The following is a 56,586-nucleotide window of genomic DNA, read 5'->3' as shown; positions in this document are numbered from 1 at the left end:
CGCAGCTCATCGCCCAGGGCGTGCAGAAGATGGGTGCCAAGTCGGGCACGATCACGGTGGTGGAGGCCAAGACCGGCAAGGTGCGCGCGATGGCCGAGTACCCGACGGTGGATCCGAACAACATCAACGGATCCTCGCCGGATGCCTGGTACAGCAAGATCTTCAACGATCAGTTCGAGCCCGGTTCGACCTTCAAGGGCCTGCTGGCATCCATGCTCATCGACAAGGCGGGTCAGACGCCGGAGTCGACCGCGATCGTCTCGGACCCCGAGCACTTCGCGAACGGCGCGCGGGTGGTCGACTCCTTCCACCACCCGACCTACGACTACACGCTCGCGGGCGTGCTGATCGACTCGTCGAACGCGGGGGCCTCCGTGTTCAGCGAGCGCATCAGCCTGGCCGAGCGCTACGCCATGCTGAAGAAGTTCGGGATCGGCACCGGCAGCGACATCGACTACCCCGGGCAGACCAAGGGCATCATCCACCCCTGGCAGACCTGGGACAGCCAGATGCGCTACGACACCTCGTACGGTCAGGGCCTCACGACGACGGTGCCCGAGCTCGTCGAGGCGTACGACGCGATCGCGAACGACGGCGTGCGGATGCCGCTGTCGCTCGTGGAATCGTGCACGACCGAGTCGGGCAAGGTGGAAAAGCCCGCCCAGCCGGCGCCGGTGCGCGTGATCAGCAAGAAGTCCGCCGTGCAGGTGCAGCAGATCCTCGAGAACGTCGCGATGCAGGCGGTGTACAAGGATCTCGTGAAGATCCCCGGCTACCGCATCGCCACCAAGACCGGTACCGGACAGATCTCCAACGGCAAGGGCTACATCCAGGGCCGCTACTTCACGACGATGATCGGTTTCGCGCCCGCCGACGACCCCCAGTACATCGTCGCGGTCACGCTGAATCAGCCCACTGCGGTAACCTCGTCCTCGGCCAACGCGCCCACGTTCAAGGCGGCGATGGAGCAGGTCCTCAAGACCTACCGGGTGATGCCCTCGACCTCCAAGCCCACGATCCTCGCCAAGTTCGGCTGACCCGGCCGGCTTGCGCACTTCGAAGACACCCAGGCAATGATCGCACTCACTCTCGCTCAGATCTCCGACGCCACGGCGGGTCGCCTGCTCCTCCACGGAGCCGACACGCCCGACACCGAGATCACCGGAACCGTCGACACCGACTCGCGCAACATGGCCCCCGGGTCCGTGTTCGTCGCCAAGCCGGGCGAGGCGACCGACGGGCACCTGTTCGTCGCCGGGGCCGTCGATGCCGGGGCGGTGCTCGCGATCGTGGAGCACGAGGTGGATGCCCCCGTCTCGCAGATCGTCGTCGCCGATGCCGTGCAGGCACTCGCCGACCTCGCCCGGGTCGTCGTCGCCCGCGTGCGCGCCCGGGGCCGCCTGCAGATCGTCGGGATCACCGGGTCCAACGGCAAGACGACGACCAAGAACCTGCTCGCCCGCATCCTCCAGGACGAGGGCGAGACGATCTCGCCGATCGCGTCCTACAACAACGAGGTCGGCGCACCGCTGACGATGCTGCGCGTGACGGACGACACGCGCTATCTGGTGAGCGAGTTCGGTGCGAGCGCCCCCGGAGCCATCGCGCGTCTGGCCGGCCTGGTGCGGCCCGACTTCGGCGTCGTGCTCATGGTCGGCATGGCCCACGCCGGCGGCTTCGGCGGAATCGAGGCGACCCAGAAGGCCAAGGCGGAACTCGTCCAGGCGCTGCGCCCGGGCGGCACCGCCGTGCTGAACGCCGACGACTCCCGCGTGGCGGCGATGGCCGACGTGGCCGCCGCCCAGGATGCCGCGGTGCGCTGGTTCGGCACCGGCCCGTCCGCCGACGTGCGTGCGACCGACATCGAAGTCCACTCGTCCGGCACCTCGTGCACGGTCACCGTCGGCGACGACTCCCGGCGGCTCGACCTCCGGGTGCTCGGGGCGCACCACGTCATGAACGCCCTCGCCGCGATCGCGACGGCGACCGCGCTCGGCGTATCGCTCGCCGCCTGCGTGGAACGCCTCCAGACCGTCCAGATCGCCGAGCGCTGGCGGATGCAGCCGCTCGGATCGGACCGGGTGCGCATCATCAACGACGCGTACAACGCGAGCCCCGACTCCATGGCCGCCGCCCTGCGCACCCTCGCGCAGATCACCGCGCCGGGGGAGCGCACCGTCGCGGTGCTCGGCGCGATGAGCGAACTCGGCGAGTACGCCGGCGAGGAGCACGACCGCATCGGCGAGCTCGCCGTGCGCCTGCGCATCCAGCGCATCGTCGTCGTCGGCGACGCGGCACGCCGGCTCTACCTGGCCGCCGTGGCCGAGGGGTCCTGGGACAGCGAGGCGGTCTTCTTCGCGACCGCCGACGAGGCGTACGACTACCTCGTCGGCGAGCTGCGCGACGGCGACCGGGTGCTGGTGAAGTCGTCGAACTCCGCCGGCCTGCGTTTCCTGGGGGATCGTCTGGGAGAATCGTTCTCGTGAGATCACTCCTGACGGCCTCGGCGATCTCGCTCGCATTCACGCTCTTCCTGACCCCTGTCTTCCTGCGGCTGTTCCGCCGGTGGGGCTGGGCGCAGGTGATCCGCACGCCCGAGCTCGGCAATCCGCAGCATCAGGAGAAGCGCGGCACCGCGACGATGGGCGGCACGATCTTCATCGCCGGATCCGTCACCGGCTATCTCGTCGGCTGCTACGTCGGCCACAACCCGCCCACGGCATCCGGGCTCCTCGTGATCTGGATGATGGTGGGGTTCGGTGCCGTCGGGTTCATCGACGACTTCCTCAAGGTCCACCGCAAGAACAGCCTGGGGCTGTCGGGCTGGCGCAAGATCGCCGGCCAGGTGTTCGTCACCGTCACCTTCGGCATCGGCGCGCTGCTGTTCCCCGACGCCTCGGGCAACACCCCCGGTTCCGCCTACATCTCGGTGTTCCGGGACATCCCGCTGCTGTCGTTCATGGCGCTGGGTCTCATCATCGGCTGGATCGTCTACCTGCTGTGGATCACCTTCATCGGCGTCGCCTGGTCCAACAGCACCAACCTCACGGACGGCCTCGACGGGCTCGCCACCGGGGCCGGCATCCTGACCATCGCGGCGATGAGCCTCACCACCTTCTGGCAGTTCAACCAGTCCTGCCCCGCCGTGCTGGGCACGCTCAACGAGCCGGCGTGCTATTCCACCCGCGACCCCATGGACCTGACGATCATCGCGGCCTCGTTCGTGAGCGCGCTCGTCGGCTTCCTCTGGTGGAACGCGCCGAAGGCCAAGGTCTTCATGGGCGACGTCGGATCGATGGCGATCGGCGGCGTGATCGCCGCACTCTCGATCCTCGGCCACACCGAGCTGCTCACCGTCGTCACCGCGGGCCTGTTCATCCTCGGACCGGCGAGCGTCATCCTGCAGCGGCTGTACTTCAAGGCCACCCGCGGAAAGCGCCTGTTCCTCATGAGCCCGTTCCATCATCACCTCGAGTTCCTCGGCTGGCCCGAGATCACGATCGTCGTTCGTCTGTGGATCATCGCGGGGATGCTCGCGGTCACCGGCGTGGGACTCTTCTACGTCGAATGGCTGACCCACCTATGACCGCTCCGCTGGCCGAGCTGAACAGCTGGAACGCCGACTGGAAGGGCCTGCGGGTCGCGGTGCTCGGGCTCTCGGTGACCGGATTCTCGGCCGCCGACACGCTCGCGGAGCTCGGGGCCTCGGTGCTCGTGGTCACCGAGGGCGCGTCCGAGGAGTACGCCCGCCTGCTTCCGGTGATCGGCGCCGACCTGCACGTCGGGCCGCTCGCCGAGGTGCCCGACGCCCTGGTGTCCTTCGCGCCGGACGTGGTGGTGGCCTCTCCGGGCTTCCCGCCTCATCACTCCGTCATCGTGTGGGCCCGGCAGCAGGGCATCGCCCTGTGGGGCGACGTGGAGCTGGCCTGGCGCGTGCGCGACAAGGTCCTGCGAGCCGATGGCACGCCGGCGGACTGGGTCCTCATCACGGGGACCAACGGCAAGACGACGACCACCCAGCTGACCGCGTCCATGCTGGTCGCCGGAGGCCTCCGCGCGGCGCCGTGCGGCAACATCGGCGTGCCGGTGCTGGACGCGGTGCGCGACCCGGCCGGATTCGACGTGCTCGTGGTCGAGCTGAGCAGCCATCAGCTCTGGTACCTGGGCCTGCAGCACGGGTCGGCGCAGTCGGTCTCGCCGTTCGCGAGCGTCTGCCTGAACCTCGCCGACGACCACCTGGAATGGCACGGTTCGTTCGACGCCTACCGCGACGCGAAGGCGCACGTGTACGACAGCACGCGTGTTGCGTGCGTCTACAACAAGGCCGATGACGCCACCCGGCTGATGGTCGAGGAAGCGGACGTCGTCGAGGGCGCCCGTGCGATCGGGTTCGACCTGGGCGTTCCCGGTCCGAGCGACCTCGGGGTGGTGGACGGCATCCTCGTCGACCGCGCGTACCTCGCCGATCGGCGCACCAGCGCCCGGGAGATCGCCACGGTCGCCGAGCTCGCGGAGCGCGGGCTCGCGGCGCCGCACATCGTCGCGAACATCCTCGCCGCCGCCGGCCTGGCGCTGGCGTTCGACATCGAGCCGGCCGCCGTGCGCGACGCGCTTCGCACCTTCCGGCTCGATCCGCACCGCATCGAGGTGGTCGCCGTCTCCGGCGGCATCACCTGGGTGGACGACTCCAAGGCGACCAATCCGCACGCGGCCGCGTCGTCGCTGGCCGCCTACCCCGGAGCCGTCTGGGTCGTGGGCGGTCTCCTCAAGGGCGTCGACATCGCCGAGCTCGTGGCCGACCGCGGCACGGGCGTGCGCGCTGCGATCGTCATCGGAGCCGACCGCGAGCCGATCGTCTCGGCGTTCGCGCGACACGCGCCCGGGGTGCCGGTGATCGAGATCGTCGCGGGTGAGACTGAAGAGGTCATGGTGCAGGTCGTGGAGCACGCGGCGCAGGTGGCCCGTGACGGGGACGTGGTTCTGCTCGCCCCTGCTGCGGCCTCCTTCGACCAGTTCTCCTCCTACGCCGACCGCGGGAGGCGCTTCGCCGAAGCGGTGACGCAGCGGATCGACCGGCAGGCGGCCGCAGCCGACGAGAGGGGGACCGGTGGCATCGACGCAGGCGACTCCGATCCCGCGGGGGGCGACGCGGTCTGAGCCGCGCCGCGGGCTCTCGGCCCGGATCGTGCTGGGCCGCGTGTTCGCGCCGGTGCCGAGCGAGTTCGTGCTCATCGTCTCGACGGCGCTGCTGCTGACCGGCTTCGGCCTCACGATGGTGCTGTCGGCCACGACCGCCGCCTCCACCGCGATCGGGGCCGACCCGTACGGGGCGCTCGTCAAGCAGGCGATCTTCGCGGCCATCGGCCTTCCGCTGATGTTCATCGCCAGCCGGATGCCGGTCAGATTCTGGAAGCGCATGGCCTGGCCGGCACTGATCTTCGCGATCCTGTTCCAGCTGACGGTGTTCACGCCCCTCGGCATCTCGAACGACGGCAACACCGGCTGGATCAGGATCTTCGGTCTGCAGGCGCAGCCGGCGGAGTTCCTCAAGCTCGCGCTCACCGTGTGGCTCGGCGCGGTGCTGGCCCGCAAGCAGCCGCTGCTGACGCAGGCCCGGCACGCTTTCATCCCGGTGATCCCGGTGACGCTCATCGTGATGGCGGCGGTGATGGCCGGCAAAGACCTCGGCACCACGATGATCCTGGCGCTGATCTTCCTCGCCTGCCTGTTCTTCTCGGGCATGCGGCTGCGACTGTTCGTCCTGCCGATCCTGCTCGGAGCGGCCGGGCTGGCGTTCTTCGTCGTGACCAGTCCGAACCGCATGCACCGCATCGCGAGCTTCACCGACTCGAGCGCGAGCTGCCTGGCCAACTACTACGGCACGTGCTACCAGACCCTGCACGGCATCTGGGGCCTGGCCAGCGGCGGCGTCTTCGGACTGGGCCTCGGCAACTCGAAGCAGAAGTACGACTGGCTGCCGGCGGCGGCGAACGACTACATCTTCGCGATCGTCGGCGAGGAGCTCGGGCTCATCGGGTGCATCGTCGCCCTGGCTCTGTTCACCCTGTTCGCGGTCGGGTCGTTCCACATCATCCGCAAGACCACCGACCCGTTCGTGCGGATCGTGGCCGGCGGCATCACGATCTGGATCGTCGGCGAGGCGCTGATCAACATCGCCGTCGTGCTGAAGCTCTTCCCGGTGATGGGGGTCCCGCTGCCGTTCATGTCGCAGGGCGGCACGTCCCTGGTCGCGGTGCTCGTCGGATGCGGCATCCTGCTCAGCTTCGCGCGCACGCTGCCCGAGAGGACCCAGCCGGGCTCCGGTACTCTCGCACGGTGACAACGTATCTGCTCGCCGGCGGAGGAACCGCCGGACACGTCAACCCCCTCCTCGCCGTCGCCGACGGACTGCGCGCGCGCGATCCGCAGGCGCAGACCCTCGTGCTCGGCACGAAGGAGGGCCTGGAGGCGCGACTCGTCCCGGAGCGCGGATACGAGCTGCTGATCGTCGACAAGGTGCCCTTCCCGCGCCGGCCCAACGGCGCGGCCGCGGCGTTCCCGAAGCGGTTCAACCGCGCGGTCGGGCAGGTGCGCGAGCACATCCGGACGCGCGGCGTCGAGGCCGTGGTCGGGTTCGGCGGGTACGCCGCGGCGCCCGCCTACGTGGCGGCCCGCCGCGAGAAGGTGCCGTTCGTGGTGCACGAGGCCAACGCGAAGCCGGGTCTGGCGAACGTCCTGGGCGCGCGCCGCGCGGCCGCGGTCGGTGTCGCCTTCGAAGGCACGAACCTGCGTGGCGGCGAGGTCGTGGGGATGCCGCTGCGGCGCGAGATCGTCGATCTCGACCGCGACGCCGCCCGCGCCGAGGCCGCGGAGTTCTTCGGGCTGGACGCCGCTCGGCCGACCCTCCTCGTCTTCGGCGGGTCGCTCGGCGCACAGCGGCTGAACGACGCCTTCGGCGGCGCCTGGCGTGACGTGCTGGATGCCGGCTGGCAGCTGATCCACGTCACGGGGGAGCGCTCCGAGCTGCCCGACCCCGGGGTCGCCGGCTACGCGCAGCGCCGCTACGTCGACCGGATGGACCTCGCGTTCGCCCTCGCCGACCTCTGCGTCTCCCGCTCCGGTGCGGCGACGGTGAGCGAGATCAGCGCGCTCGGCGTCCCCGCGGTCTACGTGCCGTATGCGGTCGGCAACGGGGAGCAGAGCCTGAACGCCCGGTCGGCGGTCGCAGCGGGCGCCGCGCGGGTCATCCCCGACGGCGAGTTCACGGCCGATCGCGTGCGCACCGAGATCGTCCCGCTGCTGACCGACGACGCCGCCCTTTCGCGGATGCGCGAGGCGGCCGGCACGGCGGGGACCCGGCGCGGCACCGAGAACGTCATCGGGCTCATCGACCGCGCCCTGCGCGGGTGACGCCGGCGTCCGGCGGATCCTCAGGCTGGCCGGGCGTGGCCTGATCCCGCCCTCAGCCCGGCAAATTAGGATTGACGCGACATGATCAGACCCGATTTGAGCCTTCCCATTCCCGAGCGCATCGAGGCGGCGCACTTCATCGGCATCGGCGGATCCGGAATGTCGGGCCTGGCCCGGATGTTCCTCGAGCGCGGCATCCGCGTCTCCGGTTCCGACCGCGCCGACAGCAAGGCGCTGCGCGATCTGGAGGCTCTCGGCGCCCGCGTGCACGTCGGTCATGACGCGGCCAACCTCGGGGATGCCGACACGGTCATCCACACCGGCGCGATCTGGCCGGAGAACCCGGAGTTCGTGACCGCGAAAGAGCGCGGTCTTCCGGTCATCCACCGCTCGCAGGCGCTGTACTGGCTGATCGGCGGACGCCGGCTGGTCTCCGTCGCGGGTGCGCACGGCAAGACCACGTCGACGGGCATGATCGTCACCGCGCTCCAGGCCCTCGGCGAGGAACCCACCTTCGTCAACGGCGGCGTCATCGCCCAGCTCGGCGTCTCGAGCGCGACCGGATCGGACGAGCTCTTCGTCATCGAGGCCGACGAGTCCGACGGCACGTTCCTGCTGTACGACACGGCGATCGCCCTCATCACCAACGTCGATCCCGACCACCTCGACCACTACGGCACCGACGAGGCCTTCTACGCCGCGTTCGCACGCTTCGCCCAGGAGGCTCGCGAGGCGGTCGTGATCTCGGCCGACGACGCGGGCGCGCAGCGGGTGCGCGCACAGCTGTCGCATCGGAACGTGGTGAGCTTCGGTCTGGATCCCGACGCCGACGTCCGGGTCGCGGAGGTGCGCACGGACGGACCGGTGTCGTGCACCCTGACCTACCGGGGCGACGAAGTGCGCGTGCAGCTGCAGGTGGCCGGCGTCCACAATGCCGTCAATGCGGCCGGCGCGGTCGCCGTGCTCGTCACGCTCGGCACGCCGTTCGCCGACGCGGCGCAGGCCGTGACGGGCTTCACCGGAACGGTGCGACGCTTCGAACTGCACGGCGTCGAGCGCGGCGTCAGCGTCTTCGACGACTACGCGCACCACCCGACGGAGGTCGCAGCCGCCCTCGCCGCCGCGCGCACCGTCGTCGGCGACGGGCGGATCATCGCCATCCAGCAGCCGCACACCTACTCGCGCACCCAGCACATGGCGCAGGAGTTCGCCGACGTGCTCGAGGCGTACGCCGATCACACCGTCATGCTCGACGTGTACGGCGCGCGCGAAGACCCCATCCCCGGAGTCACCGGCGAGACAGTCTCCTCGCGGTTCGCCGACCCCGATCACGTGCACTTCGTGCCGGACTGGCAGCAGGCGGCCGACTACACGGCATCCATCGCGCGACCGGGCGACTTCGTCGTGACGCTCGGATGCGGAAACGTGTACCTCATCATCCCGCAGGTGCTGGCGGCTCTCGCAGAGGCGGGGCCGGCCGGCGGCGCCGGGGAGTGACCGGATGCGCCGCCCGCCGCCGATCGAGCCGCCTCGGCGGCCGCTGAACGGCGCGCCCGCAGCGACCGACACGGTCGAGGACGACCAGCCGTTCGTCGCGCCGTTTCCCCGGACGAAGCCGCACGGGCGCGCCGAATCGGCGGCATCCGCCGAAGAACGCCGCCCCCCGGAGGCCGAGCCTGCGGAGTCCGACACGGCAGAGGCGGACGAGCCCGTCGTCGGACTGCGCGACGTCTGGCGCGCCGCACGGGCGCGTCGGCGGGTCCTCCAGTCCGAGGCGCGCCGCTTCACCGCCGCGCAGCGTCGCCGCCGCCGCATCTGGATCGGCATCGCCGCCGCATTCGTGCTGCTCGTCGGCGGCAGCACCGCCGCCGCATACAGCCCGCTGTTCGCCGTGCAGACCATCGAGGTCGCCGGCACGCACGCGCTGAAGGCCTCCGACGTGCAGAAGGCGCTGTCCAGCGAGCTCGGCAAGCCGTACCCGCTGATCGACCAGAGCGTGATCAAGGCCGCGCTGGTGCGGTTCCCGATGGTCGAGACGTACACCCTCGAGGCGGTGCCGCCGCACGAGCTGGTGGTGCGGATCGTGGAGCGGACGCCGGTCGGATTCATCCGCACGGGCGCCGGATACACCGTGGTGGATGCCGCCGGCGTCGCGCTGTCGACGACGCCGACGCGTCCGTCGGGGGTGGCCCAGATCACCGCGGGCGGCGTGGATTCGGCGTCGTTCCGGGCGATCGGCGAGGTGATGCGGGCGCTGCCGGCATCCATCCGCGACAAGGTCACCGCGGTGTCGGCGCAGAGTCCGGATGCCGTGACCTTCACCCTCGGGCCGACGGGCACGATCGTCGTGTGGGGGAGCGCGGACCAGACGACCTACAAGGTCGCGGTGCTCGAGCGGACGATGAAGGCGCGACCGCCGGCCGGGGTCCACCAGTACGACGTGTCCGCCCCGAACGCCGTCGTCGTGCGCTGAAGCACTGTCGGACCTCCGATCCCGCCGGGACTTGGACGACACGCCCGCGTGTTTCCGGGCATTCAGGCCGCCCTCTGCTTACCTTCATCACGAGGGAATTGCATACTCGGCAATTCTTTAAACCTCTAGATGAGGTTGAAGGTTGAAGCGGTTCGGGACGAGACGGAGGCCGGGATGAGCCAGAACCAGAACTACCTTGCGGTGATCAAGGTGGTTGGCGTAGGGGGCGGCGGAGTCAACGCCGTCAACCGGATGATCGAACTGGGCCTGCGCGGGGTGGAGTTCATCGCGATCAACACCGACGCCCAGGCCCTGCTGATGAGCGACGCGGACGTCAAGCTCGACGTCGGGCGCGAACTGACGCGCGGGCTCGGCGCAGGCGCCGACCCCGAGGTCGGCCGCCGCGCGGCCGAAGACCACGCCGAGGAGATCGAAGAGGCCCTCGCCGGTGCCGACATGGTGTTCGTCACCGCGGGCGAGGGCGGCGGCACGGGCACCGGCGGTGCACCCGTCGTCGCGAAGATCGCCAAGTCCATCGGCGCCCTCACCATCGGCGTGGTGACCAAGCCCTTCTCGTTCGAGGGACGCCGTCGCCAGAGCCAGGCGGAGGCCGGCGTCGCACGGCTCAAGGAGGAGGTCGACACCCTCATCGTCGTGCCGAACGACCGCCTCCTCGAGATCAGCGATCGCGGTATCTCCATGATCGAGGCCTTCGCCACGGCCGACCAGGTCCTCCTGGCCGGTGTGCAGGGCATCACCGACCTCATCACCACCCCGGGTCTCATCAACCTCGACTTCGCCGACGTCAAGTCCGTCATGCAGGGCGCCGGTTCCGCGCTCATGGGCATCGGCTCCGCCCGCGGCGCCGACCGCGCCATCAAGGCCGCCGAGCTCGCCGTCGAGTCGCCGCTGCTGGAGGCCTCGATCGAGGGCGCGCACGGCGTGCTGCTGTCGATCCAGGGCGGATCCAACCTCGGCATCTTCGAGATCAACGACGCCGCTCAGCTGGTCAAGGAAGCCGCGCACCCCGAGGCGAACATCATCTTCGGAACGGTGATCGACGACACCCTCGGCGACGAGGTGCGGGTCACCGTCATCGCCGCCGGCTTCGACGGCGGCGAACCGCAGGCGCGGATCGACGTCGTCTCCAGCCGTCGTCCCGAGCCGGAGGCGGTCACGGTGGAGCCCGCGCCCGAGGAGGACGCCGTGGTCGCCCCGCGCACGCCCGTCGTCGAGGAGAAGCCGAAGGTCGCGCAGCCGGTGGCGTCCTCGCGGTTCGACTCCGGTTTCTCGGACGACGACCTCGACATCCCCGACTTCTTGAAGTGATCGATGGATCTCGCCTCACGACTCGCCGACATCGACGCACGCATCGCGGATGCCGCGCGGTCGGCGGGTCGTGACGCGACCGCGATCACGCGCATCGTCGTCACGAAGTTCCACCCCGTCGGACTGATCCGCGATCTTCACGGTCTCGGTGTCCGCGACGTGGGGGAGAACCGCCTGCAGGAGCTGGCCGAGAAGGTGGATGCCGCCCACGACCTCCCCGGACTCCGCTGGCACTTCATCGGGCAGGCGCAGACGAACAAAGTGCGCCTGCTGGCCGCCGCGGCCGCGCGCGTCCCCCTCACGATCCACTCGATCGACCGTCCCAAACTGGTGGATGCGCTCGATCGTGCCCTCGGAGCCGACGGCGGCCCGCACGCGGCGTCGCCGATCGACTCGCTCCTGCAGATCAACCTGACCGACGATCCCGGCCGCGGAGGAATCGCTCCCGCCGACCTCGAACGGCTCGTCGAGCAGACGGCGCGGACATCCACGCTGCGTGTGCGCGGGGTCATGGGCGTCGCGCCCCTCGACGAGCCGCCGGCCGCGGCGTTCGACAGGCTCGCCCGGTACTCCGAGCGCGTGCGCGCGGTCGTTCCGGACGCCACCTGGATCTCCGCCGGGATGACCGGCGACTATGCGGAGGCGATCGTCGCCGGCGCGACACACCTTCGGATCGGCTCTGCAATAACCGGTCCGCGCCCGGAGCGCGATTAGCCTCGGTACAGACGAGCAATTGGGAGGAATGCGATGTCGAACCCGCTGAAGAAGACGATGGTCTACCTCGGCCTCGCCGACGAGGAAGAAGTCTATGAAGAGCAGCATTCGGCAAAGCCGGCTCCGCGCGCTTCCCAGCCTGTCGCCGAGAAGCCGGTGGCGCCGGTGACGCCCATTCAGCGACCGGCCGTCGTGCGCCAGCCGTCACCGTCCGCGGTGAGCGAGATCCTCACGGTGCACCCCAAGCAGTATCGCGACGCGCAGGTGATCGCCGAGAGCTTCCGTGAGAACATCCCGGTCATCATCAACCTGTCCCAGATGAGCGACGCCGACGCGCGGCGGCTCATCGACTTCGCGAGCGGGCTGTCCATGGGGCTGTACGGCCGGATCGAGCGGGTCACGAGCAAGGTCTTCCTGCTCTCGCCCGAGAACGTCACGGTTGCCGGCGACGGCGGGGTGGCGCAGGCCGACCCCGACGCCACGCCGTTCGCCCAGCAGCGCTGATCGCGCCGCGGGATGGTCGTGCAGACGCTGCATGACCGTCGTCGTGCGCGTGTCGTGTCGTCAGAATAGCGTTCGTGAACGTCGTCTCACTGGTTGCCGGAATCGTCAACCTGCTCCTTCTGCTCTACGTGCTGGTCCTGCTGGCACGAATGGTCCTCGACTGGGTCCCGATGTTCAACCGCGAGTGGCGTCCGCGGGGATTCGGGCTCGTCCTGGCCGAGGCCGCCTACATCGTGACGGATCCTCCGATCCGTCTCGTGCGCCGGTTCGTCAAACCGGTGCGCATCGGTGCCGCGTCGATCGACTTCTCCTTCACCGTCGTGCTGCTGGCGTGCTTCGTGCTGCTGGCCGTGACGCGCAGCGTCGCGTGATAATCCCACATTCAGGTACCCGCGGCTATGCTGACTGAAGACGAGCGCGCCTCGCGGCCGTGCACCGAAATCGACTTGCCGACTCCACCGAAAGAGGATTCACCATGGCATTGACCCCGGATGACGTCGTCACCAAGCAGTTCCAGCACGTCCGGTTCAAGGAGGGCTTCGACCCGGACGAGGTCGACGACTTCCTCGACGAGATCGTCGTCGAGTGGCGCAAGGCCATGACCGAGAACGAGGAGCTGAAGGCGAAGCTCGCGGAGTACGAGTCCGGCGCCAAGGCCCCGGCCGCCGCCGCACCCGCCCCGGCGCCCGCTCCCGAGAAGCCCCAGCTGCCGACCGTCGGCGGCGAGCCCGCCGCCGCGAGCGCCGGCATCATCGAGCTCGCCCAGCGTCTGCACGACGAGCACGTCGCCGAGGGCAAGGCGCAGAGCGAGAAGCTCATCTCCGACGCCCGCGCCCAGGCCGCGTCGATCGTCTCCGAGGCGGAGGCCCGTGGCCGCGAAGAGATGGCCCGCCTCGAGAAGGACCGCACCGTGCTGGAGGGCCGCATCACCGAGCTCCGCCAGTTCGAGCGCGACTATCGCGCCCAGCTGCGCGGCTTCATCGAGGGCCACCTGCGCGACCTCGACTCCACCTCCAGCGGGTCCAGCTCGACGCCGGTCTCGGCCGTCGGTCTGTAGGCCGGTCCTTGGCGGGCCGTGCCCCGCTTCGTGCTGCGGCGGCCGGCATCATCATCGCGATCCTCGCGCTGGTGGTGCTGGCCGCCGATCAGTTCGCGAAGCATCTTGCTCTGACAAATCTCCCGTACGAGCAGCCGGTGCACGTCATCGGCGACTTCCTGATCTTCTACCTCATCAAGAACGCCGGTGCGGCGTTCTCGCTCGGGTCCGGGGTGACGTGGGTGTTCACCCTCGCGCTCAGCGCCGTCGCCGTCGCCATCGTCTGGCTCGGCATCACCCGGGTGCGCTCGCGCGGCTGGGCGATCGTTCTTGGACTGCTCCTGGGCGGGGTGCTCGGCAACCTCACCGATCGCGTGCTGCGCGAGCCGGGCTTCGGCGTCGGCCATGTCGTCGACTTCATCTCGACGCCCTGGATGATGCCCGCGATCTACAACGTCGCCGACATGTTCATCACGACGATGATGGTGTGCGTCGCGCTGCTGGTGCTGTTCGGGGTGCGCCTGGACGGCACGCGCGACCGGCGCAAGGCTTCGGCCTCCAGCGGCGCCGAGGACTGACGTGGAGTTCCGGTCCCTGCCCGTCCCCGACGGGCTCGACGGCAGCCGGGTCGATGCGGGCCTGGCCAAGCTGCTCGGTTTCTCCCGGACGTTCGCGGCCGAGGTCGCCGACGCCGGCGGCGTGAGCTGCGACGGCGCCGTGCTGGGCAAGTCGGACCGCCTGCGGGCCGACACCTGGCTGGAGGTGTCCTGGACGCCCAAGCGCGAGCCCCGGGTCGAGCCCGTCGAGGTCGCCGACCTGCGGATCGTGCACGAGGATGCCGACATCGTCGTCGTCGACAAGCCGCTCGGCGTGGCCGCCCACCCCTCGCTGGGGTGGGACGGGCCGACCGTGCTCGGCGCGCTGGCCGCGGCCGGGGTCCAGGTCGCGCAGCTGGGTCCCGTGGAACGGCAGGGCATCGTCCACCGGCTCGACGCGGGCACCAGCGGTCTGATGGTGGTCGCGAAATCCGATCGGGCCTACACGGCGCTCAAGCAGGCGTTCAAGGACCGCACCGTCGACAAGATCTACCACGCCGTGGTGCAGGGGCATCCCGACCCGCTCGCCGGCACGATCGATGCTCCGATCGGCCGGCATCCCTCCCATCCGTGGAAGTTCGCCGTGACTCCCGACGGCAAGGACTCCGTCACGCACTACGAGACCATCGAGGCCTTCCGCGGGGCATCCCTGCTCGAGATCCACCTCGAGACCGGCCGCACCCACCAGATCCGCGTGCACATGGCCGCCCATCGGCACCCCTGCGTCGGCGACCCGCTCTACGGCGCCGACCCGACCCTCTCGGCGCGACTCGGCCTCTCCCGGCAGTGGCTGCACGCCCACGAGCTGGCGTTCGCGCATCCCGGAACGGGGGAGTGGGTGTCGTTCGAGGCGACGTACCCCGCCGATCTGCAGCACGCGCTGGACCTCCTCCGGGAGGAGTGAGCGGGCCGGCTCAGACCCCGCCTTCGAACACGGCCGGCCCGGTCACCGCGACGGCCCGCGCGATGCGTTCGCGCTGATCGCCGCGCTCCAGGGCCGGCAGCGCGTCGAGGTCGTACCAGCCGACCTCCGAAAGCTCGCCGTCGACGGGCCGCGGCTCGCCCGACACCCACTCGCACCGGAACACCAGGTCGAGGTAGTCGACGAGGTCTCCGTTCAGATGCGTCGTGCGCGGCAGCTGGTGCACCCAGGCCAGTCGCACCGGCCGGATCACGATGCCGGCTTCCTCCATCGCCTCGCGCACGGCGGCGTCGGCGGGTTCCTCGCCGGGATCCACGATGCCGGTGATCGGTGCGAGGACGCCGTTGTCGCTGCGCCGGCCGAGCAGCACCCGATCGCCCTTCACGATCACGGCGGTCACGCCGACGAGGGGGATCGGATCGTGCCCGATCCGGGAGCGCAGCTGCAGCACGAAGTCGGGGGTGGGCATGTCCTCACCGTACGGGGCGGCTCGACGCGGTGTCGGAGGCGCGACGTAGGGTGGAGTCGTGGCATCAGACAGCTTCGTTCACCTGCACGTGCACAGCGAGTACTCGATGCTCGACGGGGCAGCGCGCATCGGGCCGCTCGTGCAAGAGGCGGCCAAGCAGGGCATGCCCGCGATCGCCGTCACCGACCACGGCAACACCTTCGCCGCGTACGAGTTCTACAAGACCGCGATGGATGCCGGGGTCAAGCCCATCATCGGCATCGAGGCGTACGTCACCCCCGGAACCCACCGGTCCGACAAGTCCCGCGTGCGCTGGGGGACGCCCGAGCAGAGTGACGACGACGTGTCGGGTTCGGGCGCGTACACCCACATGACGCTGCTGTCCGAGACGACCGAGGGCATGCACAACCTGTTCCGACTCTCCAGTCGCGCCAGCATGGAGGGCTACTACTTCAAGCCCCGCATGGACCGCGAGCTGCTGAACGAGTACGGCAAGGGCATCATCGCGACCACGGGGTGCCCGTCCGGCGAGGTGCAGACCCGGCTGCGCCTCGGGCAGTACGACGCGGCGCGGGCTGCGGCGGCCGAGTTCCAGGACATCTTCGGCAAAGACAACTACTTCGCCGAGATCATGGACCACGGGCTGTCCATCGAACGGCGGGTCATGGGAGACCTGCTGAAGATCGCGAAAGATCTCAGCATCCCGCTCGTGGGCACCAACGACCTCCACTACACGCACCAGCACGACTCGACGAGCCACGCGGCGCTGCTGTGCGTGCAGTCCGGTTCGACGCTCGACGACCCCAAGCGCTTCAAGTTCGACGGCGACGGCTACTACGTCAAGACGCCGGCCGAGATGCGGCAGGTGTTCCGCGATCACCCCGAGGCGTGCGACTCGACGCTGCTGATCGCCGAGAGGTGCAACGTCGAGTTCGATACCTCCGCCAACTACATGCCGCGCTACCCGGTCCCCGAGGGCGAGACCGAGGAGACCTGGTTCCTCAAGGAGGTCGAGGCCGGCCTTCACGTGCGCTACCCGGGCGGCATCCCCGATGCCGTGCGCAAGCAGGCCGACTACGAGTGCGGCGTCATCGCGCAGATGGGATTCCCCGGCTACTTCCTCGTGGTCGCCGACTTCATCAACTGGGCAAAGAACAACGGCATCCGCGTCGGTCCGGGCCGAGGTTCGGGTGCCGGGTCGATGGCGGCCTACGCCATGCGGATCACCGACCTCGACCCGCTGCAGCACGGCCTCATCTTCGAGCGCTTCCTCAACCCCGACCGCGTCTCGATGCCCGACTTCGACGTCGACTTCGACGACCGTCGCCGGGCCGAGGTGATCCAGTACGTCACCGAGAAGTACGGCGACGAGCGCGTCGCGCAGATCGTGACGTACGGCACCATCAAGGCCAAGCAGGCGCTGAAGGATGCCGGCCGCGTGCTCGGCTTCCCGTTCAGCATGGGCGAGAAGCTCACCAAGGCGATGCCGCCCGCGGTGATGGGCAAGGACATGCCGCTGGGCGGCATGTTCGACCCCGAGCATCCCCGCTACAAGGAGGCGTCGGAGTTCCGGGCCGTCATCGAGAGCGACCCCGAGGCGAAGACCGTCTTCGACACCGCGGTGGGGCTGGAGAACCTCAAGCGGCAGTGGGGCGTGCACGCGGCGGGCGTCATCATGTCGAGTCATCCGCTGCTGGACATCGTGCCGATCATGCGCCGCGAGCAGGACGGCCAGATCGTCACGCAGTTCGACTACCCCGCGTGCGAGTCGCTCGGCCTCATCAAGATGGACTTCCTGGGGCTGCGCAACCTCACCATCATCAACGACGCGCTCGACAACATCGAGGCCAACCGGGGGCACCCGCTGGTGCTGGAGGACCTTCCGCTCGACGACAAGGCCTCCTACGACCTGCTGACCCGAGGCGACACGCTCGGGGTCTTCCAGCTCGACGGCGGCCCCATGCGGAGCCTCCTGCGCCTCATGAAGCCCGACAACTTCGAGGACGTCTCCGCCGTCATCGCGCTGTACCGCCCGGGGCCCATGGGCGCGAACTCGCACATCAACTACGCGCTGCGCAAGAACGGGCAGCAGGAGATCACCCCGATCCACCCGGAGTTCGCGGAGTCCCTCAAAGAGATCCTCGACATCAGCTACGGCCTGATCATCTATCAGGAGCAGGTGATGGCGATCGCGCAGAAGGTCGCCGGGTTCAGCCTCGGCCAGGCCGACATCCTGCGTCGCGCGATGGGCAAGAAGAAGAAGTCCGAGCTCGACAAGCAGTACGAGGGCTTCCATCAGGGCATGGTCGACCGCGGGTACAGCGAGGCGGCCATCGCGGCGCTCTGGGAGATCCTCCTGCCGTTCTCCGACTACGCGTTCAACAAGGCGCATTCGGCCGCGTACGGCCTGGTGTCGTACTGGACGGCATACCTGAAGGCGCACTATCCCGCCGAGTACATGGCGGCTCTGCTCACGAGCGTCGGCGACTCGAAAGACAAGATGGCCGTCTACCTGAACGAGTGCCGCCGCATGGGCATCAAGGTGCTGCCGCCGGACGTGAACGCCTCGATCCGCTACTTCGCGGCCGTCGGCGAAGACATCCGCTTCGGCCTGGGCGCCGTGCGCAACGTCGGGGCGAACGTCGTCGACGCGATCGTGGAGGCTCGCAAGGAGGCGCCGTTCACGACGTTCCACGACTTCCTGAGCAAGGTGCCGGTGCCGGTGGCCAACAAGCGCACCGTCGAGTCGCTCATCAAGGCCGGTGCCTTCGACGAGTTCGGCGACACCCGCCGTGCACTCATGGAGATCCACGAGGATGCCACCGAGGCTGCGGTCGAGGTCAAGCGCAAAGCGGCCACGGGCGCCATCGGGTTCGACTTCGACAGCCTGTACGACGAGACCGAGGAGGCCGCGCCGCCGAAGGTCCCGGAGCGACCCGAGTGGACCAAGAAGGACCGCCTCGCTTTCGAACGCGAGATGCTCGGGCTCTACGTGTCCGACCATCCGCTGGCGGGTCTCGAGATGCCGCTGGCGAAGCACTCGTCGACGTCCATCCACGACCTCCTGGCCAACGAGGACATCGAGGACGGAACCCAGGTCACCGTTGCCGGCCTCGTCACGAGCGTGCAGCACCGCGTCGCGAAGCAGAGCGGAAACCCGTACGGCATGATCACGGTCGAGGACTTCTCCGGCGAGGTCACGGTCATGTTCATGGGCAAGACCTACACGGAGTTCCAGTCGCTGCTCATCGCGGATTCCATCCTCGTCGTGCGCGGCCGGGTCTCGCGACGCGATGACGGCTTGAACCTGCACGGGCAGTCCGCGTTCGCGCCCGACCTGGGGGCGACGGATGCCTCCGGCCCCCTCGTGCTGACCATTCCGGAGCACCGCGCGACCGAGAACGTGGTGGGCGAGCTGGCGCGGATGCTGGAACGTCACCGCGGCGAGACCGAGGTGACCCTGCGGCTGCATCGGGCCGGCGTCGCCAAGGTGTTCGACGTGCCGATGCCCGTCAATCTGACCGCCGATCTCTACGGCGAGCTGAAGGGACTGCTCGGACCCGCCTGTCTGAGTTGACCCGTCCGCCCAGGAGATGCAGAACCCGTCCAGGGGATTGAGAACGTGCCCGCCGGTAGGATCTGGTGCTGTTCGCGCCACGATCCGTGAGCGGAGCGACCGAAGGAGACACTGTGCCTGAGCCGCAGAACGAGAACCAGCCGACCGCCGCCGAGGACGACGCCGCGCAGAGGTCCGCGGCGCGGGAGCGGGCCCAGCACGAACACGAAGACGTGCTCGCCGCACTCGTCGGCGCGGACGACCACGACGACCACACGCCGGCCGTCGAGCCCGAGCCGGAGTCGCACGCGCGGGCCGGCGGCGACGGCTCCGCCGTCGGCGCGACCGAGGCGGCCGCGGCCGATGACGACGCCGCCGCCGGCGGAGCAGCTGCCCCCGGCGTCCAGTACGGCGTCGGTCCGTTCTCGATCCGCGAGGTCGTCATCGGCGGCGTCTGGCTGGTCGCATTCGTGGTGTCGTTCTTCTCGATCCTGCCGGCGCAGGCGAGCTTCACCTCGGTATGGACCGAGGGCATCAACTGGATCCTGACGATCGCCGTCCCGACGGTCGCCGTGTTCCTGCTCGTGCTGCGCCGTCTGTCGCCCACCGGCATCCGGCGCGTCGGTTCGCTCGGCATCGACCAGTTCGCCTCGGTCGCGTTCTCGGTCGCGGCCGTCGTCTGGATCACCCTCGCGTGGGAGAGCGTCATGCTTACCGCCCGCTACGCGGCCGCATCCGGCTATTCCTGGGTCGTCTGGGTGGAGTCGGTGCTGATGGTCGCGGGAGTCGTGCTGACGGTGTTCGCACCTCTCATCCCGGTCTTCGCCCAGGACTTCCAGGGCCGCCCGGAGGCTCCGGCCCACCGTCTCGCACGCCCGGTGCGTCCCGTCGCCCAGCGCCCGCGGCCGGTGCGCCCGGCACCGGTCGCCCCCACGGCCGTGACCCCGCAGACTCCGGCTGCGGCTCCCGTCGCGGTGGCGGCTCCGGCTCCGGCACCTGCCGTCGAGCCCGAGCGGACCCGCGAACCCGAGCCGGCCGAGCCGGTTGCGGCCGACACCACGGTGATGGCTGCGGCCTCGGCGGATGCCGAGACCCGCGCCGTGCCGACGGCGACGCAGGCGTTCTGGGCCCTCGTCCCCGAACAACGCGACGTCGTCGACGCGACCGGGACTCCGCTGTTCTCCGTGGGGCCGACCGCCTGGGCGCTGGTCATCGAGGAGCGCGCCGACGGGTTCGTCGTGCGCCACGAGGACGGCCGCGTCGGCTACCTGCGTGACACGTCGGGGGTGACGCGCGGATGATGCGCACCATCGATCTCCGCGGCCGCTCGCTGTCGCTCGCCGAGCTGCTGGACGCCGTTCCGCGGGCCGAGGCCGCCCGCGCCGAGGCGCTCGCCGCGGCCGCCCGCATCGTGGACGACGTGTCCGTGCGCGGTGAGGAGGCCCTGCGCGCCCAGGCCGAGCAGTTCGACGGCGTCTCCGGTCATGACGTGCGCGTCCCCGCGTCGCACCTCGACGAGGCCCTCGAGAACCTGGACCCCGTGGTGCGCGACGCGCTCGAGCGGGCCATCGTGCGGGTGCGCGAAGCGTCGGCCGCTCAGGTCCCGGCACCGACCACGACCGTCCTTGCACCCGGCGCCGTGGTGTCCCAGCGCTGGCAGCCGGTCCGTCGCGTCGGCGTCTACGTCCCCGGCGGCAAGGCGGTGTATCCGTCGAGCGTGGTGATGAACGTCGTCCCGGCGCAGGTCGCCGGCGTCGAGCAGGTCGCGCTCGCCTCGCCGCCGCAGCGCGAGTTCGACGGACGCGTGCACCCGGTGATCCTCGCCGCGGCCCGGCTCCTCGGCGTCGACGAGGTCTACGCGATGGGCGGTGCCGGGGCGATCGGCGCGTTCGCGTACGGGGTCGCCTCGCTCGGCCTCGACCCCGTGGACGTGGTGACCGGTCCCGGCAACAACTTCGTCGCGGCCGCGAAGCGCGCGGTCGCGGGGCGCGTCGGCACGGATGCCGAGGCCGGCGCGACCGAGATCCTGATCGTGGCGGATGCCGGAGCCGACCCGCGCCTCATCGCCGCGGACCTCATCAGCCAGGCAGAGCACGACGAACAGGCATCCGCCGTGCTCGTGACCGATGCGCCCTCCCTCGCCGACGCCGTCGCCGCGCAGGTCGCGGTGATGGCGGATGCCACGCGGCACAGCACGCGCGTCCGGGCGGCCCTCGCCGGGCCGCAGTCGGCGATCGTGCTCGTCGACGACCGGGCGACGGCCACGGCCTTCAGCAACGCCTATGCTCCCGAGCACCTCGAGCTGCACCTGGACGATCCCCGACCGGAGGAGTTCGGGAACGCGGGTGCGGTCTTCGTCGGCGCGCACTCCCCGGTGAGCCTCGGCGACTACCTCGCCGGAAGCAACCACGTGCTGCCCACCGGCGGGCAGGCGCGATACGCGTCGGGGCTGTCCGCGGCGACGTTCCTGCGCCCGCAGCAGGTCATCGAGTACGACCGCGCGGCCCTGTCCGAGGTGCGCGACGCCATCGTGGCCCTGGCCGAGGCCGAGGCGCTGCCCGCGCACGGCGAGGCCGTCACGGCCCGGTTCGACGGGTAGTCTGTCGCCTCATGCACTGTCCGTTCTGCCGTCACCCCGATTCGCGCGTCATCGACTCCCGCACGACCGATGACGGTCTCAGCATCCGCCGGCGCCGCCAGTGCCCGCAGTGCGGCGGCCGGTTCACGACCATCGAGACGGCGAGCCTGTACGTGGTTAAGCGCAGCGGTGTGATGGAGCCGTTCAGCCGGGACAAGGTCGTGGTCGGCGTCCGCAAGGCGTGTCAGGGCAGGCCGGTGACCGACTCCGACCTGGCCGTCCTCGCGCAGACCGTGGAGGAGACCGTGCGCCAGACCGGCGCGTCGCAGATCGATGCGAACGAGATCGGGCTGGCGATCCTCGGACCCCTGCGCGAGCTCGACGAGGTCGCCTACCTGCGTTTCGCGAGCGTCTACCAGGCGTTCGAGTCCCTCGAGGACTTCGAGGCCTCCATCGCCCAGCTGCGCGCCGACCACGGGCGCACCGGGGCGCGTGTGCCGGCGTCGGGGGAGACGGACAGCCAGCCACGATAGCCTTGCGGACGATGTATCCGCTGCTCTTCCGCACCGTTCTCTCCCGCATGGACCCCGAGTCCGCCCACCACGCCGCGATGGCCGTCATCCGCCTGCTCGGCGTCCCGCCGTTCTCGTGGGCGGCGCGGGCGCTGACGCGTCCCGATCCGGCGCTGCACACCCGCACCCGCGCGCTCGGGATCGACTTCGACTCGCCGTTCGGCGTCGCGGCCGGATTCGACAAGGACGTGGTCGGCGTGCGCGGCCTGGCCGCGCTCGGATTCGGGCACGTCGAGATCGGCACGGTGACGGCCCTCCCGCAGCCGGGCAACCCGCGCCCGCGGCTGTTCCGGCTGATCCCCGACCGCGCGGTCGTCAACCGCATGGGGTTCAACAACCACGGCGCCGAGGCCGCCGCGGCGCGCCTGCGGAGGCTGCGCCGCCGCGGTACCCGCATGCGGATCGGCGTGAACATCGGCAAGAGCCGCGTCGTGGACGTGGCCGACGCCACCGCGGACTACGTGCGCAGCGCGTCGCTGCTCGCGCCGCTGGCCGACTACCTCGTCGTCAACGTGTCCTCGCCGAACACGCCCGGTCTGCGCGGTCTGCAGGCCGTCGAGACGCTGCGTCCGCTGCTGGAAGCCGTGCGGGATGCCTCCGGGGCCACGCCTCTGCTCGTCAAGATCGCGCCCGACCTCCCCGACGACGAGGTGACCGCGATCGCGCAGCTCGCGGTCGAACTCGGGCTCTCGGGCCTCATCGCGACCAACACGACGATCGCCCGCGACGGCCTGGCGACCGATCCCGCGACCGTCGAGGCGGCCGGTGCGGGCGGACTGTCCGGTGCGCCGCTCAAGGCGCGCGCCCTCGAGGTGCTCCGGATCGTTCGCCGCGCGGTGCCGTCCGAGTTCGTCGTGATCTCGGTCGGCGGGGTCGAGACCGCCGCCGACGTGCAGGAGAGGCTGGATGCGGGCGCCGACCTCGTCCAGGGGTACACGGCGTTCCTGTACCGCGGTCCGCTGTGGGCTCGCCAGATCAACCGCGGGCTCGTCCGCCGCTGACCGGCTCGACCCGCACCGCACCGCACCGCACGAAGAAGGCCGCACCGTTCGAAACGGTGCGGCCTTCGGCGGTCGATGCGGGTCAGGACGGGTACTGTCCGCGACGCACCTGCGGCTTGGGCAGCCGCATCCAGCGCATCTGCATGGTGCGCATGGCGCCGTACCAGCCGAGCCCGCGCTCGAGGCGGGCGGCCCCGAACTTGCGGCGCGCCGCGCGCTTGAGCCGGTTGCCGGTGACCACCATGTCGATGATCACGAAAGCGACGTACGCCCAGAGCACGGTGAAGGCGTAGATCTGCAGCGTCGTGATGTTCAGGATCATGATCACGATGACCAGGATCATGAGCGGCATCACGAGTTCGCCGAGATGCCACCCGGCATCGGCGTAGTCGCGGGCGAACTTGCGCTGCGGGCCGCGGTCCTTGGCGGGGAGGTACTTCTCCTCGCCGGCGGCCATGCCGATCCGCGCGCGCTCGCGCTCGGAGGCGACCTCCGCCTTGCGCTGGGCCTTGGCCTCTTTGGTGTTGGCGACGAGCGGCCGCTTGCGCGCTGCTTCCTGCTCGGCGCGGGAGGGCGTCGGGCGGCCCTTGCCGGCAGCACTGCCGTCGTTCGAGTTCGTCCCCGGCGACGAAGCGTCATTGGACGCGGGGGCGGGAGTCTTGGCCACGATGATCCTCGGAAGAGTCGGTTTGGGGTGAGTCCTAAGATTACCCGCATGAGTCTGGAACAGTCCCGTGCTGAAGCTGTCCGTGCCGCCGCCGAGGCCGGCATCCCCGCCGCCCTCGCCGATCTGGGGAAGCTGGTGCGGATCCCGTCCATCGCGTTCCCCGGCTTCGACCCGGCCGAAGTGCGCCGCAGCGCCGAGGCGGTCGCCGCCCTCGCGGAGGGCACCGGTGTGTTCGAGTCGGTCGTGATCCGCGACGCGGCGATCCCGGGCACCGACGAGCGCGGGATGCCCGCCGTGCTGGCGACGCGCCCGGCACGCAACGGCCGGCCGACGATCCTCCTGTACGCCCACCACGACGTGCAGCCGGTCGGTGACGAGTCGCTGTGGGACACGCCGCCGTTCGAGCCCACGGTGCGCGACGGCCGCCTCTACGGCCGCGGGTCCGCCGACGACAAAGCCGGAGTGGTGTCGCACGTGGGCGCGATCCGCGCGCTCACCGAGGTCGTCGGCCACGATTTCGACCTGGGCATCAGCCTGTTCATCGAGGGGGAGGAGGAGGCCGGTTCGCGCTCGTTCGCCCAGTTCCTCTCCGACAACGCCGACGCCCTGCGCGCGGACGTCATCGTCGTGGCCGACTCCGGCAACTGGGATGCCCGCACGCCGGCCGTCACGGTGTCGCTGCGCGGCAACGCCCGGTTCACGCTTCGCATCCGGACGCTCGATCACGCCTCGCACTCCGGGATGTTCGGCGGGGCGGTGCCGGACGCGATGATGGCGGCCGTGAAGCTGCTCTCCACCCTGTGGGACGACGACGGCGCGGTCGCGGTCGCCGGCCTCGCCGAGCGGGATGCCGAGACCCCGGCGTACACCGAGGAGACCCTTCGCGACGAGGCGGGCCTGCCCGCGGGTGTCAGCCCGATCGGACGCGGCAGCATCCTCAGCCGCATCTGGAACAAGCCGTCGATCACCGTCACCGGCATCGATGCGCCGAGCGTGCGCAACGCCTCCAACACGCTCAGCCCCGAGGTGACCGTCGTCATCAGCGCCCGCGTGGCGCCCGGTCAGGCGGCCGCGGACGCCTACGCGGCGCTGGAGGCCCACCTGCGCGAGCACGCGCCGTTCGGGGCCGAGCTGGAGTTCTCGGACGTCGACTTCGGGGACGGGTTCCTCGTCGACACGAGCGGCTGGGCGGTGGAGGATGCCCGCGCGGCGATGGACGAGGCCTACGGCGTCGCACCGGTGGACCTGGGGGTGGGCGGTTCGATCCCGTTCGTCGCCGACCTCGTGCGCGAGTTCCCCGCGGCGCAGATCCTCATCACGGGGGTGGAGGACCCGCACTCCCGGGCGCACAGCCCGAACGAGTCCCTCCACCTCGAGACGTTCCGCCACGGGCTCGTGGCCGAGGCGCTGCTGCTGGAGCGCCTGGACGCACGGACCGGGGCGTAGACTCGTGAGCGACTTCATCACCGAGGGAGCATCATGACCGACACCGCACTGACGACGCAGACCGCCGCCCACGGCGTCCTTCTGACCGACGCCGCCGCCGCGAAGGTGAAGAGCCTTCTCGAGCAGGAGGGCCGCGACGACCTGCGACTGCGCGTCGCCGTCCAGCCGGGCGGATGCTCGGGCCTCATCTACCAGCTGTACTTCGACGAGCGCTATCTCGACGGCGACATGACGGTCGACTTCGACGGCGTCGAGGTCATCGTCGACGACATGAGCGTGCCGTATCTCGATGGTGCATCCATCGATTTCAAGGACACCATCTCGGAGCAGGGTTTCACGATCGACAACCCGAACGCCTCCGGAAGCTGCGCCTGCGGCGACAGCTTCCACTGACCCTCCAGACCTCTCGCGCGGCGCGTTTCCCGGAAAAAGATCCGGGGACGCGCCGCCCTCGCGAATGCGGTCAGGACCAGGCGGATCGTCATCGAAACGTCATGGGGAGCCTGGGCGGCTGGCCGGAATCCGGTGAGAGGTTGCCCTAGACTGTCCTCTGTCGGACTTCCTGACCCGGAAAGGTGCACCGTGCACTCGAAACGTCGCCTTCGTTGGGCTGTTCTCCCTGTCGGGCTTGCAGCGGCCGTCGCTCTCGCAGGCTGCTCGCCCACTCAGCTGCACGGGTTCCTGCCCGGCTTCGAAGACAGCCAGCCCGCGACGAACCACACCGAGATGGTCTCCTCGCTGTGGGTGAACTCCTGGATCGTTCTCCTCGTCGTCGGCCTCGTCACGTGGGGCCTCATGCTGTGGGCGATGATCGTCTACCGCCGCCGCAAGGGCCAGACCGGTCTCCCGGTCCAGCTCCGGTACAACATGCCGCTCGAGATCTTCTACACGGTCGTGCCGCTGATCCTCGTCGTCGGATTCTTCGCGTTCACCGCGCGTGACCAGACGATCCTGGAGACCCAGAACGAGCACCCCGACGTGTCGATCACCGCGATCGGCAAGCAGTGGGCGTGGGACTTCCAGTACAACGGCACCGCGGCCGACCAGTCGGACGCGGTGTGGTCCATGGGCGTCCAGGCCGAGCCCGACGCCGGCGGCAACGTCGACCAGAACAAGCTGCCGACCCTGTACCTGCCGGTCAACGAGTCGGTGCGCATCAACCTTCAGTCGCGCGATGTCATCCACTCCTTCTGGATCATCGACTTCCTGTACAAGAAGGACCTCTACATCGGCCGCGACAACTCGTGGTCGTTCACGCCGACCCGCGAGGGCACCTACCAGGGCAAGTGCGCGGAGCTGTGCGGCGAGTACCACTCGGCGATGCTGTTCCGGGTGAAGGTCGTCAGCCAGGCCGACTACCAGGCCCACCTCGCCCAGCTGAAGGCCGAGGGCAACACGGGCCCGATCACCAAGGCGTACGACCGCCTCAACAACGACCCGGGTACCGGCGGAAGCCCCACCGGTCCCACCCAGGAGGGCAGCAACTGACATGGCGACTACGCTTCCGCTGCAGGGCGAGTCTTCGGGCCGCCCCACCACCCTGCCTCCCCGCCAGGCTGCGCTGCTGAGCGCCTCCCGCACGGGTGAGAAGGGCAACATCATCGTCAAGTGGATCACCTCCACCGACCACAAGACGATCGGGTACATGTACCTCATCGCCTCGGTGATGTTCTTCATGCTGGGCGGTGTGATGGCCCTCATCATCCGCGCCGAGCTGTTCGAGCCGGGTATGCAGATCATCCCGACCAAAGAGCAGTACAACCAGCTGTTCACGATGCACGGCACGATCATGCTGCTCATGTTCGCAACGCCGCTGTTCGCCGGTTTCGCGAACGCGGTGCTGCCGCTGCAGATCGGTGCTCCCGACGTCGCGTTCCCGCGTCTGAACGCTTTCGCCTTCTGGCTGTTCCTGTTCGGCTCGACCATCGCCGTCGCCGGCTTCCTCACCCCGCAGGGTGCGGCCGCGTTCGGATGGTTCGCCTATCAGCCTCTGGCCGATGCGAGCTTCTCGCCCGGAGCGGGCGGCAATCTCTGGATGCTCGGCCTCGGCATGAGCGGTTTCGGCACCATCCTCGGCGCCGTCAACTTCATCACCACGATCATCACGATGCGCGCCCCCGGTATGACCATGTGGCGCATGCCGATCTTCTCGTGGAACACGCTGATCACCAGCATCCTGATCCTGATGGCGTTCCCGGTGCTCGCCGCCGCGATCCTGGCCGCCGCAGCCGACCGCGTGCTCGGTGCGCACATCTACGACCCGGCCAACGGCGGCGTGCTGCTGTGGGAGCACCTGTTCTGGTTCTTCGGCCACCCCGAGGTGTACATCATCGCGCTGCCGTTCTTCGGCATCGTCTCCGAGGTGTTCCCGGTGTTCAGCCGCAAGCCGATCTTCGGTTACAAGACCCTCGTGTACGCGACCATCTCGATCGCCGCACTGTCGGTCGCGGTGTGGGCCCACCACATGTACGTGACCGGTGCCGTGCTGCTGCCGTTCTTCGCGCTCATGACGATGCTCATCGCGGTGCCGACCGGCGTGAAGATCTTCAACTGGATCGGGACGCTCTGGCGAGGCTCGGTGACGTTCGAGACGCCCATGGTGTTCGCGCTCGGCTTCCTGGTTTCGTTCGTCTTCGGCGGTCTGACCGGTGTCATCCTGGCGTCGCCGCCGCTGGACTTCGCGCTGTCGGACTCGTACTTCGTCGTCGCCCACTTCCACTACGTGGTGTTCGGAACCGTCGTGTTCGCGATGTTCTCCGGCTTCTACTTCTGGTGGCCGAAGTGGACCGGACGGATGCTGAACGAGCGTCTCGGTATGGTGCACTTCTGGATGCTGTTCATCGGCTTCCACATGACCTTCCTCATCCAGCACTGGCTGGGCGTCGACGGAATGCCGCGTCGCTACGCGGACTACGCGCCGTCCGACGGCTTCACCTGGATGAACCAGGTCTCGACGATCGGTGCGATGATCCTCGGCGCCTCGATGATCCCGTTCCTGCTGAACGTCTGGATCACCGCGCGCCGCGCGCCGAAGGTCACCGTGAACGACCCGTGGGGTTACGGTGCTTCGCTCGAGTGGGCGACGTCCTGCCCGCCGCCGCGTCACAACTTCACCTCGATCCCGCGCATCCGCAGTGAGCGCCCGGCGTTCGATCTGAATCACCCGGAGGCTGCCGAGTGGGCGGTCACGGCTCACGGAGAGGCCAAGTAAGTGCGTAGCAACGTCAACCTCTGGTGGATCCTGAGCGGATTCTTCCTGATCGTCGCGGCCGTCTACACCTTCTGGAACATCGTCGCGCACCCGCATGCTCCGTGGTATGACGGCGTCGAGTGGGTCGGTTCGGTCGCTCTTCTGTTCACCACGCTGATGTCGGCGCTGATCGCGTTCTACATCGGTCGCGTCCACAACGCGCAGGGCGGAGAGCTCCCCGAAGACGTGCTGACGAGCGACATCGATGACGGCGATCCGGAGCTCGGCGAGTTCTCGCCGTGGTCGTGGTGGCCGATCGTCCTGGCGTCCGCCGCGGCTCTGGGCATGATCGGGCTCGCAGTCGGCACCTGGATGGTTCCGATCGGGCTCGGCGTCTTTGTCGTCGCGATCGTCGGCTGGGTGTACGAGTACTACCGCGGTTACTTCGCCCGCTGATCCAGCGGTTCCGAGGGGGCGGTGCGCATTCCATGCGCACCGCCCCCTCGTCATTGCGCCTGGGAGGCGCTGTGCGCCCCGGAGACGCCCGGGAAGCAGGGACCGTGCAGGTTGGGCGCCACCGATCACTCAGGGCGCCACGGCCGCCAGGAGGCGTCTGGCACCACTCGTCACGATCGGCAACCAGAGCCGCGCATCGTGACGAGTCATCCGGCCCACTCCGCCGCGCTCGTCGTGCGCCCAGGTCTCTGAAAGCGAGCTCGGCCACACCCAGGGTTCCCGACACCAAGTTGCTCACTCGTCGCGATGCGTGAACGCGGTTGCACATCGTGACGAGCCGGCGACGCTCACTCGTCACGATCGGCAACCGGCGCGGCATATCGTGACGAGTCGGCGAGCCGGCACGCACCGAGCTGGCTCCCACTGGTCGCGCTCACTCGTCACGATCGGCAACCGACGCTGCACATCGTGACGAGTCGGCGAGCCGGCACGCACCGAGCTGGCTCCCACTGGTCGCGCTCACTCGTCACGATCGGCAACCGACGCTGCACATCGTGACGAGTCGGCGAGCCCGCACGCACCGAGCTGGCTCCCACTGACCGCGCTCACTCGTCACGATCGGCAACCAGCGCGACGCATCCTGACGAGCGAGCCCGTCAGCCGCCATCGACGGCGCGGGAGAGCGGACCCGACAGCCACGCTTCGACGTGGCGTGGGGTGCGGAGGCGCACGATCGGCAGATCGGGGCGCGCATCGGCGAGCTCGGTGAGGAGCGGGGCGTAGGCGCGACGCGTCCCAATCGCCCAGCGCACGATGTGCCCCGGATCGGTGAAGAACGTCCGCAGCGGCGGCTCGACGTTGCCGTTCCACAGCACCTCGCGCCGCAATCGCCGCCGCAGCGTGCGGGTCACGACCCGGGGGAGGACCACCACGGCGAACGGCAGGTCGAGCCAGACGAGCAGATCGGCGTGCCGGCTCAGGAGGGGGCGAACGGCCGTGTACTGCCACTCGGTCGTCCACGACGGCAGCTGTACCAGTGCAGTGACGTCGTCGCGGAACTCGGGCCTCGGCGTCCAGTGCGGGCCATGGTGCAGCCCGTCGATCTCGGTGTGCGGGGCATCCGCGATCGCGGCGATGCGCGCGGCGAGCGTCGTCTTTCCCGATCCGGAGACGCCGGCGACGAGGATGCGTCTCGGTCGGTGGGGGAGGGGATCCGCGTAGCCGAGCACACCTGGCATCCTACGAGCGGTGCCCCTCGACGACGGAGGCCCTGCTCTCCCCGAAGGGAGGACAGGGCCTCAGCCGTGACGAGGGATTCGGCCTTACTGGCCGGTCTCCTTCTCGCGGTTCTTGTGCGGGTGCTCCGGGTCGTCCGTGTTCAGGACGGTGGTCGGACGCACCGGGACCTCACCCTCCGACTCGCTGATCGGCGTCAGCGGAGCCTCGGGGTGGCCGGCGCGCTCGTGCGCGCCCTGGATCTCGTCGTTCTCGATGGTCGCCATCTGCTCCAGCTCGTGGTGCTGGTGGGCGTGGGCGGCCTCGAGCTCGGTCTGCGTCATCGGGACGAGGCGGTCTTCGTAGAACCAGCGCGACAGCGAGCCGCGGAAGTTCCGCCAGAAGCCGATCCGGCCCTTCGCGTTGGGACGCACGACGAGCGGCTCGTAGGTCTCGTAGTCGGCGAGTTTGATGCGCTCGAACTCGTCGACGGGCTGGTGGACCTCGATGTACTCGCCACCGGGCAGGCGCACGATGCGACCCGACTCGTAGCCGTGCAGCAGGATCTCGCGATCCTTCTTCTGCAGCGCGATGCAGATGCGCTTCGTGATGAAGTACACGACGATCGGGCCGAGGATCAGCAGCGCCTGGAGGGTGTGGATGACTCCCTCCATCGTCAGCTGGAAGTGCGTCGCGATGAGGTCGGACGATGCGGATGCCCACAGCACTGCGTAGAACCAGACGCCGGCTGCACCGATCGCGGTGCGGGTGGCCGAGTTGCGGGGACGCTGAGCGATGTGGTGCTCGCGCTTGTCGCCGGTCACCCACGCCTCGATGAAGGGGTACAGCATCACCAGCACGATGAACAGGCCCAGGACCGCCAGCGGGATGATGATGTTGAACGACCAGGTGTGGTCGAGCCACACGAACTCCAGGTGCGGCGGCACGAGACGCAGCGCGCCGTCGGCGAAGCCGATGTACCAGTCGGGCTGGGTACCTGCAGACACCGGGGAGGGGTCGTACGGGCCGTAGTTCCAGATCGGGTTGATCGTGAACAGCGACGCGATCAGGACGATCACACCGAACGTGATGAAGAAGAATCCGCCCATCTTCGTCGCGTAGACCGGCAGCATCGGGTAGCCGACGACGTTGCTGTTCTTGCGCGCCGGGCCGGCGAACTGCGTGTGCTTGTTGATGACCATGAGCATCAGGTGCAGCACGAGCAGCGCGACCAGGATCGCGGGCAGGAGCAGGATGTGCAGCGTGTACAGGCGGCCGACGATCTGGTTGCCCGGGAACTGGCCACCGAACAGCAGGAACGACGTCCACGTGCCGATGACCGGGATGCCCTTGATCATGCCGTTGATGATCGCCAGGCCGTTGCCGGAGAGCAGGTCGTCGGGGAGCGAGTAGCCGGTGAAGCCCTCACCCATCGCGAGGATGAAGAGGATGAAGCCGATCACCCAGTTGAGCTCGCGCGGCTTGCGGAACGCACCGGTGAAGAACACGCGGAGCATGTGCACGCCGATGCCGGCGACGAAGACCAGCGCGGCCCAGTGGTGGATCTGACGGACCAGGAGGCCGCCGCGGATGTCGAAGGACAGACGCAGCGTCGAGTCGAGGGCCGCGGACATCTGCACGCCGCGCATCGGCAGGTAGGCGCCGGCGTAGTGGGTCTCGACCATCGAGGCCTGGAAGAAGAACGTGAGGAACGTGCCCGAGAGCAGCACCGCGACGAAGCTCCACAGCGCGATCTCACCCAGCATGAACGACCAGTGGTCGGGGAAGATCTTGCGGCCGAGCTCCTTGACGAAGCCGGACAGGCTCGTTCGCTCGTCGATGTAGTTCGACGCCCAGCCGATGAAGCGACCGCCCAGCGGTGCTTCCTTCTCCGCGGCGGGCGCTGCGGGCGCCTCAGTCTCGGAGGGGGCAGTTGTGGTGCTCAATGGCGCTCCCAGAAGCTCGGGCCGACGGGTTCGAGGAAGTCGCTCTGCGCCACGAGGTACCCCTCGGCGTCGACTTCGATGGGCAGCTGCGGCAGCGGACGGGCGGCGGGGCCGAAGACGACCTTGGCGCCTTCGGACACGTCGAACTGCGACTGGTGGCAGGGGCAGAGCAGGTGGTGGGTCTGCTGCTCGTACAGGGCCACCGGGCATCCGACGTGCGTGCAGACCTTCGAGAAGGCGACGATGCCGTCGTAGCCCCAGTTCTCCTTGCCCTTGGGCGGGTGCAGCTGGTTGACCGGCATGCGGACGAGCAGCACGATGGCCTTGGCCTTCTCGTCGAGGTAGTTCGGGACCTCGTCGGGCATGAGGCCCTCGGGGATCACGTGGACGGCGGAGCCGAGCTGGATGTCGGACGCCTTGATCGGCTCACCCGTGGGGTCGTGCACCAGGCGGGTGCCCTTCGCCCACATGGTGTGGCTGAGCAGGTAGACCGGGTTGCCCGCGTTGGGGTTCTCCGGGCTGTCCTCGGGTGCGAGGCCGCGGAACAGCGTGATGCCCGGGACGATGGATGCCACCACGGCGGCGATCATCGAGTTGCGGATCATCGCACGGCGTCCAAAGCCGGACTCCTCGTTCGCGTCGGCGAAGGCCTTGACGGCGGCCTCACGGGTCGTGTCGCGTCCGCGGGTCGCGTGCCGGGGCTCGATGAACTCCTTGTCCGACATGACGGCCTTGGACCAGTGGATGGCGCCGATGCCGATGGCGAGCAGGGCCAGTGCGATGCCGAGGCCGACGAAGAGCTCGTTCTGCCGGATATCGACGAGGCTGCCGCTCTCGATCGGGAAGAGCATGTACGCCGCGACGGCCCAGATGCTGCCGGCAAGCGACAGGTAGAACAGCGTGTAGACCGTGCGCGCCGCGCGCTTCATCGCTGCCGGATCCTTGTCCGTCATGCGCTGGCGGTGCGGCGGCAGCTCGTCGTTCCGCACCGGGTCGGTGACCGCTACGGCGAGCCCGGGGGAGGGCTGCCAAGAAGCCCTCTCGTGCTCGAGCGGGTCGTCCTCGTGTGCCATGGTGCTCCTCGTACGTGGAAAGGGTCGGATTCGATCAGTTGGACTTCGCGGTGATCCACACCGTGACGGCGATCAGGGTGCCGATGCCGAAGATCCAGATGAAGAGACCTTCGGACACGGGGCCCAGGTCGCCCAGGCCGAAGCCGCCCGGGGACTTGTTCTCCTGCAGGAACAGCAGGTACGAGATGATGTCCCGCTTCTCGTTCAGGTTGAGGTTGGTGTTGCTGAACACCGGCATGTTCTGCGGGCCGGTGACCATCGCGGCGTACATGTGCAGCGCGCTGGTGCTGGTCAGCGGGGGAGCGTACTTGCCCTCGGTGAGCGCGCCGCCCGCGCCGGCGACGTTGTGGCACATCGCGCAGTTGATGCGGAACAGCTCGGCGCCGTTGGCGACGTCGCCCTTGCCGTCGATCGTCTCCGCCGACGGGTACTTCGGACCCGGAGCCATCGACTGGACGTAGGCGGCGATCGCCTGCGCCTGCGCCTCGGTCATCTGCGGCGGCTTGATCTGGGCCTGCGGGCCCTGGGCCGCGAGCGGCATGCGACCGGTGGAGACCTGGAACTCGACCGCGAGCTCGCCGACGCCGTAGAGCGAGGGCCCGCTCTCGGTGCCCTGCATGTCGAGGCCGTGGCAGGTCGCGCAGTTCGCCTGGAACAGCTTCTTGCCGTCTTCCGCCGTGAGGTTGGAGGACTGCTGAGTGGTGTCGTTGGTCGCGGCCATGGCCGCGGACGCCCCGGCGTACACCCCACCCGTCAGCAGCAGGCCGACGCCGATGAGGACGGCCGCAGCCAGAGGGCTGCGGCGTCCGGAATTGCGACGCTTCTTCTCTCGTGCCATTTCGGTACGGCTCCGGTTCTTATTTCAGGAAGTAGATGACGGCGAACAGGGCGATCCACACCACGTCGACGAAGTGCCAGTAGTACGACACGACGATCGAGGTCGTCATCTCCTTGCGGCCGAAGTTCTTGACGGCGTAGGCGCGTCCGATCACGAGCAGGAAGGCGATCAGGCCGCCGGTCACGTGCAGCGCGTGGAAGCCGGTCGTCAGGTAGAAGGCCGACGCGTAGGCGTTCGCGGAGATCGGCATGCCCTCGGCGACGAGCTGCGAGTACTCCCACACCTGGCCGGAGACGAAGATCGCGCCCATGATGAACGTGAGGTAGAACCACGGGACCATGCCCCACCGTCGCCGTCCGCTGGACTTGGTGGTGTAGGGCTGGAATCGCTCGGCCGCGAAGACACCCATCTGGCACGTCACCGACGAGAGCACGAGGATGACCGTGTTCACGAACGCGTAGGGAACGTTGAGGTGCTTGGTCATCTCCGCCCACAGGTCGGGGGAGGTGCTGCGCAGGGTGAAGTAGATCGCGAACAGACCCGCGAAGAACATCACCTCAGATCCGAGCCAGACGATGGTGCCGACGGCGACCGGGTCCGGCCGCTTCACGGTGCGCAGAGCCTGGTTGTATGTCGCTGGGGTCGTCACGCAGTCCATTATGGCCGATTCCGACGTCGGATTTTCGCACCGATGGGTCACGATTCGGCCAGCCGGGCACTGAACAGCCACTCCGAGGCCGTCGCGAGTTCTCTCGGCGCGGGCCGGGAATCGCCTGTCAACCTGGGCGGATGCCGCTGAACCGTGCAGCGCGCGAGGATCGGACCGGGATGACGCGATCACGGGCGCCCTTCTCGCGCTGGATAGGATCGGGAGTCATGGCGGAGCTCTACACCTGGCCGGACATCCTCTCCACTCTCGTCGGCGGGCGCGACCTGACCGTGTCGGAGTCGACCTGGGCGATGCGGAAGGTGATGGCCGGCACCGCGACGCCCTCGCAGCTGGCCGCCTTCCTCGTCGCGCTGCGCGTGAAGGGCGAGACGGTGGACGAGATCGTCGGCTTCCGCGACGCGATCCTCGAGGCCGCGCTCCCGCTGCCGGTCACGGCCGACGTGCTCGACATCGTCGGCACCGGCGGGGACCGCTTCGGCACCGTGAACGTGTCGACGATGTCGGCGATCGTCGCGGCCTCCACGGGCATCCCGGTCGTGAAGCACGGCAACAAGGCGGCCAGTTCGTCCTCGGGCTCGTCGGACGTGCTCGGCGCGCTCGGACTCGACCTGTCGCTGGAGCCGGACGCCGTCGCCGAGACGCTGCGACGCACCGGCATCACCTTCGCGTTCGCCTCGGCGTTCCACCCCGGCTTCCGCCACGCGGGCGCGACGCGGGCCGAGCTCGGCATCCCCACGGTCTTCAACTTCCTCGGGCCGCTGTGCAACCCGGCGCGTGCCGAGGCCAACGCCGTCGGCGTGGCGCAGCTGGACCGCGTGCCGCTCATCACGGGCGTCTTCCAGACCCGCGGCGCGACCGCCCTCGTCTTCCGCGGGGACGACGGCCTGGACGAGCTCACGACCACCGGACACAGCCGCCTGTGGGAGGTCAGCCTCGGCGACGTCCACGAGCACGACATCTACCCGCCCGACCTCGGCATCCCGCTCGCCGACCTGGACGATCTCCTCGGCGGCGACCCGGCGCACAACGCCGACGTCGTCCGCCGCACCGTGTCCGGCGAGCCGGGCGCCGTCCGCGACATCGTCCTGCTCAATGCGGCCGCGGGAATGGTCGCCTACCGGCTGTTCCGCGATCCGATGCAGGTGCAGCGCCCCATCCTGGAGCGCCTCATCGAGGCGAAGGACGCCGCCGCGGCCGCGATCGACAGCGGTGCGGCGGCGGCGAAGCTGGACGACTGGGTCGCCACGACGCGCTCCTTCGCGGCCTGACGGATCCCCTCCGGCGCGGCACTGGCACAAGGCGGGACGTCCCGCTAGTTTGGTGCCGAGTCCAGCCACCGGAAGGGGAGTCCGATGTCCGAAGAAGCGATCGACACAGCTCCGCCGCGAGGCGGTGCGCCGGTGCGCGGCGCCGGGGCGGTGAAGACGATCGGCGTCCTCGGGATCCTCGCCGGCATCCTGCTCATCGTCGTCGGAATCGTCGCCTGGGCCGCCGTCTCGGCCGAGCTGCGCGCGGAGAAGATCACGGTCCCCGACGACGCCGTCGCGTTCGCCGGGCAGCAGGTGTCAGGGCCCCTCACCGCCTACGTCCAGGCCGAGACCATCCAGAAGCACGCGATGGAGGCCTCCGGCGGCAAGACGTACGCTGAGCTCTCCTCCGACGACCCCGCCCGCGCGACAGTGATGAACGCATCGTTCCTGCGCGCGTCGCTGTTCACCTCGGTGGTGTCGTTCGGCGTCGCCGCGTTCGCGATCGGCGTCGGCATCCTCGCGATCCTGTTCGGCTTCGCGTTCCTCAAGGTCGCCGGCGCGATCCGGGCGTCGAGGGTCGCGGCGCCGTGACGCCGTGATCGCCCCGCGTGACGCGCTGCTCGAGATCGCGACCCTGCTCGAGCGGGAGAGGGCCTCGCGGTACCGCTCCAAGGCTTTCCGCTCGGCGGCGGCCGCGATCGACGGGCTCGACGACGCGCAGCTGCGCAGTCCCGCCCTGCGCTCGCGGCCGGGGATCGGCGACACCAGCTTCACCGTCATCACCCAGGCCCTGGAGGGCCGGGTCCCCGACTATCTGGCGGACCTGCGCGCCCGCTACGCCGTCGAGGCGAGCAGCCTGCGTGCGCTGCTGCGTGGCGACCTGCACAGCCACAGCGACTGGTCCGACGGCCTCACGCCGATCGAGGACATGGCCGCCGCCGCCGTGGCGCTCGGGCATGAGTACCTGGCGCTCACCGACCACTCGCCGCGGCTGAGGGTCGCGAACGGCCTGTCTCCGGACCGGCTCCGCGCGCAGCTTCCGGTCGTGCGGGCGTGCAGCACCGGGTCGTTCACGCTGCTCACCGGGATCGAGGTCGACATCCTCGAGGACGGCGCGCTGGACCAGGAGCCCGAGCTGCTGGGCGAGCTCGACATCGTGGTGGCCTCGGCGCACTCGAAGCTGCGGATGGAGCGCCTCCCCATGACACGTCGCCTGGTGGCGGCCGCCGCCGACCCGAACACGGACGTGCTCGGCCACGTGACGGGGCGGCTCGTCTCCGGCGACCGCGGCACGCGTCCGCCGTCGACGTTCGATCCGAAGCCGGTGTTCGAGGCGTGCGCGGCGCACGGCGTGGCCGTGGAGATCAATTCCCGTCCGGAGCGGCAGGACCCGCCCGACGAACTCGTGGCGATCGCGCTCGAGGCGGGATGCGTGTTCTCGATCGACTCCGACGCGCACGCGCCCGGCCAGCTGTCGCTGATCGATCACGGCGCGGCGCGGGCGGAGCACCTGGGCGTTCCGGCCGAGCGGATCGTGACGACCTGGTCGCTCTCCCGGCTGCGCGAGTGGGCCGCTCGGACGCGGTGACGCGCCCGAGCGGCATCCCTCACCGCGGGCCGGCGGCGTTCGTGCGCAGCACCTCGAGCCGGGCGCGGTATTCGACCTCGTCGATGTCGCCGCGCGCATAGCGTTCTGCGAGGGTCGTCTCGGCCTGGCGCGTGGGCGTGTTGCGCCCGCCGGGGCCGTAGCCTTCGGCGGCGGCGCGTCGCCAGCGCCGCCCGAGGAACACGAACAGCAGGACGAACACCGTGATCCAGAAGAGCGGAATGAGGAAGAACCACGGGAAGAAGAACCACGGGCCGCCGACCCAGTGGGCGGCGGCGACGGGGGCTGCGGACAGGAGTGCGGACATGAGAGCCTCGTTCGACGTCGATGCGTCGGTCGCATCTGACCCTTCGAGTCAAGGCCGGATGCCGCCTTCCGGCATCCGACCGGCGGAGTCACCTGTCGTGCTCCCGGGGGAGCAGGTCACTGCCAGCCGGGGTTCACCTGTCCGGTCTCGTAGGCGAGGATGACCAGCTGGACCCGGTCGCGGGCCTGGAGCTTCTGCATGATGCGGGAGACGTGCGTCTTGGCGGTCAGAGGTGACAGGAACAGCTCGGTCGCGATCTCGTCGTTGCTGAGCCCCAGAGCCACCAGGCGCAGCACCTCCCGCTCGCGCTCGGTGAGGACGTCGAGGCGGGCATCGGCGACGGGCGGCTTGAGTCCTTCCGAGGCGCGCGCGAGGAGGCGCCGCGTGACGCCGGGGGAGAGCAGGGCGTCGCCGGACGCCGCCACCCGCACCGCGCGGATGAGGTCGGTGGGCTCGGTGTCCTTCACGAGGAAGCCGGCCGCTCCCGCCCGCACCGCGCGGATCACGTACTCGTCGAGTTCGAAGGTCGTCACGATCACCATCCGCACGCCCGCGAGCGCGGGGTCGGCGGCCACCTGCTCGGTCGCCCACAGCCCGTCGCCGTCGGGCATCCGGATGTCGACGAGCGCGACGTCCACCGGAGTGCGACGCAGCAGCTCCAGCAGTTCCGCCCCGCTGGATGCCTCGCCGACGACGGTGAGGTCGGGCTCGGACTCGAGCAGCGCACGGAACCCGGCTCGCACCAGCTGGTGATCGTCGGCGATCGCGACGCGGATCATGAGGAGCCTTCCTGCCGCCACGGGAGCGAGGCGCGCACCGCCGTGCCGCGCGGGTGGGCGGCCTGCACCGTGAGGGAGCCGCCGACGAGGGAGGCGCGTTCGCGCATGCCGCGGATGCCCGCGCCCTCGCGCGAGTCCGCTGCGCCGGTCCCGTCGTCGGTGACGGAGACCACCAGCGCGTCGCCGTCGCGATCCAGCAGGACGTGGGCGGTCGATGCCGCAGAGTGGCGCACGACGTTGGTGAGCGCCTCCTGCACGATGCGGTAGGCGGTCGTCTGCACCGCGGAGTCGGGGGCGGCGCCGTGCAGGCGGTCGTCGAGGGTGATCTCCAGCCCGAGCCCGGAGCGCCGGGCGGTGAGCTCGGCGATGTCGCCGAGCCCGGGTGCGGGGGTGAGAGGTGCGGCATCGTCTCCGCGCAAGAAGGACAGCACGCCGCGCACCTCGTCCAGGCCCGTGGCGGCCAGGCCTCGGATGTTGGCGAGCGCCTCGCGGGCGCGTTCGGGCTCGCGGTCGAACAGGTGCAGCCCCATGCCGGACTGCACGGAGATCTGACTCAGCGAGTGGGCGAGCACGTCGTGGAGCTCGCGCGCGATGCGCGCCCGCTCCTCCTGCTCGGCGGCTCGCCGCCGTTCGTCCAGGCGCGCCCGGTACTGGCTGGCGCGCTGGATGCGGGTGCGGATGCCGGCGCCGATGGCGAAGCACAGGGCCAGGGCCACGGTCGCGGCGATCGCCACGGCGGGATGCCAGTGGGTGCCGGCGGTGGCGGCGACGCTCACGACGAGCGTCCACCCGACGGTGACCGAGACCACGGCCCACCACATCTGCTGCCGGACCACGGCGCCGATGATCGCGAACGCCAGCGCGATGACCGGAGGCCCGTACGACGGCGGCATCAGCAGGTACGCGGCCGCGAGCGCGGCGGTGAGGACGACCGTGAGGCCCGGTGCGCGGCGTGCGGCCAGCAGCACGAGGGCGGCCGCGGCGGCGACCGCGGTGCGCAGGATCACCCAGGGTGCGGGGGTCTGCGAGGCGAGGCCCACCCAGACGGTGCCCGGCACCTGGACGAAGAAGGACACGACGACCGGCACGACCACCACGACCGCCGTCGGCGGGTGGAATCCGCGCCGCACGTCGTCCGTCATGCCACGATGCTACGCGGGCGGGCCGGGGCGGGCATCGCCCGCCGGGAGCATCGGCGGGTACTCCCCGGGGAGTGCGTCAGCCGGCGACCGCGGCGATCGCGTCGCACGCGCGCCGCAGCGACGAACCGAGTCCCCACGCTTCGGCGAATGCCGCCGCCGCGGCGGCATCCGGCACCCGCAGCCGGGCATCCGGCTCCGGCAGGTCGAGCGTCGTCGCCACGCGCACGACGTCGGGGGCGACGGCGAGGTAGGGGCGGGCGGCATCCAGCTTGGCCCGGACTCCCGCGCTCATCCCCTCGCCGGTCTCGGCCGCGGCCAGGATGCCGGCCAGGTCGCCGTGGCGCTGCAGCAGCGTGGCCGCGGTCTTGTCGCCGACCCCCGGCACGCCGGGAAGGCCGTCGGAGGTGTCCCCGCGCATGGTCGCGAAGTCGGCGTACTGCGCGCCGTGGATGCCGTACTTCGCGACGACCGCCTCGTCCGTGAGCACCTCGAGGTTGCTCATTCCGCGTGCCGTGTAGATCACTCGCACGTCGCGGGCGTCGTCGACCAGCTGGAAGAGGTCGCGGTCGCCGGTGACGATGTCCACCGGCTGCTGCGCCCGCGTGGCGAGGGTGCCGATGATGTCGTCCGCCTCGGCCTGGATCGTCCCCACGACGGGGATGCCGAGCACGCCGAGGGCCTCACGGATCACCGGGACCTGCACGACGAGCCGGTCGGGCACCTCCTCGACGTCCGGACCTCCGGCGACGACGGTCTCCACCCGGTGGGCCTTGTAGCTCGGGATGAGGTCGACGCGCCACTGCGGGCGCCAGTCGTCGTCCCAGCACGCGACGACGTCGGCGGGCCGGTAGGTCGACACGAGCTTCGCGATGATGTCCATGAACCCGCGCACCGCGTTGACAGGGGTGCCGTCCGGCGCCGTGACCGAGTCGGGCACGCCGTAGAACGCACGGAAATAGAGGGACGCGGAATCGAGGAGCATGAGGCGCGAGGTCACGCGCTCATCCTCGCATGCGGGTCGCGGCCTCGAGCGGGATCAGCTCGGACGGCGGCGCAGCACCTCGCGCGCCGCCTCGCCTGGGGAGCGGTCCAGCACCCGTGCGGGCCACACCAGGTCCCAGCCGCCCGCCTGCTTGCGGTTGGCGCGCATCTCCTCGGCCGAGGGGATGCCGGCGAAGCCGGCGGAGTGGACGCTGTCGTAGCGTCGCAGCCGGATGCCGAACACGGAGCTGTTCGAGCCGACCCGGTCGACGTCCTTCCACGGCACGAGCGGACCGCGGCCGATCCGGATGCCCTCCTCGTCCGCCCGGAGCACGAGCGTGCGGCGCCACTGCCGGGTGAGCGCGTAGCCGCCGCCCACCCCGAAGAAGCCGAAGGCGCCGAGCCCGACGATCAGGTTGAGGGGCTTCGTGGGGGCCAGGAGGACCACCACGATGCCCATCACCGCGAACAGCGCGCTGACTGCGGCGAGGAAGATCAGCTTGCGTCGCGGGGTGATCAGGACCAGCGGGGGAGGGGTGTCGGCCATGACTCAACCGTAGGCGTCTCAGGCGTGTCTCCTGACAGACGGTGAGCGGTGCGGTAGAAAAGCAGGGTTGCAATCGTGGGGGATCGCTTTCTTCGTCGTCCACCGGAAGGACCCACCCGTGAAGATCGTCAAGCGCGTCGCCATCATCTTCGTCATCGCCTTCGCCGTCTTCTACGTGATCACGCGTCCGCACGATGCGGCCAACGCGGTGCAGGTGGCCGCCAACGCCGTGTGGGGCGCCGGGGCCGCGATCGTGAACTTCTTCGCCTCGCTCGCCGGGGCATGACCGAGGTCGATCCGCGCACCGCGCGGCACCTCATCGCCGACCAGGGCGAGGTGGTGATCGACGAGGTCCGCAAGCACTGGGCGGCGCTGACCGGCCCGGTCCTGGAGGTCTGCGGAGGCTTCGTCCTCATCCTTCTGACGGGGGCTGTGCCGAAATACTGGCCGGTGCCTGTGCTGCTCGGGCTCGCAGTGTGGGCGCACGCCATCTGGCGGATCCTCGATCGGCGGCGGGACCGGTTCGTGATCACCAACATGCGGGTGTTCCGCATCCACGGCATCCTGTCCGAGCACATCGCGACGATGCCGCTGTCGCGCATCCTCGACATCTCCGTCGACAAGCCGTTCATCGGCCGGATCTTCGGGTACGGCCACTTCGTCTTCGAGTCCGCCGCACAGGCGCAGGGGCTACGGGAGATCCGCTACGTCGGCGACCCCAACGAGCGCGGGCTCACGATCCAGCGCGTCATCCAGCAGGCGGGCCTGCGCGGCTATGCCGGCCAGCAGCCGGAGGGCGCGCGCCGGATGCCGGACCCGATCGATCGGGTTCCGCGGCCGCCGCTGCCGCCCCTGCCGCCGCTTCCGCCCCTGCCGGGGGACCGGTACGATCCGGACGGCACCACCACCGATCCGCTCGACCTCACGCGCTGACGCGGGGAGGCCGATCGGCGCAGCGGGTGGACCTCGGGTTCTGATACCCTGGAGTGTCACCCGTGGCGCGATTCCGTCGTGGAATCGATGCGCGGTGGCATCCAACAACATCCATTCGCTCTGCACCCCGCTGTGCGTGCAGGGCCCGAACACCGACCATCCAAGGGACACCCCACTACATGACTAACGCAACGACCGCCCCGGCCACCAAGCAGGTCGCCATCAACGACATCGGATCTGCTGAGGACTTCCTGGCCGCGGTCGAGAAGACCCTCAAGTTCTTCAACGACGGCGACCTCATCGAGGGCACCGTGGTGAAGATCGACCGCGACGAGGTCCTCCTCGACGTCGGGTACAAGACCGAGGGTGTCATCCCCTCGCGCGAGCTCTCCATCAAGCACGACGTCGACCCCAACGAGGTCGTCAAGGTCGGCGACGAGGTCGAGGCTCTGGTTCTCCAGAAGGAGGACAAGGAAGGCCGTCTCATCCTGTCGAAGAAGCGTGCGCAGTACGAGCGCGCGTGGGGCGACGTGGAGAAGATCAAGGAGAACGACGGCGTCGTCACCGGTCAGGTGATCGAGGTCGTCAAGGGCGGCCTCATCGTCGACATCGGCCTGCGCGGCTTCCTCCCCGCCTCGCTCATCGAGCTGCGCCGCGTGCGCGACCTGACCCCGTACCTGGGCCAGGAGCTCGAGGCGAAGATCCTCGAACTCGACAAGAACCGCAACAACGTCGTGCTGTCGCGCCGCGCTCTGCTCGAGCAGACGCAGTCCGAGTCGCGCACCACGTTCCTCAACAACCTGCACAAGGGTCAGGTCCGCAAGGGTGTCGTCTCGTCGATCGTCAACTTCGGTGCGTTCGTCGACCTGGGCGGCGTGGACGGCCTCGTGCACGTCTCCGAGCTGTCCTGGAAGCACATCGAGCACGCCTCCGAGGTCGTCGAGGTGGGCCAGGAGGTCACCGTCGAGATCCTCGAGGTCGACCTCGACCGCGAGCGCGTCTCGCTGTCGCTGAAGGCGACCCAGGAAGACCCGTGGCAGGTGTTCGCCCGGACCCACGCCATCGGCCAGGTCACCCCGGGTAAGGTCACCAAGCTCGTTCCGTTCGGTGCGTTCGTGCGCGTCGCAGACGGCATCGAGGGCCTCGTGCACATCTCGGAGCTCTCCGGCAAGCACGTCGAGCTCGCCGAGCAGATCGTCTCGGTCGGCGAAGAGGTGTTCGTCAAGGTCATCGACATCGACCTCGACCGTCGCCGCATCTCGCTGTCGCTCAAGCAGGCCAACGAGTCGGTCGACCCGTACGGCACCGAGTTCGACCCGGCCCTCTACGGCATGGTCACCGAGTACGACGAGAACGGGGAGTACAAGTACCCCGACGGCTTCGACCCGGAGACCAACCAGTGGAAGGAAGGCTTCGAGGCCGAGCGCGAGAAGTGGGAGCAGGAGTACGCTGCCGCCCAGGCTCGCTGGGAGGCCCACAAGTCGCAGGTCGCCAAGGCCCTCGAGGCCGAGGCCGCCGGCACCGACGTGGCCGCAGCGCCGTCCTCGTTCTCCAGCGACTCGAGCCCCGCAGGTACGCTCGCTGACGACGAGGCGCTCGCCGCGCTTCGCGAGAAGCTCTCCGGTCGCTGATCGAAAGCACTCCACAGCAGGGCCGCAACCTCACGGGGTTGCGGCCCTGCTGCCGTTTCCGCACCTCTCAGGATCGCTGAAGCGAGACCCGCTAGCCTCGTGGTACGCGACGAAAGGCGGATTGCAGATGGGGTTCTTCGATCGACTGTTCGGCACCGAGCCGCCACGCCGACCGGTCTCGCCCGCCTCTCCGCCGGCGTACGCCGTCGCACCCGGACAGCCGGGCGCCGCACCGACGGCCGACGAGCAGGCGCTCGCGCGCTACCGCTACCTGCTGCGCACGGCCCCTCCCGAGGCGATCGAGCAGGTGCACGCCGAGGCCTTCGCCGCGCTCACGCCCGCCCAGCGACAGCAGCTGCTGAACGAGCTGTCGGACCAGCTGCCCGTCGATGAGCGTCCGGCCAACGCCGACCCGCGAGTGATGGCGCGCGCCGCGACGCGTGCGGAGTACATGCACCCCGGGTTCATGGAGCGCAACTTCTCGTCCCAGCGCTCCGGTCCGGGCTTCGGCACCATGGTCGGCGCGAGCGCGCTCGGCGGGATCATCGGGTACGTCGCGACCGCGGCGATCATGGCCCCGTTCATCGGCTCGGACTTCGGCTACGCGGACGGATATGCCGACGGCCTGGCGGCCGACGGCGGCAGCGCGGCAGACGGCTCCGGCGCGACGGATGCCGGCACGGCGGACTTCGGTGGCGGCGACTTCGGCGGAGGCTTCGGCGATTTCGGCGGCGGCGATTTCGGCGGCTTCGACATCTGACCCCCCGTCGTCAGGGCCGGGCGAGGTCCGCGACAGACGTTCTGCGACATCCAGCAGACAGTCAGCGACACCGCCGCGCCGTCGTCGGTCGTCGGCCGCGCGCTGCGCGATAGCGTCGAGAGATGGATCTTGGGGGAGAGACAGCCGATCGGGTGCTGCGCGATCGCACCCGGGAGCGCGCCGCGGTGCTCAACCAGCTGCTGCTGGGCCTGGTCGTCCTGATCCTCGCCTTCATGATCGTGGTCGCCCCGGCCGCGGGGGATCTCGGCCTCTTCTTCACCGGGATCGTCGCCATCTTCGCGGCGACCGCGCTCACGGTCCTGGTGCCGTGGAACCGCGTGAGCGCCTCGTGGCTGGTCATCGTGCCGATCGTCGACATCGTCGCGATCACGATCATGCGCCTGGGCGGTCCGAACTCGGGCGTCGGGTTGCTGTGGATCTTTCCGGCGATGTGGCTCGCCTCGTCGTGGGGCCTGGCCGGCGCGATCGGCGGGGCGGCGGGCATCCTGGTCGGCTTCGCCATCACGGTCCTCGCCCAGCCCACGCGTCCCGTGGGATACGCGACCCTCCTGCTGCCGCTGGTCGTCATGACCGTGAGCGGGGCGAGCTATCTGACCGCCCGGCGCTCGGCCGCGCAGCGAAGTCTCCTCGACAAGCAGGCCGCGGTGCTCTCCCACGCGCTCGAGCGCGCCCGGCGCCAGGAGCTCGAAGTCGAGGAGCTGCTCGATGCGGCCGAATTCGGTCTGATCCGGATCGCGGAGGACGGGGCGGTGACGATCGTCAACGAGGCGCCCGGGCAGCTGCAGCGCGCACTGCTGCGCGGCGACGGCGACGGAGACGGCGGCGTGCGGGTGTTCTCCGCCGACGGCGTCACGCCGATGCCCGCGGAGCGGATGCCGGTGGAGCGCGCGCTGCGCGGCGAGGCGTTCGACGCGGAGGTGCTGTGGTTCGGCGAGTCCGGGCCGCAGAACGTCGCACTCGCGGTCACCGTCCGCCGCCTCACCGGGCCGCACGGCGAGGACGTGGGTGCCGTGCTCGTCTCCCGCGACGTGACGTCGGAGCTGCGCGCGCTGCAGGCCCGCGACCAGTTGGTGGCATCCGTCTCGCACGAGCTGCGCACCCCGCTGACCTCGATCCTCGGCTATCTCGACCTGGCCATCGACGACCCGCAGGTGCCCGCGTCGGCGCGGCGCGGGCTGGAGATCGCCGAGCGCAACGCGGAGCGGCTGCTGGGCATCGTCGCCGACATCCTCGCGGCATCCAGCGCGTCGAGTCGTCCCGTCGAACTGACCGTCTCGCCGGTCGACGTGGACGTGGCCGACATCGTGCGTGCATCGGTGGAATCCCTCGAACCCCGCGCCGCCGAGCGCGGCGTGACGCTGGACGATTCCGGGGTCGAGGACGCGGTGGCCTTCGTCGATCCGATGCGGGCGCGACAGATCGTCGACAACCTGATCGCGAATGCGATCGCCTACAACAGCGAGGCCGGAAGCGTGACGGTCGGGGCCACCACCGACGGCGACTCCACGTGGGTGCTCGTGCGCGACACCGGGATCGGGATGACGGAGGAGGAGATGTCCGGCCTGTTCGTGCGGTTCTATCGCACGCGCGGTGCACAGTCCGGCGGACGGCGCGGCACCGGACTCGGGCTCGCCATCAGCCGTGACCTGGCGCGCGCCCACGGCGGAGACATCACCGTGCGCAGCACACCCGGCGCCGGGTCGACGTTCATCCTGCGTCTGCCCGCCACCCGGGCCGCGTCCGCGCCGGCGCCCCGCGTCCCCGAGCGGGTCGCCGCCGCACGGCGGGAACCGACCGCACCCACCGCCGCACGCTCCGAAGGGGAGGCCGGATGAACGTCGAACTCGATCAGGTGACGCTGTCGCTCATGACGGCGGTGGTGGTGATCGTCAGCGGCACGTTCTTCATCGTCGAGACGATGCTGCGCCGCGACGAGGGTGCCGGGCGGGTCTGGTCCGTCGCGTTCCTGTCCGCGATGCTGACGACCCTGGCGTACATGGTCTGGGCCGTGGATCCGACGGTGATGTGGCCCGTCGCGGTCGGCAACACGACGTTCGTCGTCGGCACGGGCTGCATGTGGCTCGGGTGCCGGGTCTTCAACGGCCGGCGGATGACGATCGCCACCCTCACCGTCGCCGTCGGCGGGATCGGGGCGCTGCTGACCGTCCTCCTGGCCGGACCGGACGCCGGCGACTGGGCCGGGGCGCCCTGGATGTTCGCGTGCATCCTGCTGTTCGCCGCCCTCGGCTGCGTCGAATCGGTGCGCGGCGACATGGGCACCTACCGGACCTCGTGGGGGCTGTGCGCGGTGCTCGGGCTCCAGGCGGTGTTCTACCTGGGCCGCATCGTCGTCGTGATCGCCGAGGGATTCGACAGCACCCTGTTCAACACCTGGTTCGGCAGCGCCATGACCAGCGTCCTCACCGTGATCCTCACGATCGTGGCGCTCGTGGTGACCTCCGTGCTGCGCGCCGACCGCGCCGGTCAGCGCGGGCCCGCGCGCCTGGAGTCGTCCGCACCGCTGGGCACCGACGACGTTCTCCCGATCGCGTCGTTCACCGTGCTGCTCACCCGCGCCGCCGAGCGTGCCGCGACGCGTGCGGAGGAGTTGGCCGTGCTCGCCGTGCGGATGGACGACCTGCCGCAGATCTCGTCCGCCTTCGGCGGCGAGGCGGCGCGGGAGATCTCCGAGGCGGCCCGCGCCAGCGTCAAGCGGAGCACGTCCGCGCTCGCGCTCATCGCGCAGGACGGGACGAACGGGCTCCTCGTGGCGATGTCGGCCGCGTCCGAACCCGACGCCCGGCGACTGGCCGGCATCGTCTACCGGGGACTGCTCGACGATCTCGCCGAGGTCGGCGCCGGCGTCATCCCGGTGATCGGCATCGGCGTCGTCCTCACCGGGACGGCCGACGCGCAGCCGGCCTCCGGCGACGCCGCCGCGAGCCCGTGCGCGGGCGCCGCACAGCTCATCGCGGGGGCGCGGGAATCGGCCCGGCGCGCCGCCGGAGAGGCGGGCAGCGCGGTGCTGGTCGGCGGGGCGGACCTCAGCGCGCGGTGACCCGGTAGCCGACGCCGCGCACGGTCTCGATCCACCGCGGATCGGACGGGGACTCGCCGAGCTTGCGGCGCAGGTTCGCCATGTGCACCTCGATCGCTCGCGCGTCACTGTCGCTCAGGAACTCGGCCCCCGTCCAGCGTTCGCCGCGCAGCATGAGGGCGAGCTCGCCCTTGCTCACCACCCGCCGCCCGGCGCTGAGGAGCTCGGCGAGGATCTCGAACTCGCTGCGCGTCAGATCGAGTTCGGCGTCGTCCATCGTCGCCACCCGCATGTCCGGGTTCAGCCGGAGGCCGTTGTGCGTCAGCCATCCCTCCTCCTCGGGGACGGCGGCCGCCGGCGCGGGAGCGGGGGCGGGGGCGGCCGTGCCGGCGGGAGCGGACGTGTGCATCCGCGGCCGGCGCAGCATCGCTTCGATCCGCGCCCGCAGTTCGCGGGGTCGGAACGGCTTGGTCACGTAGTCGTCGGCGCCGGCATCCAGACCCTGCATCGCGTCGATCTCCTCGGATCGCGCGCTGAGCATCACGATGTACGTGGAGCTCACCGCGCGGATCCGGCGTGCGGTCTCGAATCCGTCCATACCCGGCATGTTGACATCGAGCGTCGTGACGAGGGGATCCACCTCCGACACGAGCCGGACGCCGTCGAGCCCGGTTCCGGCCGTATGGACGGTGAACCCGGCCTGCTCGAGCACGTCCGCGAGCAAAGAGCGGATGTCGGCTTCGTCCTCGATCACCACTGCGACGCGCGCATGATCCACGTGTCCTCCCCCCGGAATCGGAGACGCCGCGATCGGCGCCTCCGTGACTTCGGACAGGATATCGGAGAACATCCGCCGGAACGCCTCACCGGCCATGGGCACGCCCTTTCACGAGCAGCTCGGCGAGCCTTGGACCGCCGAACGGGCGTCGGCGATCTGGAACGGCACGGTGGGCAGCGTCGCCCAGTTGGCGGACGTCGCGCGCCCGCTGAGACTCGGTAGCGCCGCGCACGGTGACGTCGGGGTCATCTGGAGGCCGGCGATCGTGAACGCGGACGTCCAGGTCCAGGCGCCGACGCTGGTGTCGGTGCGGACGGTGGCGGCGCCCAGATTCGCCTGGAAGACGACGGCGGACGCCGCACTGCTGGAAACCGAGAAGGTCGCGTAATAGGAGCGCACATGCTTGTTGAGCGCGCCGGTCGCGTCGTACACGATCGACGTGATGGCGCAGGTGCCCACCGCCGCGCCGGCGCTGTTCAGCGCCGTGCACGAGCCGAGGGCAGACCAGGCACCCGACGTCACCGAAGCCGACACGCGGGTCGCGTCGGTCCAGGCGGCGCGCGTCTCGGCGGTGGCTGCAGCGGTCGCCCCGACGACGAGGGCGGATGCCGCCAGTCCGGCGGCCGCGACGCGGGCCCACCGGGCTCGCCCACGGACGCGGGCGCGCGGGTCCGCGGCGACCGGGGGCCGGGTGCCCTCGATCGCCGCGGACCGTTGTGTCGCAGGCATGGTCCCCAGATTCATGGCGCCGAGGTCGTCGCGAGTTCGGGCTCGCGGCGGGACTCGGCGGCACGGACGGTGCCTGCGGCGGACTGCTCCCGGTCGTTTCGGGTCCGCCCGGGAGCGGGGACCAGCCAGACCAGCCCCAGAAGGCCGGCCAGTCCCACGAGGAAGGCGACGATGACGCCCGGCGACGCCAGCCGCTGGATGGCCGCGCCCACGCCCGCCAGCTGCACCTGCGGCATCCAGACCTCGGGTCCGACGTGGTAGGTGAGCGCGTCCGCGAAGGCGTTGTTGTCGCCCTTGAGGGTGATCGCATAGCCGCCGTGCGCCTCGGCGGCGATCGTCTGGATCCGGTGCGTGACCAGATCGTGGGTGAGCGGGTTCGGCAGGCTGACGACGTCACCCGGCCGGAGCGCGGCGGCGGCGACCGGCCTGTCCACGACGAGATCGCCGGTCATGATGTGCGGCTCCATCGAACCCGAGATGACGATGAGGGGCTTGATGAGGCCGGCGGCCGTGGCTCCCCAGACCATCCCGCAGGCGATGCCCACGGCGGCCAGCAGCCAGAGGACTCCCAGGGCGATGCGACGCAATGCGATCATTTCTGCTCCCGATTCGGATTCGGCGGTGTCGTGGACGGGTCGGGTCAGGACGTGGCGGTGCCGGCGACGGTCACCACGACGTTGCCGAACTTGCCCTGGTTGACGGGGGCCCAGTCGGCCGGCGCCGACACCGTGAGGGTCACGGTGGTCGTGGTCGGGGTCGCGCCGTTCGCGGCGGCGAGCGTCGAGGAGGCGGGCGAGACCGAGATCGTCGGGTTGGTGGTGAAGGTGCTGCCCGATGCCCACGCGGCACTTGCGACGAGGGCCGAATTGGCGGTGCCGGTGTTCTCGACGTAGAGCGTGACCGTGCGGGTCTGGCCGGGCAGGAGGTTCGTGAAGGTCGAGGCCGGCACGACGAGCTGGACGCTGTTCGGGTTGTCCGACTGGACCCAGGTGGTGCCGTCGAGGGAGCCCTGCAGATCGAAGGTCGCGGCCTGTGCGGGGGCCGTGAAGAACACGTTGTCGGTCCATGCCGCGCTCGTGGCGGCTGCGCCGATGCCGCCGACGGCCAGCAGAGCTAGCGCCGTGGCGATGAGGGGACGCTTGCGGGAGCGGCGCCGGCTGCGGTTTGCGGGTGCGGTGTCCATGGGATGCCTTTCGGGATTTCGGGTTGCGGCCGGCGGTGCCGATCGCGATGTCTCGACGCTATGAGCCGCTCCTCAGGGCAGCGCTAAGGACGCCTCAGGGCTGCCCAAGGCTTGCCGTCCTGAGGCAAAGCTGAGCGACCGGCGGCGGCCGTGGCATCCTCGTCGTATGCCCCTCGTCGCCCTCACCGGTGGGATCGCCTCCGGCAAATCCACCGTCGCGTCCCGTCTCGCCGAGCACGGCGCGGTGATCGTCGACGCCGACGCTCTCGTGCGCGACGTGCAGGCGCCCGGCTCTCCGGTGCTGGCCGCGATCGCCGCGGAGTTCGGCGCGGAGGTGATCCGCGCGGACGGCTCGCTCGACCGGGCGGCGCTCGGCGCTCGGGTCTTCGGCGACGACGCCGCACTTCAGCGGCTGAACGCCCTCGTGCACCCCGCCGTGAAGGCGGAGTCGCAGCGGCGCTTCGCGGAGGCGTTCGCCCGGGATGCCGACGCGGTGGTCGTGTACGACGTGCCCCTGCTGGTCGAGGCGCGCGTCGACGACCCGTGGGATCTGGTCGTGGTCGCGGATGCTCCCGCCGAACTGCGCGAGCGCCGGCTCGTGGAGCTGCGCGGTCTGGACGAGGATGCCGCGCGGGCCCGCATCCGGTCGCAGGTTCCGGATGCCGCCCGGCGGGAGATCGCCGACGTGATCATCGACACGTCCGGGACGCTGGCGGACACTCTCGCTCAGGTCGACGAGCTGTGGCGGCGGGTGTCCGCGCAGGACTGAGGGAGCCGCATCCGGGCCCGATGTCGGAACCCCCGCCTACGCTGGAACACATGCAGACCACCCGCTCTGTCCGCCCGTTCGAAGTCGTCAGCGAGTACGTCCCCAGCGGCGATCAGCCGCAGGCGATCGCCGACCTCGCCGCGCGCATCAACGCGGGCGAGACCGACATCGTGCTGCTCGGCGCCACGGGTACCGGCAAGTCGGCGACGACGGCGTGGCTGATCGAGCAGGTGCAGCGGCCGACGCTCGTGCTCGCGCACAACAAGACGCTCGCCGCGCAGCTGGCCAACGAGTTCCGCGACCTCATGCCGCACAACGCCGTCGAGTACTTCGTCAGCTACTACGACTACTACCAGCCCGAGGCGTACGTCCCGCAGACCGACACCTTCATCGAGAAGGACTCCTCGATCAACGCCGAGGTGGAGCGGCTGCGCCACTCCACGACCAACTCGCTGCTCAGTCGGCGTGACGTGGTCGTGGTGAGCACCGTCTCGTGCATCTACGGTCTCGGTGCCCCCGAGGAGTATCTGCGCAACATGGTGGCGCTGCAGGTCGGGGAGCGCTACGACCGCGACGCGCTCATCCGGCAGTTCATCGCGATGCAGTACAACCGCAACGACGTCGACTTCTCTCGCGGCAACTTCCGCGTGCGCGGCGACACCATCGAGATCATCCCCGTCTACGAGGAGTTCGCGATCCGCATCGAGCTGTTCGGCGATGAGATCGAGGCGCTCTACATGCTGCACCCGCTGACCGGCGACGTCGTGCAGAAGCTCGATTCCGTGCCGATCTTCCCGGCGTCGCACTACGTCGCCGGGCTCGACGTGGTGCAGAGGGCGATCGGCACCATCCAGACCGAACTCGACGAGCGCCTGACGGAGTTCGAGCGGCAGGGCAAGCTGCTGGAGGCCCAGCGACTGCGCATGCGCACGACGTTCGACCTCGAGATGCTTCAGCAGCTGGGTTTCTGCTCGGGCATCGAGAACTACTCCCGCCACCTCGACGGGCGCGAGGCGGGCGAGCCGCCGCACACGCTCCTGGACTTCTTCCCCGACGACTTCCTGCTGGTGATCGACGAGTCCCACGTCACCGTTCCGCAGATCGGGGCGATGTACGAGGGGGACGCCTCGCGCAAGCGCACCCTCGTCGAGCATGGCTTCCGCCTTCCGAGCGCAATGGACAACCGTCCGCTGCGGTGGGACGAATTCAAGGAGCGGATCGGGCAGACGGTGTACCTGTCGGCGACCCCGGGCCGCTACGAGATGGGCATCGCCGACGGTGTCGTCGAGCAGATCATCCGCCCCACGGGGCTCGTCGACCCCGAGATCGTGGTCAAGCCCTCCAAGGGGCAGATCGACGACCTCCTCGAAGAGATCCGCGTCCGCGCCGAGCGCGATGAGCGCGTGCTCGTCACGACCCTCACGAAGAAGATGGCCGAGGAGCTGACCGACTTCCTCGGTGAGCACGGGGTGCGGGTCCGGTACCTGCACTCCGACGTCGACACGCTGCGTCGCGTCGAACTGCTCACCGAGCTGCGCGCCGGCGTGTACGACGTGCTCGTCGGCATCAACCTGCTCCGCGAGGGTCTCGACCTGCCGGAGGTGTCGCTGGTGGCGATCCTCGATGCCGACAAGGAGGGCTTCCTGCGATCGGGGACCTCCCTCATCCAGACCATCGGCCGCGCCGCGCGCAACGTGTCGGGCCAGGTGCACATGTACGCCGACACTGTCACCGATTCGATGCGCAACGCGATCGACGAGACCGAGCGCCGCCGCGAGAAGCAGATCGCCTACAACAAGGCGAACGGCATCGACCCGCAGCCGCTGCGCAAGCGCATCGCCGACATCACCGAGGTGCTCGCCCGCGAGGCCGACGACACCGACCGCATGATGCGCGGCAAGACGTCGGCGAAGCTGAAGTCCGGCCGGGGGAAGAGCCCGACGCCCCAGCTGCGGCGCGAGGGCATCGCCGCCGAGGGTGCCGAGCAGCTCGAGGCGACGATCGCCGACCTCACCGGTCAGATGCTCGCCGCGGCCGAAGAGCTCAAGTTCGAGCTGGCCGGGCGGCTGCGTGACGAGGTGCAGGACCTCAAGAAGGAGCTGCGCGCCATGGAGCGCGCGGGACACGCCTGAGCGCAGGTCTCACGGCTCAGGGGCAGAACATGAGCGGCTTCGGGCCCGTGCGGTCGAAGGTGTGCTGCGACATCGGCGCCCCGCACAGCGGGCACGGCCGCTCCGTGCGGGTCGGTTCCGGGGTCGTGTCGTAGGGGCCGACCGCCGCCGGGCCCGCGAGGCGCACGAGGTTGCGGTTGAACCACGAGTACCAGCCGCCTGCTTCACGCACGCGCTCGCGGAGTGGGGGACGATCCGCCGAATCACTTTGGGCCATGATCATTAGTGTACTAAGTAATTGGTAGGATGGGACCGTGGATCCCCGGGACGACCTGCTCAAGCTCGACAACCAGCTGTGCTTCGCCATCGTCACGGCCGCGCGCAACGTGGTCTCCATCTACCGCCCCGTGCTGGAGCCGCTCGGCCTGACGCATCCGCAGTACCTGGTCATGCTCGCGCTGTGGGAGAGCTCGCCGCGGTCGCTGGGCGACCTCGCCGCCGAACTCGCGATGGAGCCGGCGACGCTGTCGCCCATCGTGAAGCGACTGCAGGCGCAGGGACTCGTCGAACGCCTGCGCCGGCCCGACGACGAGCGGGTGCTCGACATCACGCTGACCGCCGCCGGCCGCGCGCTGCGCGAGCGGGCGCTCGACGTTCCCGGGCAGATCATGGCCCGCGTGGGGATGACCCCCGACGGGGTGGCGGCAGTCCGCGACGGACTCGCGCCCTTCGCCGGGCCGCGACCCGCGAACTGACGCGCTCCGGCTGCGGATCCCCCGCCGCGGATCCGCTCGGTCCGCGGCGGTGTCGTTCCCCGCGGGTATCGTGAGCCACTGTGAGGGACGAGCGCCGACGGATCGTCGCCGGGGGAGCGGTGGCGGTGCTCGCCGTGCTGGCCGTGGCGTTCGCCGCGCTCGCCGGACCCATCCGGTGGAGTCCGCCGCGGTGGCGGTTCGCCGCCCCCGGAGCAGCGCAGGTCACGTCCGAACCGCAACCGTCGTTCTCCGCCGCACCGGCACCCGCCGACGCCGGCCCGAACGAAGTGCAGCGCGTGCTGATGCTCGTGGTGCTGCTGGTCGCCTGTGTCGCCGCCGCGGTGCTGCTGTACCGGATCCTGCGGCGGCTCGGTGCCGTGCGGCGCGTCCGTCAGGATGCCGCCGCCCACCGGATCGAGGTGACCTCCGCCGGCGAGGTGATCGCCGAGTCCGCTCCCGCCGCCGCCCCGATCGTCCGCGGTCTCGCGCGCGCCCTGCAGATCCTCGACGACGAGCGCTCGGCCGACGACGCGATCGTGCGGGCCTGGCTCGGGCTGGAGGAGGCCTCCGCCGCCTCGGGCGCCGGACGCCGACCGGCCGAGACGCCCAGCGAGTACGCGGCTCGCGTGGTGGCCCGGTTCGACACCGACCGGCGGGCCGCCGCCGTGCTCCTCGACCTCTATCAGGGTGTGCGGTTCGGCGGTCGGCATGCCGATGCGGCGTCGATCGACGCCGCGCGCGAGAGCATCCGGCGCCTGGCGGACTCCTGGCACGAGGATGCCGAGGTGAAGAGGCGATGAGCACCGGGCGTCCTCGTGCGCGCAGAGTCCTCTCCGGGCTGGGCGCCGCGGTGCTCGGTGCGGTGACCGCCACCGTGCTGTGGCTCGTCGGACTCTCCTGGGCGTTCGCGGTCGCGTTCGGGATCGTGGCCGCGACGCTGGCCGTCCTCGGCTCCGGGCTGACGGATGCCGACGCCGTGCTGTCCCCGCGCGTCGACCCGCCGCCGCGCGCCGGCCAGCGCTCGGACATCGCGCAGCTGTCCTGGTCGCTGCGCCCGGCGCGTGCCGGCTCGGGGCGGTTCGGGATGCGTGATCGACCCGTGCACGGGGCCGGGGTCCGGCGTCTCCGGCGCTACGCCGCCCAGCGACTGGCCGGCCACGGGCTCGATCTCGCCGATCCCGCCCACCGGGCCGAACTGGACCGTGTGCTCGGGCCGGACGTGGTGGCCGTGCTCACTTCGCGTGGCGAGGACGTGTCGCTCCCGACGATCAACGCCTGCCTCGACGCGCTCGACGCGCTCCAACCGCCCCCCGAGAGGACGACCCCGCGATGACGACAGACCCCGTGACCCGCGTCTACAGTCCGGCAGACGTCGGTCGCGTCGCGAACGACATCCTGCAGGTCGTCGAACAGGTCGTGATCGGCCAGAGCGAGCCGCTCCGGATCGCGCTGGCCGGCATCCTCGCGGGCGGGCACGTGCTCTTCGAGGACGTGCCGGGCCTCGGCAAGACGCTCGCCGCCCGCAGCCTCGCCGCCGCCCTCGGGCTCGGCTTCCGTCGACTGCAGTGCACGCCGGATCTCCTTCCCGCCGACATCACAGGCTCCTACGTCTACGCGCCCGCGACGGGCGAGTTCGTCTTCCGCCCCGGGCCGGTCTTCACCGGCCTCCTGCTCGCGGACGAACTGAACCGCACCGCGCCGAAGACGCAGTCCGCCCTCCTGGAGGCGATGGCGGAGGGCCAGGTCACCGTCGAAGGCCAGAGCTTCCCGCTGCCGCGTCCGTTCCACGTCGTCGCCACGGCCAACCCCATCGAGTACGAGGGGACGTACGCGCTGCCGGAAGCCCAGCTGGACCGCTTCCTGGTGCGTCTGAGCGTCGGATACCCCGACCAGGCGGGCGAAGAGCGCATCCTCGCGAACCGCATCGCGCGCCGCACGGAGGTGGCCACCGTCCCGCAGGTCATCGCCGAGGGGGACCTCCTCGCCCTGCAGCAGGCCGTGGAGAGGGTCCACGTCGATCCGGACATCCTCCGGTACTGCGTCGACCTGGCGGCGGCGACGCGGGTCGACCGCGCGGTCGAGGTGGGGGCGTCCCCGCGCGGCTCGCAGGCGCTCATGCTCGTCGGACGTGCGCTCGCAGTCCTGGACGGACGCGACTTCGTCACCCCCGACGACGTCAAGCGGGTCGCGGTGCCGGCGCTCGCGCACCGGCTCACGCTGACCCCGGCCGCGTGGGCGGCCGGGACGACCGCCGCCCGCGTGGTCTCCGGGCTCGTGACCACCGTCGCCGGGCCGCCCGCCCTGCCCCGCGCGGAGCCGTGATGGACGGGCATCGGACCCCGGTCGCGCTCGCCGGCGCGGTGGCCGGCATCCTGCTCTTCCTCGTCGCGCTGTTCCTCGGCCGTGCGGATGTCGCCGTCGCCGGCGCGGTGCTGCTCACGGCGGTCGCGGCCGCCTGGCGGCGGGTCCCGGTGCAGCCACCGCAGATCACCGTGCACCGGTCTGCCGACGAGATCGCGGAGTCGGTCGCCGGGCCCCAGCACACGCGGGTCCTGGTGGACGTGGCGGGGGCGGATGCCGAGACCGTGCGGATCCAGATGCGCGCG

General features: G+C 70.1%; 58 protein-coding genes (2 of these 58 cut by a window edge). 41 read left to right on the top strand and 17 right to left on the bottom strand.

The annotated features are described in order from the left end of the window. The 15 genes from LK09_RS13905 to LK09_RS13835 all read left to right on the top strand — a co-directional run. Positions 1 to 1,037: the 3' portion of a peptidoglycan D,D-transpeptidase FtsI family protein gene (locus LK09_RS13905; protein WP_039400580.1), read on the top strand. 745 nt of this gene lie to the left of the window's left edge; only the last 1,037 of its 1,782 coding nucleotides appear in the window; its start codon lies off the left edge, out of view; the stop codon is at positions 1,035 to 1,037. Positions 1,038 to 1,073: 36 nt separating this feature from the next. Further along, on the top strand, positions 1,074 to 2,486 hold the full coding sequence (locus LK09_RS13900) for a UDP-N-acetylmuramoyl-tripeptide--D-alanyl-D-alanine ligase (protein WP_039400578.1): 1,413 nt from the start codon (positions 1,074 to 1,076) through the stop codon (positions 2,484 to 2,486). Continuing rightward, complete coding sequence (gene mraY, locus LK09_RS13895) at positions 2,483 to 3,586, top strand: phospho-N-acetylmuramoyl-pentapeptide-transferase (RefSeq protein ID WP_039400575.1); 1,104 nt, start codon at positions 2,483 to 2,485, stop codon at positions 3,584 to 3,586. Before LK09_RS13900 ends, mraY begins: the two co-directional genes overlap by 4 nt. Continuing rightward, a complete protein-coding gene (gene murD / locus LK09_RS13890; RefSeq protein WP_052226779.1) occupies positions 3,583 to 5,157 on the top strand; it encodes a UDP-N-acetylmuramoyl-L-alanine--D-glutamate ligase in 1,575 nt (524 codons plus the stop codon). The genes mraY and murD overlap by 4 nt, the downstream gene beginning before the upstream one ends. Further along, complete coding sequence (gene ftsW / locus LK09_RS13885; protein WP_231563046.1) at positions 5,108 to 6,340, top strand: putative lipid II flippase FtsW; 1,233 nt, start codon at positions 5,108 to 5,110, stop codon at positions 6,338 to 6,340. The genes murD and ftsW overlap by 50 nt, the downstream gene beginning before the upstream one ends. Further along, positions 6,337 to 7,410, top strand: coding sequence for a UDP-N-acetylglucosamine--N-acetylmuramyl-(pentapeptide) pyrophosphoryl-undecaprenol N-acetylglucosamine transferase (locus tag LK09_RS13880; protein ID WP_039400569.1), 1,074 nt, complete (start codon positions 6,337 to 6,339; stop codon positions 7,408 to 7,410). Before ftsW ends, LK09_RS13880 begins: the two co-directional genes overlap by 4 nt. Before the next feature lie 81 nt (positions 7,411 to 7,491). After that, the gene (gene murC, locus LK09_RS13875; RefSeq protein ID WP_039400566.1) at positions 7,492 to 8,907 is read left to right on the top strand and encodes a UDP-N-acetylmuramate--L-alanine ligase; all 1,416 of its coding nucleotides are present in this window, start codon (positions 7,492 to 7,494) and stop codon (positions 8,905 to 8,907) included. A 4-nt stretch (positions 8,908 to 8,911) separates the two neighbouring features. Beyond that, positions 8,912 to 9,883, top strand: a complete 972-nt coding sequence (locus LK09_RS13870; protein WP_039400564.1) for an FtsQ-type POTRA domain-containing protein — start codon at positions 8,912 to 8,914, stop codon at positions 9,881 to 9,883. Between the two features lie 174 nt (positions 9,884 to 10,057). Beyond that, positions 10,058 to 11,212 (top strand): cell division protein FtsZ, encoded by a 1,155-nt coding sequence (gene ftsZ, locus LK09_RS13865; RefSeq protein ID WP_039400560.1) that lies wholly within the window; start codon positions 10,058 to 10,060, stop codon positions 11,210 to 11,212. 3 nt (positions 11,213 to 11,215) lie between these two features. Continuing rightward, a complete protein-coding gene (locus LK09_RS13860) occupies positions 11,216 to 11,926 on the top strand; it encodes a YggS family pyridoxal phosphate-dependent enzyme (protein WP_039400558.1) in 711 nt (236 codons plus the stop codon). A gap of 33 nt (positions 11,927 to 11,959) precedes the next feature. Further along, the gene (locus LK09_RS13855; RefSeq protein ID WP_039400555.1) at positions 11,960 to 12,430 is read left to right on the top strand and encodes a cell division protein SepF; all 471 of its coding nucleotides are present in this window, start codon (positions 11,960 to 11,962) and stop codon (positions 12,428 to 12,430) included. 74 nt (positions 12,431 to 12,504) lie between these two features. Continuing rightward, entirely contained in the window at positions 12,505 to 12,801 is a 297-nt protein-coding gene (locus tag LK09_RS13850; protein WP_039400552.1) for a YggT family protein, read from the top strand. A 104-nt stretch (positions 12,802 to 12,905) separates the two neighbouring features. After that, positions 12,906 to 13,487 carry a DivIVA domain-containing protein gene (locus tag LK09_RS13845; RefSeq protein ID WP_039400549.1) on the top strand — a complete coding sequence of 194 codons (582 nt, stop codon included), beginning with the start codon at positions 12,906 to 12,908 and terminating at the stop codon, positions 13,485 to 13,487. 8 nt (positions 13,488 to 13,495) lie between these two features. Then, positions 13,496 to 14,044, top strand: a complete 549-nt coding sequence (locus tag LK09_RS13840) for a signal peptidase II (RefSeq protein WP_039400546.1) — start codon at positions 13,496 to 13,498, stop codon at positions 14,042 to 14,044. Between the two features lies 1 nt (position 14,045). Continuing rightward, a complete protein-coding gene (locus tag LK09_RS13835) occupies positions 14,046 to 14,966 on the top strand; it encodes an RluA family pseudouridine synthase (protein WP_039400543.1) in 921 nt (306 codons plus the stop codon). Positions 14,967 to 14,976: 10 nt separating this feature from the next. On the opposite strand, the gene LK09_RS13830 is transcribed toward LK09_RS13835, so the two are convergent. After that, positions 14,977 to 15,453 (bottom strand): NUDIX hydrolase, encoded by a 477-nt coding sequence (locus LK09_RS13830; RefSeq protein ID WP_039400540.1) that lies wholly within the window; start codon positions 15,451 to 15,453, stop codon positions 14,977 to 14,979. 58 nt (positions 15,454 to 15,511) lie between these two features. On the opposite strand from LK09_RS13830, the gene dnaE reads away from it, so the two are divergent. From dnaE to LK09_RS13805, 5 genes are all read left to right on the top strand, one after another. Next, positions 15,512 to 19,030 carry a DNA polymerase III subunit alpha gene (gene dnaE / locus LK09_RS13825; RefSeq protein WP_039400537.1) on the top strand — a complete coding sequence of 1,173 codons (3,519 nt, stop codon included), beginning with the start codon at positions 15,512 to 15,514 and terminating at the stop codon, positions 19,028 to 19,030. Between the two features lie 113 nt (positions 19,031 to 19,143). Next, on the top strand, positions 19,144 to 20,310 hold the full coding sequence (locus LK09_RS13820) for a hypothetical protein (protein WP_156138824.1): 1,167 nt from the start codon (positions 19,144 to 19,146) through the stop codon (positions 20,308 to 20,310). Next, complete coding sequence (hisD, locus tag LK09_RS13815; protein ID WP_039400534.1) at positions 20,307 to 21,608, top strand: histidinol dehydrogenase; 1,302 nt, start codon at positions 20,307 to 20,309, stop codon at positions 21,606 to 21,608. The genes LK09_RS13820 and hisD overlap by 4 nt, the downstream gene beginning before the upstream one ends. Before the next feature lie 11 nt (positions 21,609 to 21,619). Next, positions 21,620 to 22,120 (top strand): transcriptional regulator NrdR, encoded by a 501-nt coding sequence (gene nrdR, locus LK09_RS13810; RefSeq protein WP_039400531.1) that lies wholly within the window; start codon positions 21,620 to 21,622, stop codon positions 22,118 to 22,120. Positions 22,121 to 22,131: 11 nt separating this feature from the next. Next, on the top strand, positions 22,132 to 23,160 hold the full coding sequence (locus LK09_RS13805) for a quinone-dependent dihydroorotate dehydrogenase (RefSeq protein ID WP_039400529.1): 1,029 nt from the start codon (positions 22,132 to 22,134) through the stop codon (positions 23,158 to 23,160). A gap of 82 nt (positions 23,161 to 23,242) precedes the next feature. Here LK09_RS13805 and LK09_RS13800 read toward each other — a convergent pair whose 3' ends face one another. Next, entirely contained in the window at positions 23,243 to 23,827 is a 585-nt protein-coding gene (locus LK09_RS13800) for a DUF3043 domain-containing protein (protein ID WP_039400526.1), read from the bottom strand. Positions 23,828 to 23,875: 48 nt separating this feature from the next. Here LK09_RS13800 and LK09_RS13795 point away from each other — a divergent pair, with 48 nt between their 5' ends. The 5 genes from LK09_RS13795 (at position 23,876) to LK09_RS13775 (ending at position 28,919) form a co-directional block, all read left to right on the top strand. Further along, entirely contained in the window at positions 23,876 to 25,273 is a 1,398-nt protein-coding gene (locus LK09_RS13795; RefSeq protein WP_039400523.1) for a dipeptidase, read from the top strand. 33 nt (positions 25,274 to 25,306) lie between these two features. Further along, complete coding sequence (erpA, locus tag LK09_RS13790; RefSeq protein WP_039400520.1) at positions 25,307 to 25,666, top strand: iron-sulfur cluster insertion protein ErpA; 360 nt, start codon at positions 25,307 to 25,309, stop codon at positions 25,664 to 25,666. Positions 25,667 to 25,855: 189 nt separating this feature from the next. Then, positions 25,856 to 26,761, top strand: a complete 906-nt coding sequence (ctaC, locus tag LK09_RS13785; RefSeq protein WP_039400517.1) for an aa3-type cytochrome oxidase subunit II — start codon at positions 25,856 to 25,858, stop codon at positions 26,759 to 26,761. A gap of 1 nt (position 26,762) precedes the next feature. Continuing rightward, positions 26,763 to 28,484, top strand: coding sequence for an aa3-type cytochrome oxidase subunit I (ctaD, locus tag LK09_RS13780; RefSeq protein WP_039400514.1), 1,722 nt, complete (start codon positions 26,763 to 26,765; stop codon positions 28,482 to 28,484). After that, positions 28,485 to 28,919 carry a cytochrome c oxidase subunit 4 gene (locus tag LK09_RS13775; RefSeq protein WP_039400512.1) on the top strand — a complete coding sequence of 145 codons (435 nt, stop codon included), beginning with the start codon at positions 28,485 to 28,487 and terminating at the stop codon, positions 28,917 to 28,919. Between the two features lie 656 nt (positions 28,920 to 29,575). On the opposite strand, the gene LK09_RS13770 is transcribed toward LK09_RS13775, so the two are convergent. The 5 genes from LK09_RS13770 to ctaE form a co-directional block, all read right to left on the bottom strand. Beyond that, positions 29,576 to 30,148, bottom strand: a complete 573-nt coding sequence (locus tag LK09_RS13770; RefSeq protein ID WP_407939173.1) for a P-loop NTPase family protein — start codon at positions 30,146 to 30,148, stop codon at positions 29,576 to 29,578. 93 nt (positions 30,149 to 30,241) lie between these two features. Then, a complete protein-coding gene (gene qcrB, locus LK09_RS13765; protein ID WP_052226778.1) occupies positions 30,242 to 32,080 on the bottom strand; it encodes a cytochrome bc1 complex cytochrome b subunit in 1,839 nt (612 codons plus the stop codon). Beyond that, positions 32,077 to 33,153, bottom strand: a complete 1,077-nt coding sequence (gene qcrA, locus LK09_RS13760) for a cytochrome bc1 complex Rieske iron-sulfur subunit (RefSeq protein ID WP_039400506.1) — start codon at positions 33,151 to 33,153, stop codon at positions 32,077 to 32,079. The genes qcrB and qcrA overlap by 4 nt, the downstream gene beginning before the upstream one ends. A gap of 34 nt (positions 33,154 to 33,187) precedes the next feature. Then, entirely contained in the window at positions 33,188 to 33,991 is an 804-nt protein-coding gene (gene qcrC, locus LK09_RS13755) for a cytochrome bc1 complex diheme cytochrome c subunit (protein WP_039400505.1), read from the bottom strand. Positions 33,992 to 34,010: 19 nt separating this feature from the next. Continuing rightward, on the bottom strand, positions 34,011 to 34,649 hold the full coding sequence (gene ctaE, locus LK09_RS13750) for an aa3-type cytochrome oxidase subunit III (protein ID WP_039400501.1): 639 nt from the start codon (positions 34,647 to 34,649) through the stop codon (positions 34,011 to 34,013). A gap of 218 nt (positions 34,650 to 34,867) precedes the next feature. Between ctaE and trpD the strand changes: the two genes are divergently transcribed. From trpD to LK09_RS13735, 3 genes are all read left to right on the top strand, one after another. Then, entirely contained in the window at positions 34,868 to 35,929 is a 1,062-nt protein-coding gene (gene trpD / locus LK09_RS13745; RefSeq protein WP_039400499.1) for an anthranilate phosphoribosyltransferase, read from the top strand. Positions 35,930 to 36,013: 84 nt separating this feature from the next. Beyond that, positions 36,014 to 36,502 carry a hypothetical protein gene (locus LK09_RS13740; RefSeq protein ID WP_039400496.1) on the top strand — a complete coding sequence of 163 codons (489 nt, stop codon included), beginning with the start codon at positions 36,014 to 36,016 and terminating at the stop codon, positions 36,500 to 36,502. 7 nt (positions 36,503 to 36,509) lie between these two features. After that, positions 36,510 to 37,499 (top strand): PHP domain-containing protein, encoded by a 990-nt coding sequence (locus tag LK09_RS13735; protein WP_039400672.1) that lies wholly within the window; start codon positions 36,510 to 36,512, stop codon positions 37,497 to 37,499. Between the two features lie 19 nt (positions 37,500 to 37,518). Here LK09_RS13735 and LK09_RS13730 read toward each other — a convergent pair whose 3' ends face one another. The 5 genes from LK09_RS13730 to LK09_RS13710 all read right to left on the bottom strand — a co-directional run bounded on the left by LK09_RS13730 (position 37,519) and on the right by LK09_RS13710 (position 41,273). Further along, positions 37,519 to 37,824: an SHOCT domain-containing protein gene (locus LK09_RS13730; protein ID WP_039400493.1), complete on the bottom strand. Its 306-nt coding sequence runs from the start codon at positions 37,822 to 37,824 to the stop codon at positions 37,519 to 37,521. 116 nt (positions 37,825 to 37,940) lie between these two features. Continuing rightward, the gene (locus LK09_RS13725; protein ID WP_039400490.1) at positions 37,941 to 38,603 is read right to left on the bottom strand and encodes a response regulator; all 663 of its coding nucleotides are present in this window, start codon (positions 38,601 to 38,603) and stop codon (positions 37,941 to 37,943) included. Then, positions 38,600 to 39,745 (bottom strand): sensor histidine kinase, encoded by a 1,146-nt coding sequence (locus LK09_RS13720; protein ID WP_052226777.1) that lies wholly within the window; start codon positions 39,743 to 39,745, stop codon positions 38,600 to 38,602. Before LK09_RS13720 ends, LK09_RS13725 begins: the two co-directional genes overlap by 4 nt. 76 nt (positions 39,746 to 39,821) lie before the next feature. Continuing rightward, positions 39,822 to 40,742 (bottom strand): 5'-3' exonuclease, encoded by a 921-nt coding sequence (locus tag LK09_RS13715; RefSeq protein WP_231563045.1) that lies wholly within the window; start codon positions 40,740 to 40,742, stop codon positions 39,822 to 39,824. 39 nt (positions 40,743 to 40,781) lie between these two features. Next, positions 40,782 to 41,273 (bottom strand): hypothetical protein, encoded by a 492-nt coding sequence (locus LK09_RS13710; protein ID WP_039400488.1) that lies wholly within the window; start codon positions 41,271 to 41,273, stop codon positions 40,782 to 40,784. 118 nt (positions 41,274 to 41,391) lie between these two features. Here LK09_RS13710 and LK09_RS21775 point away from each other — a divergent pair, with 118 nt between their 5' ends. From LK09_RS21775 to LK09_RS13685, 6 genes are all read left to right on the top strand, one after another. After that, positions 41,392 to 41,559, top strand: coding sequence for a hypothetical protein (locus tag LK09_RS21775; RefSeq protein WP_197061058.1), 168 nt, complete (start codon positions 41,392 to 41,394; stop codon positions 41,557 to 41,559). Beyond that, positions 41,556 to 42,206 (top strand): PH domain-containing protein, encoded by a 651-nt coding sequence (locus LK09_RS13705; RefSeq protein WP_082008258.1) that lies wholly within the window; start codon positions 41,556 to 41,558, stop codon positions 42,204 to 42,206. The genes LK09_RS21775 and LK09_RS13705 overlap by 4 nt, the downstream gene beginning before the upstream one ends. Positions 42,207 to 42,385: 179 nt before the next feature. Beyond that, positions 42,386 to 43,837 (top strand): 30S ribosomal protein S1, encoded by a 1,452-nt coding sequence (gene rpsA, locus LK09_RS13700; protein ID WP_039400487.1) that lies wholly within the window; start codon positions 42,386 to 42,388, stop codon positions 43,835 to 43,837. A 127-nt stretch (positions 43,838 to 43,964) separates the two neighbouring features. After that, positions 43,965 to 44,597: a hypothetical protein gene (locus tag LK09_RS13695; protein ID WP_039400484.1), complete on the top strand. Its 633-nt coding sequence runs from the start codon at positions 43,965 to 43,967 to the stop codon at positions 44,595 to 44,597. Between the two features lie 122 nt (positions 44,598 to 44,719). Further along, positions 44,720 to 46,453, top strand: a complete 1,734-nt coding sequence (locus LK09_RS13690) for a sensor histidine kinase (protein WP_231563044.1) — start codon at positions 44,720 to 44,722, stop codon at positions 46,451 to 46,453. Beyond that, positions 46,450 to 47,676: a hypothetical protein gene (locus LK09_RS13685; RefSeq protein ID WP_082008257.1), complete on the top strand. Its 1,227-nt coding sequence runs from the start codon at positions 46,450 to 46,452 to the stop codon at positions 47,674 to 47,676. Before LK09_RS13690 ends, LK09_RS13685 begins: the two co-directional genes overlap by 4 nt. Here the strand turns inward: LK09_RS13685 and LK09_RS13680 are convergent. From LK09_RS13680 to LK09_RS13665, 4 genes are all read right to left on the bottom strand, one after another. Further along, a complete protein-coding gene (locus LK09_RS13680; RefSeq protein WP_039400655.1) occupies positions 47,663 to 48,433 on the bottom strand; it encodes a response regulator transcription factor in 771 nt (256 codons plus the stop codon). The genes LK09_RS13685 and LK09_RS13680 overlap by 14 nt on opposite strands. A gap of 108 nt (positions 48,434 to 48,541) precedes the next feature. Then, positions 48,542 to 49,162 (bottom strand): hypothetical protein, encoded by a 621-nt coding sequence (locus tag LK09_RS13675; protein ID WP_039400483.1) that lies wholly within the window; start codon positions 49,160 to 49,162, stop codon positions 48,542 to 48,544. An 11-nt stretch (positions 49,163 to 49,173) separates the two neighbouring features. Then, positions 49,174 to 49,758, bottom strand: coding sequence for a signal peptidase I (locus tag LK09_RS13670; RefSeq protein ID WP_052226776.1), 585 nt, complete (start codon positions 49,756 to 49,758; stop codon positions 49,174 to 49,176). 44 nt (positions 49,759 to 49,802) lie between these two features. Continuing rightward, a complete protein-coding gene (locus tag LK09_RS13665; RefSeq protein ID WP_039400480.1) occupies positions 49,803 to 50,345 on the bottom strand; it encodes a CARDB domain-containing protein in 543 nt (180 codons plus the stop codon). A 166-nt stretch (positions 50,346 to 50,511) separates the two neighbouring features. Between LK09_RS13665 and coaE the strand changes: the two genes are divergently transcribed. Beyond that, positions 50,512 to 51,114, top strand: a complete 603-nt coding sequence (gene coaE, locus LK09_RS13660; RefSeq protein WP_039400478.1) for a dephospho-CoA kinase — start codon at positions 50,512 to 50,514, stop codon at positions 51,112 to 51,114. A 50-nt stretch (positions 51,115 to 51,164) separates the two neighbouring features. Continuing rightward, a complete protein-coding gene (gene uvrB, locus LK09_RS13655; protein WP_039400476.1) occupies positions 51,165 to 53,246 on the top strand; it encodes an excinuclease ABC subunit UvrB in 2,082 nt (693 codons plus the stop codon). A 16-nt stretch (positions 53,247 to 53,262) separates the two neighbouring features. Here uvrB and LK09_RS13650 read toward each other — a convergent pair whose 3' ends face one another. Next, positions 53,263 to 53,502, bottom strand: coding sequence for a hypothetical protein (locus LK09_RS13650; RefSeq protein WP_407939172.1), 240 nt, complete (start codon positions 53,500 to 53,502; stop codon positions 53,263 to 53,265). A gap of 37 nt (positions 53,503 to 53,539) precedes the next feature. Between LK09_RS13650 and LK09_RS13645 the strand changes: the two genes are divergently transcribed. The 5 genes from LK09_RS13645 to LK09_RS13625 all read left to right on the top strand — a co-directional run. After that, positions 53,540 to 53,980: a MarR family winged helix-turn-helix transcriptional regulator gene (locus LK09_RS13645; protein WP_039400471.1), complete on the top strand. Its 441-nt coding sequence runs from the start codon at positions 53,540 to 53,542 to the stop codon at positions 53,978 to 53,980. 80 nt (positions 53,981 to 54,060) lie between these two features. Beyond that, complete coding sequence (locus tag LK09_RS13640) at positions 54,061 to 54,780, top strand: DUF4129 domain-containing protein (protein WP_156138823.1); 720 nt, start codon at positions 54,061 to 54,063, stop codon at positions 54,778 to 54,780. Further along, entirely contained in the window at positions 54,777 to 55,313 is a 537-nt protein-coding gene (locus tag LK09_RS21535) for a hypothetical protein (RefSeq protein ID WP_052226775.1), read from the top strand. Before LK09_RS13640 ends, LK09_RS21535 begins: the two co-directional genes overlap by 4 nt. Next, positions 55,310 to 56,302: an AAA family ATPase gene (locus LK09_RS13630; RefSeq protein ID WP_039400466.1), complete on the top strand. Its 993-nt coding sequence runs from the start codon at positions 55,310 to 55,312 to the stop codon at positions 56,300 to 56,302. The genes LK09_RS21535 and LK09_RS13630 overlap by 4 nt, the downstream gene beginning before the upstream one ends. Next, positions 56,302 to 56,586, top strand: the start of a protein-coding gene (locus LK09_RS13625; protein WP_039400463.1) for a DUF58 domain-containing protein. It continues 990 nt past the right edge of the window; the window shows 285 of its 1,275 coding nt (coding positions 1-285); the start codon lies at positions 56,302 to 56,304; its stop codon lies beyond the right edge, outside the window. The genes LK09_RS13630 and LK09_RS13625 overlap by 1 nt, the downstream gene beginning before the upstream one ends.

Origin of the sequence: Microbacterium mangrovi, from assembly GCF_000802305.1 — a bacterium.
Taxonomy (GTDB): Bacteria; Actinomycetota; Actinomycetes; order Actinomycetales; family Microbacteriaceae; genus Microbacterium; species Microbacterium mangrovi.
The sequence above is the reverse complement of the archived record's forward strand: the minus strand, read 5'-3'. Positions and strand labels throughout refer to the sequence as shown.

Coding starts and splice junctions, on each gene's coding strand:
- LK09_RS13900 (WP_039400578.1), top strand. CDS start 1,074: ATGATCGCACTCACTCTCGCTCAGATCTCCGACGCCACGGCGGGTCGC.
- murD (WP_052226779.1), top strand. CDS start 3,583: ATGACCGCTCCGCTGGCCGAGCTGAACAGCTGGAACGCCGACTGGAAG.
- murC (WP_039400566.1), top strand. CDS start 7,492: ATGATCAGACCCGATTTGAGCCTTCCCATTCCCGAGCGCATCGAGGCG.
- LK09_RS13870 (WP_039400564.1), top strand. CDS start 8,912: ATGCGCCGCCCGCCGCCGATCGAGCCGCCTCGGCGGCCGCTGAACGGC.
- ftsZ (WP_039400560.1), top strand. CDS start 10,058: ATGAGCCAGAACCAGAACTACCTTGCGGTGATCAAGGTGGTTGGCGTA.
- LK09_RS13860 (WP_039400558.1), top strand. CDS start 11,216: ATGGATCTCGCCTCACGACTCGCCGACATCGACGCACGCATCGCGGAT.
- LK09_RS13855 (WP_039400555.1), top strand. CDS start 11,960: ATGTCGAACCCGCTGAAGAAGACGATGGTCTACCTCGGCCTCGCCGAC.
- LK09_RS13845 (WP_039400549.1), top strand. CDS start 12,906: ATGGCATTGACCCCGGATGACGTCGTCACCAAGCAGTTCCAGCACGTC.
- LK09_RS13830 (WP_039400540.1), bottom strand. CDS start 15,453: ATGCCCACCCCCGACTTCGTGCTGCAGCTGCGCTCCCGGATCGGGCAC.
- hisD (WP_039400534.1), top strand. CDS start 20,307: ATGATGCGCACCATCGATCTCCGCGGCCGCTCGCTGTCGCTCGCCGAG.
- nrdR (WP_039400531.1), top strand. CDS start 21,620: ATGCACTGTCCGTTCTGCCGTCACCCCGATTCGCGCGTCATCGACTCC.
- LK09_RS13805 (WP_039400529.1), top strand. CDS start 22,132: ATGTATCCGCTGCTCTTCCGCACCGTTCTCTCCCGCATGGACCCCGAG.
- LK09_RS13795 (WP_039400523.1), top strand. CDS start 23,876: ATGAGTCTGGAACAGTCCCGTGCTGAAGCTGTCCGTGCCGCCGCCGAG.
- erpA (WP_039400520.1), top strand. CDS start 25,307: ATGACCGACACCGCACTGACGACGCAGACCGCCGCCCACGGCGTCCTT.
- ctaD (WP_039400514.1), top strand. CDS start 26,763: ATGGCGACTACGCTTCCGCTGCAGGGCGAGTCTTCGGGCCGCCCCACC.
- qcrA (WP_039400506.1), bottom strand. CDS start 33,153: ATGGCACACGAGGACGACCCGCTCGAGCACGAGAGGGCTTCTTGGCAG.
- qcrC (WP_039400505.1), bottom strand. CDS start 33,991: ATGGCACGAGAGAAGAAGCGTCGCAATTCCGGACGCCGCAGCCCTCTG.
- ctaE (WP_039400501.1), bottom strand. CDS start 34,649: ATGGACTGCGTGACGACCCCAGCGACATACAACCAGGCTCTGCGCACC.
- trpD (WP_039400499.1), top strand. CDS start 34,868: ATGGCGGAGCTCTACACCTGGCCGGACATCCTCTCCACTCTCGTCGGC.
- LK09_RS13740 (WP_039400496.1), top strand. CDS start 36,014: ATGTCCGAAGAAGCGATCGACACAGCTCCGCCGCGAGGCGGTGCGCCG.
- LK09_RS13730 (WP_039400493.1), bottom strand. CDS start 37,824: ATGTCCGCACTCCTGTCCGCAGCCCCCGTCGCCGCCGCCCACTGGGTC.
- LK09_RS13725 (WP_039400490.1), bottom strand. CDS start 38,603: ATGATCCGCGTCGCGATCGCCGACGATCACCAGCTGGTGCGAGCCGGG.
- LK09_RS13720 (WP_052226777.1), bottom strand. CDS start 39,745: ATGACGGACGACGTGCGGCGCGGATTCCACCCGCCGACGGCGGTCGTG.
- LK09_RS13710 (WP_039400488.1), bottom strand. CDS start 41,273: ATGGCCGACACCCCTCCCCCGCTGGTCCTGATCACCCCGCGACGCAAG.
- LK09_RS13705 (WP_082008258.1), top strand. CDS start 41,556: ATGACCGAGGTCGATCCGCGCACCGCGCGGCACCTCATCGCCGACCAG.
- rpsA (WP_039400487.1), top strand. CDS start 42,386: ATGACTAACGCAACGACCGCCCCGGCCACCAAGCAGGTCGCCATCAAC.
- LK09_RS13695 (WP_039400484.1), top strand. CDS start 43,965: ATGGGGTTCTTCGATCGACTGTTCGGCACCGAGCCGCCACGCCGACCG.
- LK09_RS13690 (WP_231563044.1), top strand. CDS start 44,720: ATGGATCTTGGGGGAGAGACAGCCGATCGGGTGCTGCGCGATCGCACC.
- LK09_RS13685 (WP_082008257.1), top strand. CDS start 46,450: ATGAACGTCGAACTCGATCAGGTGACGCTGTCGCTCATGACGGCGGTG.
- LK09_RS13675 (WP_039400483.1), bottom strand. CDS start 49,162: ATGCCTGCGACACAACGGTCCGCGGCGATCGAGGGCACCCGGCCCCCG.
- LK09_RS13670 (WP_052226776.1), bottom strand. CDS start 49,758: ATGATCGCATTGCGTCGCATCGCCCTGGGAGTCCTCTGGCTGCTGGCC.
- LK09_RS13665 (WP_039400480.1), bottom strand. CDS start 50,345: ATGGACACCGCACCCGCAAACCGCAGCCGGCGCCGCTCCCGCAAGCGT.
- coaE (WP_039400478.1), top strand. CDS start 50,512: ATGCCCCTCGTCGCCCTCACCGGTGGGATCGCCTCCGGCAAATCCACC.
- uvrB (WP_039400476.1), top strand. CDS start 51,165: ATGCAGACCACCCGCTCTGTCCGCCCGTTCGAAGTCGTCAGCGAGTAC.
- LK09_RS13650 (WP_407939172.1), bottom strand. CDS start 53,502: ATGGCCCAAAGTGATTCGGCGGATCGTCCCCCACTCCGCGAGCGCGTG.
- LK09_RS21535 (WP_052226775.1), top strand. CDS start 54,777: ATGAGCACCGGGCGTCCTCGTGCGCGCAGAGTCCTCTCCGGGCTGGGC.
- LK09_RS13630 (WP_039400466.1), top strand. CDS start 55,310: ATGACGACAGACCCCGTGACCCGCGTCTACAGTCCGGCAGACGTCGGT.